Raw genomic sequence first — 55,572 nt, forward strand, 5'->3', positions numbered from 1 at the left:
TCTGGTGAGTAATCTTGCGGGCGAAGAGCTAAGGGATGGCGCGCGCTCCGTCCATCACTTTCCGCGTGGGGTGCAGAAACGAAAAGAGCGGCCCGGCATCGCCGGCGCCGCTGCTTCTTCGTCTGGCGACAGTTCGTCTTACTTCTTTTCGGCCTGGAGAATCTTGACCGCTTCGATAGCGATAGGCTCGAGGCCCGCGCCGCCATGGCTCACATGCTCGGAAATCGTCGCGCGCATATGGGGGGCCCAGAACTTGCGCAAATGCTCGGCCATGCCGGCGGCGGCGCCGATCTTCTGCGCGCCGAAGAAGGAGCCGATCTGATTGGCCATTTTCACGAGCTTCTCAACTGAATCATGCGACATGTGCGGAAACCTGTTCGACGATGCGTCCTGGATGGGTGAAGATTTCGAAGTCGCGGCCCCGCATCACGGCCACGAGCGTCATACCGCATTTTTCGGCGCTGCGAACAGCCAAGGCCGTTGGCGCCGACACCGCCGCGATGATCGGCGCGCCGATGCGGGCGGCCTTTTGCACGAGCTCGACCGAGACCCTGCTCGTCATCAAAACCACGCCCTGCGACGCGGCGAGGCCCTGGCGCGCCAGCGCGCCAGCGAGCTTGTCGAGCGCATTGTGACGCCCGACGTCCTCGCGCACGACCAGCGCGTTCGAGGCGGGGTTCCAAAAAGCGGCGGCGTGAACCGCGCGCGTTTCCTGATTGATCTTCTGCGCGCCGGGCAGCCGGTCCATCGCCGCGATCAATCCTTCGGCATCGACCGTGAGCGCATTATCGAGCGTCGGCAGCGCGCGCGTCGCCGCCTCCAGGCTCTCGATGCCGCAAAGCCCGCAGCCCGTCGGCCCCGCCATGGAGCGCTTGCGCGCCGCATAGGCGTCCTGACGGCCGCCGCCGAGCCATGTGCGCAGCTCGATACCCGCGTCCGATGCGACGATCTCGACTTCGCCCGCTTCCTCGGGCGCGTCAATGAGCCCTTCGGTGATGGCGAAGCCGACCGCGAAATCTTCGAGATCGGCAGGCGTCGCCATCATCACCGCATGGGTGGAGCCGCCATAGGTGAAGGCGATCGGCGTTTCTTCGGGGATCACGCGTGAAGAGCGCGCCGTCACATCGTGACGGCGCGCCAGGCATTCTACCCGAAGAGTGGCCGACGGCGTCTCGGTCATTCCGCCGCGTCGATCGTGCTCACAATCCGCCGAGCGGACTCGGACAGCTCGCGATACTTCTCCTGGAACTCGGTGGGGCCGTTGCTCTTGGAGATCTGCACGGCCGTCACTTTGTATTCAGGGCAGTTCGTGGCCCAGTCCGAATTATCGGTGGTCACGACATTGGTGTTGCAGAGCGGATGGTGGAAGGTCGTATAGACCACGCCCGGCGCCACACGATCGGTGATCTTGACGCGCAGCGTCGTCTCACCGGCGCGGCTCGCAACCTTCACCCAATCGCCTTCGACAACGCCGCGATCCTCCGCGTCATGCGGATGGATTTCGAGAACGTCCTCAGGATGCCATTGGCTGTTCTCGGTGCGGCGGGTCTGCGCGCCGACGTTGTACTGAGACAGGATGCGGCCCGTCGTCAGCAGCAGCGGGAAGCGCGGCCCAACCTTCTCGTCGGTCGGCACATATTCGGTGATGACGAATTTGCCCTTGCCGCGCGCGAAGCCCTCGATGTGCATGATCGGCATGCCGTCCGGCGAGGCGTCGTTGCACGGCCACTGCACGGAGCCGACCTCTTCCAGCATCGTATAGGAGACGTTGCGGAAGGAGGGCGTCAGTCGGGCGATCTCGTCCATGATCTCGGACGGATGCGCATAGTTCCAACCCAGACCGAGCTTATTGGCGAGGTTCTGGGTGATCTCCCAATCGCCATAGCCATTCTTCGGCCTCATCACTTGGCGGATACGCTGGATGCGGCGCTCGGCGTTGGTGAAGGTGCCGTCCTTCTCGAGGAAGGAGCAGCCCGGCAGGAACACATGGGCGTAATGGGCGGATTCGACCAGGAACAGGTCCTGCACGATCACGATTTCCATATTGGCGAGAGCCGCCGAAACATGGCGCGTGTCGGGATCGGACTGCAGAATATCCTCGCCCTGCAGATAGAGGCCCTTGAACCGGCCCTCGACCGCAGCGTCGAACATATTGGGGATGCGCAGGCCGGGCTCGGGGTCGAGCTTGACGCCCCAGTCCGCCTCGAAAGCGGCGCGCGCCGCCTCGCCCGAAATGTGCTGGTAGCCCGGCAGCTCATGGGGGAACGAGCCCATGTCGCAGGAGCCCTGCACATTGTTCTGGCCACGCAGCGGGTTCACGCCCACGCCGCGACGGCCGAGATTGCCGGTCGCCATGGCGAGATTGGCGATGCCCATAACGGTGGTCGAGCCCTGCGAGTGCTCCGTCACGCCGAGACCGTAGTAGATCGCCCCATTGCCGCCGGTCGCATAGAGGCGCGCGGCGCCGCGGATGTCTTCGGCCTTGACGCCGATGACCGACTCCAGCGCCTCGGGGCTGTTGCGGTCGAGCGACACGAAGTCGGCCCAGGCCTGGAACTCGTCCCAATCGCAGCGCGCGCGGACGAATTCTTCGTTGACGAGCCCTTCCGTCACGATGACATGGGCGAGCGCCGTGACCATCGCGACATTGGTGCCCGGCTTGAGCGGCAGGTGGAAGTCCGCCTTGATATGGGGCGAACGCACGAGGTCGGTGCGGCGCGGATCGATGACGATCAGCTTGGCGCCCTCGCGCAGGCGCTTCTTCATGCGCGAGCCGAAGACCGGATGCGCGTCGGTCGGATTGGCGCCGATGACGAGGATGACGTCGGAGTCGTCGACCGAGTCGAAATCCTGCGTGCCGGCCGAGGTGCCGAAGGCCTGGTTGAGGCCATAGCCGGTCGGCGAATGGCAGACGCGGGCGCAGGTGTCGACGTTGTTGTTGCCGAAGCCGGCGCGCACGAGCTTCTGAACGAGATAGGTTTCTTCGTTCGAGCAGCGCGACGAGGTGATGGCGCCGACCGAGCCCTTGCCATATTTCGCCTGCACCGCCTTCAGACGGTCGGCGGCGAAGGTCAGAGCCTCGTCCCAGGAGACGACCTGCCACGGCTGGTCGATCGACTCGCGGATCATCGGGTTGAGGATGCGGTCGCCGTGATGGGCGTAGCCGTAAGCGAAGCGGCCCTTGATGCAGCTATGGCCGTGATTGGCCTTGCCGTCCTTCCAGGGGACCATGCGCACGAGCTCTTCGCCGCGCATCTCGGCCTTGAAGGTGCAGCCCACGCCGCAATAGGCGCAGGTGGTGACGGCGGAATGCTCCGGCTGGCCGATGGCGATGACCGACTTCTCGGTGAGCGTCGCCGTCGGGCAGGCCTGGACGCAAGCGCCGCAGGAGACGCATTCCGACTCCATGAAGGCTTCGTCCATGCCGGGCGAAACGCGCGAATCGAAGCCACGGCCGGAGATCGTCAGCGCGAAAGTGCCCTGCACTTCCTCGCAGGCGCGCACGCAGCGGTTACAGACGATGCACTTCGCCGGGTCATAGGTGAAGTAAGGGTTCGACTCGTCCTTCGGCTTCCAATTGAAATTGGCTTCGCCGTTGTTGCGGGCGAAGACATGGTTGGAGCCGTCATAGCCATAGCGCACGTCGCGCAGGCCCACGGCGCCGGCCATGTCCTGCAGCTCGCAATCGCCATTGGCGGCGCAGGTCAGACAGTCGAGCGGATGGTCGGAAATATAGAGCTCCATCACGCCGCGACGGATGGCGGAAAGACGCGGAGTCTGGGTCTTCACGGAGATGCCCGGCGCGACCGGCGTGGTGCAGGAAGCGGGCGTGCCGTTGCGGCCCTCGACCTCGATCACGCAGAGGCGGCAGGAGCCGAAGGCCTTGATGCTGTCCGTGGCGCAGAGCTTCGGAATCTCGGTCCCGGCCTCCATCGCCGCGCGCATGATGGAGGTTCCCTCGGGAACCGTGACGCTCTTGCCGTCGATGGTCAGCGTGACCATGTTCGCCGACTTGGACTCTGGCGTCCCGTAATCTGTCTCTTTGATAAGCGTCATGGCGGCTACCTCACTCAGCGGCTTCAAGGGCCGACTTGCGGAAGTCCTCTGGGAAATGGCGTAGAGCGCTCTCGACGGGATACGGCGCGAAGCCGCCCAATGCACACAATGAGCCAAATTTCATGGTGTGGCAGAGGTCCTTGAGAAGCTCGATATTCTTCTCGACATCCTGACCATTGCGAATTTTGTCGATCGTTTCGACGCCGCGCGTCGAGCCGATCCGGCAAGGCGTGCATTTTCCGCAGCTTTCGATCGCGCAGAATTCCATGCCGAAACGCGCCATCCACAGCATGTCGATCGTGTCGTCGAACACGACGAGCCCGCCATGGCCGATCAGGCTGTCTTTCGCCGCAAAAGCTTCGTAGTCGAAAGGTAGGTCGAAAAGCGACACAGGCACATAGGCGCCGAGCGGACCGCCGACCTGCACCGCCTTCACCGGACGGCCCGTGCGCGTGCCGCCGGCGATGTCATTGACGATCGTGCCGAGCGGAATGCCGAAGTCGGTTTCGAACAGGCCGCCGAATTTCACATTGCCGGCGATCTGCAGCGGCATGGTGCCGCGCGAACGGCCGACGCCGAGATCGGCGTAATGCTTCGCGCCCTTCTCCAGAATCATCGGCACGGTGGCCATGGAGAGGACGTTGTTGACGACCGTAGGCTTGCCGAAGAGGCCGACATGGGCCGGCAGCGGCGGCTTGGCGCGCACGATGCCGCGCTTGCCCTCGAGGCTCTCGAGCAGCGACGTCTCCTCGCCGCAGACATAGGCGCCGGCGCCGATGCGCAGCTCGACGTCGAAGCCGAAGCCCGAGCCCTTGATGTTCTGGCCGAGCCAGCCGGCGTCACGCGCCTTCTCGATCGCAGCCTGGAAGACCTTGGCGACGACCGGATATTCCGAGCGCAGATAAACGTAGCCCTTGGAGGCGCCGATCGCATAGCCGCAGATGGTCATGCCCTCGATGAGGGAGAGCGGATCGCCTTCCATGATCATGCGGTCGGCGAAAGTGCCGGAGTCGCCCTCGTCGGCGTTGACGACCACATATTTTTGCCCGGGCGCGCAATCGGCGACCGTTTTCCACTTGATGCCGGTCGGGAAGCCTGCGCCGCCACGGCCGCGCAGGCCGGACTTGGCGACCTCGTCGACGATCGCAGCCGAGCCGATCTCGAAAGCGCGTTTCAGACCCTTGAAACCGTCATGCGCCTCATAGTCGGCGACCGACAGCGGGTCGATCACGCCGCAGCGCAAGAAGGTGAAGCGGTTCTGGCGCTTCATCCAGGGGTGCTCTTCGACCACCCCGATGCTCAGCGCATGCGCGCCGCCGGTGAGGAAGCCCGCGTCGAACAGCGAGGCGACGTCCTTCACCTTGGCGGGGCCGTAACCGACGCGACCCGCGGGCGTCTCCACCTCGATCAGGGGCTCGAGCCAGAGCATGCCGCGCGAGCCGTTTCTCACGATCTCGACTTGCTGGCCGCGCGCGGCGGCCTCCTTGGCGACGGCGGCGGCGAGGCGATCGGCGCCCATCGCCACGGCGGCCATATCCAGCGGAATGTAGATCTTGGTCATTCGCCTTTCGCCTCTGCTACGATCTCGTCGAGCGTCGCGGCGTCGACCTGTCCAATCGGCTCGCCATCGTACAGGGCGGCCGGACTATGGGCGCACAGGCCCAGACAATAGACCGGCTCGACCGTGAGGGAGCCGTCGGGCGTCGTCTGATGCCATTCGAGCTTCTGGCGGGCGAGGAAGTCGTTGGCCTGCTTCTCGGCGCCCATCGACTGGCACGATTCGGCGCGGCAGATTTTCAGCGTATGGCGGCCGTGCGGGGCGCTGTGGAAGTCGTGATAAAAGGTGACGACGCCATGCATTTCGGCGCGGCTGATGTTCAGCGCCGTCGCCATTTCCTTCACCGCGGAATCCGGCACATAGCCGAATTCAGCCTGAAGCGCATGCAATATGGGCAGTGCAGGTCCTTCGAGGCCCATATGGGCCGCAATGATCTCCCGCGCCCGCTCGTCGCTATACTGAGCAGCGCCAGCCATTTCTTCCCTCGCTTTGGGGCGTCGACCTTCGAGACAAGGCGCCCTTCATTTATATTATTCCGATGACACTGCCGGAATTCCCGGCGCCGATCAATACCGTCCCGGCCGTTGCGCCATAGGGCTTGCCTATCAATCGGCCAGACTGCCGCTTTCGGCGAGCGCTTTTGCCTCTGCAACGAGCGCGCCAACCAGCGGAATGACCGGATCGCGCAGCGGGGCCACCAGACCGATCTCGTGGCCGGCCTCGGGCTCGACAATGGGGATAGAGCGGAGCGGCGGCTGCGTCCCCAAGGTTTTCGCGAGCTTTTCCGGCATGATCGTCGCCCAGCGGCCGGATTTGACGTGGTCGTAGAGCAGAATGACCGAGTTCGACTCGAGAATCGGCGCGAGCTCGGCGCCATTGGCGCCGATCAGCCGTTCGACGATCCGGCGATTCTGCATGTCGGGCGTGAGCAGGCACAAATCGATCCGGCCGACGTCGGCCCAGGTGACCCGATCGCGGTCGCTCAGCGGATTGCCCTCGGCTGTCAGCAGCCGGTAGCGTTCCGAACAAAGCGGTACGGTTCTGACACGGCCGAGCGGTTCATTATCGAGATAAGTAATGCCCGCGTCGATCTCGAGATTATCGAGCATGGCGAGCACCTCGGTGGATGACGCCGAGACCACCTTGAAGCGCACATGCGGATGCTTGGCGCGATAGGGCGTGGTGAGCGCCGAGACGATTCCCTCCGCCGTGGGAATGACGGCGATCTTGAGCTGCCCGCAGAGCCCTTCGCGCAGCGTGCGGACCTCCTGGCGCATGGCGCGGGCGTCGCCGACGATGCGCTTGGCCCATTCCAGCACCCGCTCGCCTTCGGCGGTCAGGCCGTGGAAGCGGGATGAGCGGTTGACCAGCAGCACCCCGAGCGAGTCTTCGAGCTGCTTGACGCCGGCGGAGAGCGTGGGCTGGGTGACGCCGCAAATCTCCGCCGCGCGAGAGAAGCTTTTCTCGCTGGCGACCGCGATGAGAAATTCGAGTTTGTCGATCACTTCGGAACGTGTCGGCGCCGATGGCGCCGCCTCTTGGGTTCATTCGCGGCATGCCCGACCACTTGGGCGGCGGCTCCCCCAGGTGCCTCTGCCTCGCGCTGGCCGTGCCATACCATACCGGCGACGCAAACGCCCGCGAAATCGAGAGGAAACGAGTCGCTCCGAGTCGGTGGATAGCGGCGCGCGCGATTGAGGCTTGCAAAGCTTTTGACTGGCGCCTGTCACAATTTGCCCATATTTGAACCGTCTCGAAAGGCCAGTATGTTTTTTGCAGCGCTCTCAACGGGCGGCGACCAAGGAGACGTTTTGCCAATGGCCAAGATAAAGGGACTTTCCCGTCTCGGGGCATTCGCATCTTGCCTCGCCGCCGCCGCACTCGCCGCCCTGCCTGCGCGAGCCACCCCGTCGCTCGTCATCGACGTGGCCTCCGGCTCGGTTCTCGAACAGGACCAGGCGACCGCCTCCTGGTACCCGGCCTCGCTGACCAAGCTGATGACCGCCTATGTCGCGCTCGACGCCGTGCGCGCCGGGCGCCTCACGATGGACACGCCCTTGATGGTGTCGCCGCGCGCGACGCGCATGGCGCCGTCCAAAATGGGCTTCCGCTCCGGCTCCGAGGTCACCCTGCAAAATGCGCTCATCATGCTGATGGTGAAGTCGGCGAATGACATCGCGGTCACCATTGCGGAAGGCGTTTCGGGCTCGGTCGAAGCCTTCGCCGACGATATGAACGCGGCTTCACAGAAGCTCGGCATGACGCAATCGGTCTGGGTCAATCCCAACGGGCTGCCCGATACGCGCCAGGTCACTTCGGCCCGCGACCTCGCTCTTCTCGGCCGCGCCCTTTATGTGCAGTTTCCCGAATATTCGAACCTTTGGAACATCGGCGCCATGAAGCTCGGCGCCAGCGTCCACGCCACCCATAACGGCCTGCTCGGGCGCTACCCCGGCGCCGACGGCATGAAGACCGGCTTCACCTGCCCCGCCGGCTTCAATCTCGTCGCCTCGGCCACGCATGGCGGCCAGCGGCTCATTGCGGTCGTGCTCGGCGCGCCCTCCGCCTCGGCGCGCACCGCGAAGGCGGCGGCGCTGCTCGACCGCGCCTTCCAGACGGGCGGCTCGATCGGCTCGATCGCGTCATTGCCCAGCGCCGGCCCGACGGCTGCGCCCGACATGCGCGACAGCGTCTGCCACCACCGCGGCGCGGCGACGGCGGAATTCATGAACGAAGTCGAGGATATGAGCATTCCGGTCGGCTCTGCGCCGACGGGCATTCCGCTGCTCGACGCGGTCGGCGCCGGCCAGCAGCAGATCAGCGTGAAGGACATCGCCCGCCTGCCGCGTCCGCATTTCGAGCCTGTGCCGGTCTTTGTCGGACGCGCGGCAGGCTATACCGGCCCCGTGGCCCGCGCCCGCGCGCCCGGCGCGCCGATCGGCGAGCAGCCCGATCTCGCCGCTTACGCCAATGTCGAGCCCACGGGCGGGGAGGCCTCGCCGATCAGCCGCGCCGCGCCCGACGCCGTCACGATGCGGAAGGGCAAGGGCAGAGCCGGCAAACACATTAGCCACGCCCATGTCCCCGCGCCGGCGCCCGTCGCGGACATCATTCACGAGGACAAGGCCGCTTCACACGACAAACCGGCGAAGGGCAAAGCGGCGAAGAAAGGCAAGGCGCAGGCGGAGAAAGCCGCGCCGGTGAAAATCGTCGCCAAGCCCGCCGAAAAGGCCGCGGCTGAAAAGCCGAAGGCGCCCGGCAAGGTCCACGCCGAAACCAAGCCGCACGGCAAAACCCAGTGAGTGAACACGCCGTGAGCGAAACTCTCGACGCCGCCGGCCGTCGGCCGCCGCCGCCCCTTCCATTGACCGTGCTGACCGGTTTCCTCGGCGCTGGCAAGACCACTTTGCTCAACCGCCTGCTCGCCGCGCCGGAGCTTTCCGACACGCTCGTCCTCATCAATGAGTTCGGCGAGATCGGCCTCGACCATCTCTTCATCGAGAAGGTCGAAGGCGACATGGTGATGATGAGCTCGGGCTGCATCTGCTGCACCATCCGCGGCGATCTCGTGAACACGCTCGAGGATCTGCTGCGACGGCTGGATAACGGGCGGATCAAGCCGTTCCGCCGCGTCGTGCTGGAGACGACGGGCCTCGCCGATCCGGCGCCCATCCTCCATACGATTATGAACCACCCCTATCTCGTGCTGCGCTTCCGGCTCGACGGGGTCGTGACCGTGATCGACGCCGTGAATGGCGAAGCGACGCTCGACGCCCATGAAGAGGCGGTGAAGCAGGCCGCCGTCGCCGATCGTCTGGTCGTCACGAAGACCGACCTGCCCGAGGGCGCCGCAAAGGCGGCGAGCCTGAAGTCCCGATTGGCGGCGCTGAACCCGGGCGCGCGCATCCTCGACGCCGACGAGGCGACGCCCGCCGCTTTGCTCGACTGCGGCCTCTACGACCCGGCGACCAAGACGCCGCGCGTGCGCGACTGGTTGAACGCCGAGGCGGTGGACGAGGCGCATGAACATGGCCATCATCACGATCACGGCCACGCGCATCACGATCACCACCACCATCACGACGTTAATCGCCACGACGCGCACATTCAGGCGTTTTGCCTGACGGGCGACGAACCGTTCACGCCTCCGTCCTTCGACATTTTCATCGATCTGCTGCGCCATACGCACGGGCCGCGGCTGCTGCGGGTGAAGGGCATCGTCGCGCTTTCCGACGAACCCGAACGGCCTGTCGTCATCCATGGCGTGCAGCACGTCTTCCATCCGCCGCATCGGCTGGAGGCTTGGCCCGATGACGACCGGCGAACGCGCATCGTCTTCATCGTGAAGGATTTGGACCGGAAATTCGTCGAGGGGCTTTATGCCGCGCTGATTCATCGACCGGCGGTGGGAACGCCCGACGCCGAGGCGCTGACCAATAATCCTCTGGCGCCGGCAAAGGGCGGGTTGCTGGGGTGAGGCCCCCTCCCCAACCCTCCCCCGCTATCGCGGGAGAGGGGGCAGGTTGCGGCCTGCATCGACAACGCTGATCGCGAGCGTTCCTGGGGAGGGACAGGGAGGGGGCCTTGCGCCATACTCCCGAGATGCAATTCGATCGGGCCCCCCTCGACCGCCTCACCGCCGCCGCCCGCCGCGCCGGCTCCGCGCTGCTCAACCTCGTCTATCCCCCCTCCTGCCTCGTCTGCCGCAAGGCCGTGGCGGAGCATGGGGCCTTGTGCGCGGCGTGCTGGCGGGAGATCGCCTTCATCGAGCGGCCCTTCTGCGAGCGGCTCGGCACGCCCTTCGCGCTCGATCTCGATCAACCCGGCCTCATCTCCCCGGAGGCCGCCGCCAATCCGCCGGTCTTCCATCGCGCCCGCGCGGTGGCCCGTTACGATAGCGACAAGGCCCGCTCTCTCGCGCATCGGCTCAAATATTACGACCGGCTGGAGCTCGCCGCCCCAATGGGCCGCTGGATGGCGCGCGCCGGCGCCGATATTCTCGTCGATGCCGATCTGCTCGTTCCCATTCCGCTCCATCGCCTGCGCCTCGCCGCGCGGCGTTTCAACCAATCGGCGGAGCTGGCGCGGGCTATTTCCCGCGAATGCGGCGCGCCGGTGGAGACGCAAGCGCTTCTGCGCGTGAAGCCGACGGCGCCCCAGGTCGGCCTCTCGCGCGCCCAGCGCGCGGTCAATCTGTCGGGCGCCTTCCGCGTCGACCCCGAGCGCGCCGCCCTCATCGAGAATGCCAAGCTTGTGCTGGTCGACGACGTGCTCACCACCGGGGCCACCGCCAACGCCGCCGCCCGCGCGCTTTTAAAATCCGGCGCCGCGCAGGTCGATCTGCTGGTCTTCGCGCGGGCGGTGACAAGCGCGTGACATCGGGGCTATAAGCGGGCCAACGAAACCATAGGTTCAGGCCTTCCCCCAAAATGGCGCGTATCGAAATCTACACGACCCCGACCTGCCCCTATTGCATCGCGGCCAAGCGGCTTTTGACGCAAAAGGGCGCGGCGTTCGAGGAAATCAATGTCGCGGGCGATCCGGCGGGCCGCCAGGCGATGAGCGAACGCGCCAATGGCCGCACCACCGTCCCACAGATTTTCATCGACGGAAAACATGTCGGCGGCTGCGACGATCTCCATGCGCTCGACAGCGAGGGCGGCCTCGACCCGCTCCTCGCCGCTGGAGCCTGATCATGGTGCATTACACGCTGGTCTGCGACGAAGGGCACCAGTTCGACGGCTGGTTCCGCGACAGCGAGACATTCGAGAAGCAAGTCGAACAGCATCTCGTCGTCTGCCCCTTCTGCGCGTCGGAGAAGGTCACGCGCGGCGTGATGGCGCCGCATGTCGCGCGCGGCGGGCGGGAAGAGGCCCCTGCGCGCCTTCGCCAGATGATCAAGGAATTACGCGAGCATGTCGCCGCCGGGACCGAAGATGTCGGCGACCGTTTCCCTGACGAGGCGCGCGCCATCGAAGACGGCGAGGCGGAACGCCGCCCAATCCGCGGCCGCGCCACCTTTGAAGAGGCTAAGGCGCTGCTCGAAGACGGGATCGAGATTCTACCGCTGCCGGATTTGCCTCAGGACAACTGACGCCATTGCCGTTTGGATAACGGCGTTATTCCCGACGGGCTGAAAGCCCGACAGGGAATCCAGAGCCTCCCGTCATTGCGAGCGAAGCGAAGCAATCCAGAGCCGCGATAGCCGCCCTGGATTGCTTCATCGCTTGCGCTCCTCGCAATGACGGCGGGCCAAGATAGCGCTGGTTTTGCCTGCCATTGGGCGACGCCGCTAATCCTTCGGCGGATCGACGCGCTCGCACATCACCGTCGCGAGCCGCTCCCGCGCGCGCGTCATATCCGACGGGCGCTTCGCCAGCGAACGCACCAGCACGAAGCCGCGCTTGGCCGGCGCCGTGAGGCGCACTTGCTGCTGCGGCGCGTCGTCGCTGGCGCTCAAAGCGTCCATCTGCCTGTCGTCGCCGATCACGATGTCGATCTTGCCCTTGATCGCCGCGCGGTCGGTGATGGCGTGATAAATGCGGCCGGCTTTGGCGTGGAAGGAGAGCGCCAGATAATCGTCGCCATCCGCCGGCGCCGTCACCCGCAGCATCCCCTTCGACAAATCATAGACGCAGACGCCTTCGGCGAAGGCCGGGTCTTCGAACGGCAAGGGCTCGGCGCCGGGCGCCATCGGCGGCAGCGCGACGAGCGCGAATGTCGGCGCGTCCCCGACAGCCGCGCGTGCCCGCGCATAGGCGTCCTGCGGCGCGACAGCCGGCATCAGCAGCACGGAAACAATATGCACGATGCCTGCGACGAGCAGCGTAGCTGCGGCCCAGGGCAAATAATCGAAAAAGCGGTCGGGAGGAGCTAGGCGCACTTCAGCTTCACGATACGGGGAAAAGTATTGGGATCAGGTCGGGCGTCGACATCGAGCGGCGTATCATAGAGCCGCAGCATGAGCACGAATTTGCGCGCCTCTCCCGGAGACAGCCAGTTGCCGGCGCGGGCGTGGCGGGCGATCACAAGTTCGAAGCCGCCGCCCTCGCGCCGCAACACGTCGACCGACGAAAAGCCGTAGCGCCCCGCCGGATTGTCGATGAGCCCGCCGCTCGGCGTCGCGAGCGACAGAGTCCAGAAACGCGCCGGCGGCAGCGGATCGACGACGGTATATTCGCAGGCGCCGTCGAGCGGGGCGCCGCTCGAATCCGCCGTCGCGATAAAGGCCAGGCCTTGGTCGCGCCCCAAGGGCGCTTCTCCCGAACGCGCGATCCCGGCGCGGGCGTAGGGATCGATATTCGGGCCGCCGACGGATGGCCAAGCCGTCCAGGGGCCCGCCCGCAAGGCGTTGAAGCCATGGCCGGCGTTGAGCGAAACGACCGTCGCGACGAGCCCGAGCGCAAGGCCGCCCATCATCGCCGAAGCGGCCCGCAGATATTTTGCGTAAGGGGGATTCGCTCCAAAAGCCGTCTGGCGTTTCATTTGGCCCCTCGCTATTGGACCGCGCCGATCGTCGGGAAATCGCCGCCACGCGTCTGCGCGATCGTCGCCGGCGAGACGAGCGAACTCTGCCTGCCGGTCGCGGCGCTCCGCGCCTTTTTCTCGATCGACTCCAAGGCCTGCGCCGCACCCTTGGAGAGGGTCGCCGGCCGTTGCGGCGCGCCGAGCTCCAGAGGCTTTGCGCCGTTCTCGCTGACTGTGGCGGCCTCCGGCCTGGCTTGCGGCGTGAGCCCGACGATGGGCTTGAGCGCCACGCCCTGATGCGCATAGGCCATGACGTCGTGCCAGGTGCCGGCCGGCAGCGTGCCGCCGGTCATATTGTTCATGGGCTCGTTATCGTCGTTGCCATACCAGACGCAGCCGCCCATCGTGCCGGAATAGCCGCAGAACCAGGCGTCCTTATAGCCATTGGTGGTGCCGGTTTTGCCGATGACGTCGATGCCCTCGCCGAGCTGCGCGCGCCTGCCTGTGCCCTCTTCCACCACCTTCTTCATCATGCCCGCGAGATCGACCACCTTCTCATAAGGCAGCACCTGTTTTTGCGGCGGCGCGTCGCGATCGTGGCGATAGAGCAGATCGCCCTGGCGATTGCGGATTTCGACGGCGGCGAAAGGAATGACGCGCTTCCCGCCATTCACGAAGGCGGCGTAGGCGGAAGAATGCTCGATGAGGATCACGTCGCTCTGGCCGACAGGCAGGGACGGCGTGTCCTCGAGCGGCGTGCTGATTCCGAGTTTGCGGCAAGTCTCGATGATCTTCGCGCGGCCAATGCGCGAGTCGCCATTGCCGATCGCCTGCGAGAGCTGGATGGCGACGGTGTTCAGCGATTTCGCCAGCGCCATGGCGAGCGGCATGGAGCCCGCATAACCGCCGCTATAGTTGTGAACGCAATAATTGCCGATGCAGGTCGGTCGGTCGGTGACGATGGTCGTGGGCTTGAAACGGCCGGTCATCAGCGCCGTGAGATAGACATAGGGCTTGAAGGAAGAGCCCGGCTGACGCGAGCCGTCGGTCGCGCGATTGAACTGGCTCGCCCCATAGTCGCGGCCGCCGATAATGGCGCGCACGGCGCCGTCCGGCTCCATGACCACCATCGCCGCCTGCTTGACGTGATAAGAGCGCCCCTGCTCACGCAGATTTTTCTCGATGACCTCTTCCGCGCGTTTCTGCACGTTGGAATCGAGCGCCGTGCGAACCGCGAGCACGCGATTGTCGCCGAGCTTGCCGGCGGCAGCGAGCTTGCGAATTTCGCCATAGGCGAAGTCGAGATACCAGTCGGGACTATCCTGCCGCTGCCGGTCGACGGGCGTCGCCGGGCTTTTTTGCGCCGCGATGACCTGGCTCTCGGTCATGAAGCCGGCGTCAACGAGATTGTTGAGCACGTCATTGGCGCGCGCGCGGGCCGCGGGAAGATTATTGTGCGGCGCGTATTTCGTCGGCGCCTTGAAAAGGCCCGCCAGCATGGCGGCTTCGGCGAGCGTGACGTCCTTGACCGACTTGCCGAAGTAAAACTCGGCCGCCGCCTGAATGCCGAAGGCGCCGCCGCCCATATAGACGCGATCGAGATAGAGCTTGAGGATCTCACGCTTGGTGAGGTGATGCTCCAGCCACAAGGCGAGAAAGGCCTCGTTGATCTTGCGAGTGATGGTGCGTTCGTTGGAAAGGAAGAGATTCTTGGCGAGCTGCTGCGTGATGGAGGAGCCGCCCTGCACCACGCCCGAGGAGCGCGCATTGACCGTCAGCGCGCGCGCCGTGCCGATCACGTCTATGCCGAAATGCTCGTAGAAGCGGCGATCCTCCGTCGCGAGCACCGCCTTGATGAGATAGTCGGGATATTCCTCGAGCGGCACCGCGTCGTCGTGCTTGATGCCGCGCTGGCCGACTTCATTGCCGTAGCGGTCCAGGAAGGTGACCGCGAGATCGGTCTGCTTCAGCCAGTCGCCCTCGCTGGTCATTTGGAAGGCCGAGCTTGCGAGCGCCGCCATGCCGATGAGCCCGATAACGCCCCAGGTGAGCGCCTCGCAGGCAAGCTCGACCCCGAGGCGCGCGGCACCCGAGACATGGAAGCGCTCCATGAAGGTCGAGAAATTCTCGTAAAGCTCGCGCGACCGCCGGCCGCTGTCGAAGACGCTCGAATCGATGAGCGCGTCCGCCGACAGCAGAATGCGCCGGATGCGCTTCACAAAGGACGAGGACCAAAGACGCTCGAACAAGGCTCGCAGGCTCCCGGCGGGACAATTAAAATCGCGGCGCGCGACGTTAGCATCTTTTAAACCATCTTGACGACGCCGCCGCGGCCCCCCATTCCGATTATGGTTTCCGTCCGATGGCGGAACAGCCGGACAGGGAAGAATGTCAGGGGAAAAAGGCGAAAAAGGCGCGGCGACCCCATTTTGGGAAAAGCCGCTTTCGGAACTTACGCGCGCACAATGGGAGAAGCTCTGCGACGGTTGCGGGCGCTGCTGCCTGGTAAAGCTCGAGGACGAGGACACCGGCGCGATCTACCACACGAGCGTCTCCTGCAAGATGCTGGACCACGAGTCCTGCCAATGCGGCGACTATAAGAACCGCCGCGACCATGTGCCCGATTGCGTGCGGCTGACCCTGAAGAAGCTGCAGGAGATCGACTGGCTGCCGCCCACCTGCGCCTATGTGCTGCGCGACGCCGGCAAGACCCTGCCGCCCTGGCACCCGCTGATCTCGGGCGACCCCGAGAGCGTGCATCGCGTCGGGGTCTCGGTGCGCGGGAAGGTCGAGGTCAGCGAGGCGGACATCGAGGAGGAGGATACGCCGGACTACATCCGGCTGTGGCCGAAGCGTTGGCCGAAGAAGGCGCGGTATTGAAGGACTGACTTTTTTCCGCTGATAGGATTTTATTCTTGACAGCCGGACGCTGATCCGGTAGATAAAGCCCATGCTCCACAATTGCGCTCGAGCGGCGGGGTCGCCGAAGCGCGCCAAGAAAGCGAAGCCATCCTGAGCCCGGCTCTGGATGGCTTCGCCGTTTTCGCTGCCTTGAGCGGGCCTGAAGGCCTGCGGTCCGGACCGCGCGCCTTCAGGCGCGCTTTAAATACCCAGACGAGAACGCATGGCTACGAGACCCTCCCCGCCGCGCGCCAAAGCCGCGCAGGCGAAACTTCTCTATGACGCCGGCGCGCCGCTCGCGGAGATCACGAAGCTCCTCGGCATGACCGACGGACAATTTCGCAGCTTTCGCGAAAGGAACGACTGGCCCAAACGCGCCTCGGCCTGCAAGCGCAAGGCGGACGCCGAAGCGCCGCCGCCGCAGACAAAAACCGCCGACCCGGCCCGGCTCATCGCGCGGCTCGAAGATGCCGTGGAGCGCGAATTCGCGCGCGCCGAGGCGGCGCTCGACAAACATCCGCCCAAGACAATCGAAGCCAGCGCGCGAACCCTCGCGACGCTCGTCAAGACGCTCGCCGAATTGAAGCGCATGCAGCGCGAGAATGGCGAAACCCGAGAGGACGCAACCGCCCAAGATGACGACGCCAGCGACGCGCCGCCCCGCGAATTGGCCGAGCTCCGCGCGGAGCTTGCTCGACGGCTCGAGCGCTTGCGCGGCGGCGGGCCGCCTGGATGAGCTGCTCGACGGTTTTACGCCGCGCGAGCTGGAACGATTGCTCGTCGACTGGGAATTCGTGGCGCGCAAGGATCAATGGCCGCCGGACGCCACATCGAACGGCCTGCCCTGGCGACAATGGCTCATTCTCGGCGGACGCGGCGCCGGCAAAACGCGCGCCGGCGCTGAATGGGTGAAGGGCCTCGCGCTCGGGCGCCCGCAATTCTGCCTGCATCCTGCCGGCCGCATCGCGCTTGTCGGCGAAACGGCGGCGGATGTGCGCGACGTGATGGTCGAAGGCGTCTCCGGCCTTCTCGCCGTGCATGGCAGACGCGAGCGGCCGCGATGGGAAAGCTCGCGACGAAGATTGCTGTGGGACACCGGCGCCGTCGCGCAGGCCTTTTCGGCGGAAGACCCCGAGAGCCTGCGCGGCCCGCAATTTCACGCCGCCTGGTGCGACGAGCTCGCCAAATGGCGCTACGCCAGGGAGACTTGGGACATGCTGCAATTCGGCCTGCGTCTCGGCGACTGGCCGCGCCAGCTCGTGACCACGACGCCGCGACCCACGCCCTTGCTGAAAGAGCTGATCGCCCATCCCGCGACGGCGCTCACCCGCGCGCTGACGCGCGAGAACGCCGCCAATCTAGCGCCCTCCTTTCTGGAGAGCGTGATCGCGCAATATGCCGGCACAAGGCTTGGGCGGCAGGAACTCGACGGCGAGATCGTCGAAGAGCGCAAGGACGCGCTGTGGACCCGCGACATGACGGACGCGGCGCGCGTGACGGAGGCGCCGCCTCTGGCGCGCATCGTCGTCGCCGTCGATCCGCCGGCGACCTCCGGCAAGCGCGCCGACAATTGCGGCATCGTCGCGGCCGGCGCCGACGCAGCGGGGCTTGTTTATGTGCTCGAAGACGCCACGCTGGAAACCGCGCGGCCGGCGCAATGGGCGCGCGCGGCGATCGCGCTCTATCACAAGCTTTCCGCCGATGCGCTGATCGCCGAAGTCAACCAGGGCGGCGAGATGGTGCGCGCCGTATTGAATGAAGCCGACGCGAGCGCGCCTGTCACGATGGCGCGCGCGACAAGGGGTAAATATTTGCGCGCCGCGCCGGTGGCGCAGCTCTATGAGCAGGGCCGCGTGAAGCATGTCGGCGCCTTTCCCGCGCTCGAAGACGAGATGTGCGATTTCGGGCTCGACGGATTGTCGTCGGGGCGTTCGCCCGATCGTCTCGATGCGCTCGTATGGGCGGCGACGGCGCTGGCGCTGACGCCCAAGGCGCCGGAGCCGCGCATGCGGCGGGTGTAATTAGCCAGCTTTTCCCCTCTCCCGCCTGCGGGAGAGGGTGGCCCTCGCGTGAGCGAGGGTCGGGTGAGGGCCGCCCTCATCCGTCACGCGTTCCGCGCGACACCTTCTCCCGCAAGCGGGAGAAGGGAAATCCGGTCATTTCAAGAGACATCTCATGCCCTCATTCTTCTCGCGCCTTTTCGGCGCGGCGGCGCCCGCGCGCGAAGCGAAATACTCGCGCGCGGCAAAGCTGCTCGCCATGCATTCCATCGGCCTGCCGCAATGGACCTCGCGCAACAGCGCCGCCATGACGCGCGAAGGCTATGAGCGCAACGCCGTCTGCCATCGCTGCGTGCGCATGGTGGCGGAAGCCGCCGCTTCCGTCCCCTGGCTCATGTATCAGGGCCGCGAGGAGCTGATCGACCATCCGCTGCTCGCTTTGATCGAACGGCCCAATCCGCTCGACACCAGCGTCTCCTTCATCGAGACGATCTGCGCCAATCTCCTGCTCTACGGCAACGCCTATATCGAGTCTGTTCTCATCGAGGGGCAATTGCGCGAACTCTATGCGCTGCGCCCCGATCGCATGAGTGTCGAACCGGGACGCAACGGCTGGCCTTCGGCTTACGTCTATCGCGCGCTCGGCGACGAGATACGCTACGAGATGCGGGGCGAGGGCATAGAGCCCATTCTGCATATACGCTTCTTCAACCCGCTCGACGATTATTACGGCTTCGCGCCGCTCGCCGCCGCGCAAGTCGCGCTCGACACGCATAACGCCGCGAGCTTTTGGAACAAGGCGCTGCTCGACAATTCTGCGCGACCTTCCGGCGCGCTCGTTTATGCAGGGCCGGAAGGCGCGCATCTCACGGACGACCAATTCAACCGGCTGAAGGAGGAGCTGGAGGAAAATTTCTCCGGCGCCGAAAACGCCGGAAGGCCCTTGCTGTTAGAGGGCGGGCTCGATTGGAAGGCGTTGTCGCTGTCGCCAAAAGACATGGATTTTTCCGAGGCGAAAGCTTCCGCCGCGCGCGAGATTGCGCTCGCCTTCGGCGTGCCGCCGCTGATCCTCGGCCTGCCGGGCGACAACACTTTTTCCAATTACAGCGAAGCGCATCGCGCCTTCTGGCGCCAGACCGTGCTACCGCTCGTCACGCGCGTGCAGAAGAGTTTTCAAGTGTGGCTGCAGTCGGGCTATGGGCCCTTCCGCTTCGACTACAACGCCGATCGGCTGGAAGCTTTGGCGAGCGAGCGCGCCGCCGAATGGGACCGCATCGGGAAGGCGAATTTCCTAACGCTCGACGAGCAGCGCGAGGCAGTGGGCTACGGCCCGGCGCCGAAGGAGGCGCTCTTCGGCAAGGACGCTGGCGAAGGATGATGCCGAGACGCGGCGCGGTAAAATTAGAGGAAATGAATCAGCTGATATTCTTTCGCTCAACGGGCACAATGTCGAGCAGCTCCATCAGCGCTCCAACGCTCAAGGCGTCAAGCAACCTGACTATCGGATCGATAGCGAAATCTTCGACGCATTCGCACCGCGAACGGATCGCGGCCCGGAATGTGTGGAGCTCCGCAAGATACAAAGTGACTACAGATCAGTCTGAGAATGTTGTAATTAACCTTATGGACTCGCCGCTGACGATTGAGGAGATCATCGCGCAGTTCCGAGCTTTTCCGATTCCGGGGCTGAGGCGCCTTTGGCTTATCGACCGGTATGGCAAGCTTTACTACCTTTTTTGAGGCCATAATGTCTATTTGCTTTGCTCTCAACAGTGCGCTATCGCCCGATCAGACGAAGGAACGAATCTCACAGGCCCAGGAAAAATATGGAGACATTCTCCGCTACTTCTGGATTTCAAAAGTCGGAGAAGCGGAGTCCTACAATCGCGAAGACGACGCCGAATTCGGTTTCGAACCGAAAAGCACATTCCTGATTCAATGGAATAAGGAGCGTTCGGAACTGATCCGGCTAATTCCCGTCATCTTTTACGACATCTTCGGAAAGGACAACGTCCTCATCCGTGACAATAACTACGACGTCGTCCCGCCTCCGTAAGCCTTAGAAGCTCCGGCGCGGAAAACGCGGGGCGTCCCTCGCTGCTCGAAGGCGGGCTCGATTGGAAAGCGTTGTCGCTGTCGCCAAAAGACATGGATTTCGCCGAGTCGAAAGCTTCCGCCGCGAGAAGCGATCGCTTCGAGCAATTGATTGCGATTAAAGGCCTCGATGGCCGTACCGTGACCGTAAAGTTCATATGGTCACGCTGATAACGGGGAAGCCGCCATGAAGACAAAATTCAACGAACTCGAACTCGTCCGGACGACATGCGCCGTCGAAGCTCAGCTTATCAGGGACGAGACGACAAATATCACATTGCCTGAAGGTTCTGTTGGCACGGTTGTTGGCGTGCACGACGCTGACCCGACCAATGTCGGCTATACGATCGAGTTTCCCGCGCCGGACGTATACACGGCCGTCTTGGCCACGCTTGCAGAAAAATATATTGCCTCAGCGTAACAATCTCAGCGCCCACGACAATAGGTTTTCGCCTTACAGGTCGCCCCAATGACGCTGGCGCAAAACGAACCTATCGTCGAAAAGTAGCGAATGGTGGCGCCAGAGGGCCGTGTCACACAGGCGCGCGAAGTCTATGAGCGCAACGCCGTCTGCCATGAGGGTTCAGCAACTCCTAGTGGTCCGAAAATATCTTGATCAATCTGATGGACACGCCCGTGACGATTGAAGAGGTTATCGCGCAATTTCGGACGTATCCAATCCCGGGCTTGAAGCGTCTCTGGGTGATCGACCAAAGCGGCAGACTCCACTATCTCTTCTGAGGCTCATGATGTCGATTTCATTCTCTATCGCTAGCGCGTTACCAGTCGAGCAGACAATCGAACGCATCGCGCTGGCCCAGTCAAAATACGCCGAAATTCTCCATTATTTCTGGATTTCCGACGTCGGCGAGCCGTCTGCTCGCGGGATCGAAATCGACGCAGACTACGGATTTCATCCCAAAGCCAACTTCATGGTCCAGTGGAACAAGGACCGCTCGGAATTCATTCGGATGATCCCGGAGATTTTCTGGGAGGTTTTCGGAGAAGAGAATCTCCTGATCCGCGATGATACCTGCGACGTCATCACGCGGCCTTATATACGGTAACGCCGCGCCGCGTCGGGGCCGGCGTCCCGCCGCCGATCCTCGGCCTGCCCGGCGACAACACTTTTTCCAACTACAGTGAAGCGCATCGCGCCTTCTGGCGCCAGATCGTGCTGCCGCTAGTCACGCGCGTGCAGAAGAGTGTTCAAGTGCGGCTGCAGCCGGGCTACGGCCCCTTCCGCTTAGATTACAACGCCGGTCGGCTAGTCACATTTTCTGACGATACGCCTTCCCTCCTGGAAACCACGCTTTCATGTCCGACATACTCGACGCCATACTCGAGCGCGGCGATCTTGCTCATCTCGCGCTCTTTCTGTGGGCCTGCGTCGCGACGGCCCAGGCCCATCTCGCCCTGCGCGAGCTGGGCGAGGCGACACGGCGCATCGACGCCTTCGTGCGCGAGCTCGCCAGATTCAACCGACGCTGTGGGAGCGACTCATGACGCATCTCAAACGACTTCTTTTCGCCAACCGCGTCAAACGACGCATGACGCGCCGCGCCGACGATCCCTCGGACGTGTTCAAAACCTTCGTGCAAGTGCTGATGCGCATGCATGCGCGCGGCTCCGCCAATCCCGCGTCGGGAGAGAAAGCTTGAAGGCTCCGCCAGAAACCAAACGCGCCGACACGCCACTCGCGCGCACGAGCGCGGCGGGGATCATCGAAGGCTATGCCTCACTCTTCGGCGTCGTCGACACGGGCGGCGACATTGTGATGAAGGGCGCCTTCGCGCGCTCTCTCGCCAAACGCGGCGCCGCCGGCGTGAAAATGCTTTGGCAGCATAATGCCGCCGAGCCAATCGGCGTCTGGACTGCGATTGTCGAGGATGCGAAAGGCTTGAAGGTCACGGGCCGTCTCGATCTCTCCGTGGCGCGCGCGCGCGAAGCGCTGTCGCTTCTGCGCGCGGGCGCGGTCGACGGGCTCTCGATCGGCTTCAAGACGGAGCGCGCGACGACGGATAAGGCGAGCGGCCTGCGACGGTTACAGGCGATCGACCTTTGGGAAATTTCGATCGTGACATTTCCCATGCTCACACAAGCCCGCATCGAGGCGGTGAAACGCATCGCCGCGCGGACGCCCGACGATATGCGCGCGGCGCTGGCCCGCTTGCGGGCGCAAGAGGCGGCGCTGCGCTTCCAGCACAGGCTGCAAAGCGCGCGGCTCTGACCGCCAAAACCGCGACGCGCCGTCGGTCGCGGAAAAAGAGTGCAAGACGGTTTTTTCAACATGCGCAGAACATTTTCACGCTGGCCGCCGCCGGCGCGATTTTCTGTGCGCTGCTCGAGGCCCCAATGTCATCCATCGAAATAAAATCGGCCGGCGCGCAAATCGTCGACGATCTCAACCGCGCCTTCTCCACCTTCAAGGAAGCCAATGACGAACGTCTGGCGCAAATCGAAACGCGCATGAGCGCGGATGTCGTCACCGAGGAAAAACTCGCACGCATCGACCAAGCGCTGGATGACACCAAAAGCCGTCTCGATCGGCTGGCGCTCGACCTCGCGCGACCGCGCATCGGCGGCGCGGCTCCGGAGGAGCATGGCGCCCGAGAACACAAATCAGCCTTCAACCATTATATGCGCTCGGGCGAAGCTGGGGGCCTGAAGGCGCTCGAAGCCAAGGCGATGTCCGGCGCCTCTGGCCCTGACGGCGGCTATCTCGTGCCGGTTCCGGCCGAACGCGAAATCCTGCGCCGCCTTGCGAAACTGTCGCCGATCCGCGCCATCGCCAGCGTGCGTGAGATTTCGACGCAGACGCTGCGCCGCGCCTATTCGACGACCGGACCGGCCGCCGGCTGGGTGGCGGAAACCGACGCGCGTCCGCAGACCGCAAACCAGCAAATCGCCGACATGACCTTTCCGGCGATGGAACTTTACGCCATGCCGGCGGCGACCCAGGCGCTGCTCGACGATTCAGTCGTCGATATCGAGCAATGGATCGCCGACGAAGTGCAAGTGGCTTTTTCGGAGCAGGAAGGCGCCGCCTTCGTCAGCGGCGACGGCGTGAACAAGCCGAAAGGCTTCCTTTCCTACACCACCGTCGCCGATACGAGCTGGTCGTGGGGCAATATCGGTTATGTCGCCACCGGCGTCTCAGGCGCCTTTCCGGCGACCAATCCTTCCGACGTGCTGTTCAATTTGATTTACGCGCTGCGCGCCGGATACCGCCAGAACGGCAAATGGGTGATGGGCCGGCGCACGCAGTCGCTGATCCGCCAGTTCAAGACGACGACCGGCGACTATATCTGGGCGCCGCCGGAAAACGCGAATGGCCTGGCGTCGCTGATCAATTTCCCGATTGTCGAAGCCGAGGACATGCCGGACCCCGGCGCGAACAGCCTCTCCATCGCCTTCGGCGATTTCGAGCGCGGCTACATCGTCGTGGATCGCGTCGGCATCCGCGTGCTGCGCGATCCCTATTCCGCCAAGCCCTATGTGCTCTTCTACACCACGAAACGCGTCGGCGGCGGCGTGCAGAATTTCGAGGCGATCAAGCTTTTGAAGCTCGGCGTTTCCTGACCCCGCGCCCCGCGGCAGAGCCGCCGCGGGTCTCTCTCTTATTCAACAGGAGCCGGCATGCGACCGATGCTCATTGGCGCGCCCGCGATCGAACCAGTCGCGCTCGCGGAGGCGAAGTCATGGCTTCGCGAAGACGCCAGCGACGAAGACCCGCTCATTCAGGCGCTGATCGTTTCAGCCCGGATGACTCTCGAAGCCTATACGCGGCGATTTTTCGTTACCCAAAGCTGGCGGCTCGTGTATGACGCCTGGCCGAAAAGCGTCGCGACCGCATCGCGCCTCATCATTCCTTTTGCGCCGTTCCAGTCGGTCGGCGCCATCCGAATTTATGGCGCCGATGGTGTGGCAAGAGCCATCGATGCGCAAAGCTATCGCGCGCCGACGGCAAATGACGAGGGACGCGTGATCTTTTCCGTCACGCCGCCGGCTCCAGAACGCGGCGCCGACGCGATCGAAATCGACTTCACGGTTGGCTATGGCGACCTTGCAAATGAGACGCCCGAGCCGCTGCGGCGCGCCATCATGACTCTCGTCGCGCATTGGTGGGAAAAGCGCGGGGACGAAGCCGACGATGCGCTTCCGAGCGCTGTCCTGCAGCTTGCGGCTCCGTTCCGGCGCAGGCGGCTGTCATGAGCGCGCGCCCCACGATCGGCGCCATGCGCCAGCGCGTCACGCTGGAGGCGCCCACGGATGCTCAAGACGATGTCGGCGGCATCATACGCATTTATGCGCCGCTCGTCCGGCTGTGGGCGCAGATCGAAACGCAAGGCGCCGACGAGCAATTTATCGAACAGCGCCTCGAACAATCGCGCAAAGTTACCGTGACGATCCGTTGGCGCGCCGACGTGCAGAGCCAGATGCGCTTCGATTTTCGCGGCCGCAAACTCGTCATCAAGAGCGTCGCCGACATCGACGAGAAGCGACGCTTTTTGAGATGTCTTTGCGAAGAATTCTCATGAGGAAGCGCCCATGAGCGGCTCTCCCATCCTTGCGCTGCGCAAGGCAATCATCGCGCGGCTTGCGGCAAATGCGGCGCTCGTCGACGCACTTGGCGGCGCGAAAATCTACGACGAGGCGCCACGCGGCGCGCAGGCGCCTTATGCGCTCTTTGCCGACGCACAGATGCGAGACTGGTCCGCCCAATCCTCGCGCGGCGCCGAGCACTATTTCACGCTCGCGATCGTAACGATCCAACGCGGGACGAGCGCCGCGCTCGGCGCGGCTCAACAGATCATAGACCTGCTCGATGACGCGCCACTGGCGCTCGACGGCCATGCGCTCGTCGATCTGCGCTTCGTCTCGCTGGAGACGAAGCGCGATCAGAACGGGCGCTTCGCGCGCGTTGCAATGACATTTCGCGCTGTAACGGAATATCTCGAACCCGAGGGACCATGATGGCCGCCCAGAAAGGCAAGGACCTTCTTCTCAAAATCGGCGACGGCGCCGGCGTCTTCGTGACCATCGCCGGGCTTCGCACTCGACGCATTGCGCTCAACGCCGATACGGTGGACGTCACCGACGCGGAATCCACCGGGCGTTGGCGGGAGCTGCTGGACGGCGCCGGCGTCAAGCGCGCCAGCGTCTCCGGAACCGGCATCTTCAAGGACCAATCGTCGGACTTGATGCTCCGCCAGACATTCTTCGACGGCCTATTGCGCGACTGGCAGATCATTATTCCAAATTTCGGCGTTTTGCAGGGTCCGTTCCAGATCTCGAATCTCGATTATCGCGGCGAGCATGCGGCAGAGATCACCTTCGACATCGCCCTCGATTCCGCGGGCGCGCTTACCTTCAGCGCGATGTGAGGCTTGCGATGGCGAATGCGAAACGCGGCGAGATCGACGCGCTGCTTGACGGCAAAGTCTATACCCTCTGCCTGACCCTCGGCGCGCTCGCGGAGCTCGAAAGCGGCTTCGGCGCGCAAGACCTGGTCGCGCTCGCGGAACGCTTCGAGGCGAACAGGCTCTCGGCGAGAGACATTCTGCGCATCATCGGCTGTGGCCTGCGCGGCGCCGGCCATGCGCTGACCGACGACCAGGTTTCACTCATGAAGGTTTCCGACGGGCTTGCAGGCTATGTGCGGATCGCAGCCGACCTGCTGGCTGCGACATTTGGCGATGCGCCGGAGCCGCCGCCCGCAAACCCTCGGACGCCGCAGGACGCCCGATAGCGAAAAGCGACGCAGCGGCGCGCCCGTCCTCCCCGCGCGCGCCCTTTCCGTTTTCGCGCGCCATGGCCTTTGGTCTGGGCGTCCTGCGGCTTGCGCCGAGAGATTTTTGGTCGATGACGCCGCGTGAACTTTTTCACGCGACGGAAGGCGTCTATGGGCGCGCGGCGGGACCGCCGAGCCGCGCAATACTCGACGCGATGATGCGAGATTTTCCCGACCGGAGCCGAGATGAACAACGGCAATAATTTTCCCGATGTCTTCAACCAACCGGACGCCGCCTTACCGTTCGCAACGCAGAATCTCGAGTCGACGAAGTTGCTGCTCGACCAGATCAACGCCTCGAGTGACAAGGCTGCAAAGACGCTTACAAACGGCCTGATGGCTGCGGCGGCGAGTGGAAAAAGCCTCAACGATACGCTCGCCACCGTCGCGCTGTCTGTGGCGCGCCTGGCCTTGCGCGATGGAACGCGCGCGCTGACGAACGGGCTCGTCGGCAATCTCTCGAGCCTACTGGCCAGCTCGTTCGGCAATCAGCAAATAACGCCTTTCGCCGAGGGCGGCGTGATTGCAAGCCCGGCCTATTTCGCCAATGGCGCCTCGACCGGGCTGATGGGCGAGCGCGGGGCGGAAGCCGTCATGCCGCTCGCGCGCGGCTCCGACGGGCGGTTGGGCATCGTCGCGCCGCAGGAAAATCGGCGGCCTGTTTCGGTGACAGTGAACATCGCAGCGCAGGACATGGAAAGCTTTCGCCGCTCCGAAGGACAAATCACCGGCGCGCTTGCGCGAGCCGTCGCGCGCGGCCAACGCAATCTTTGAGAGACGGCATGAACGGCTTCCATGAAATTCGGTTCCCTCTCGACGTCTCCCTCGACGGACGCGGCGGGCCGGAGCGGCGCACAGAGATCGTAACGCTGGGCTCGAACCGCGAGTCGCGCAATGCGCGATGGGCGCATTCGCGACGTCGTTACGAGGCCGGCTATGGCGTGAAGACCTTGGCGCAGCTCGCGCAGGTGATCGATTTCTTCGAAGAACGGCGGGGCCGCCTCTATGGCTTTCGCTGGCGCGACCGCGCCGATTACGCCTCTTGCGCGCCCGGCGTCGCGCCGGCGCCAATGGACCAGAACCTCGGGACAGGCGATGGCGCGCGGGCGTCGTTCCCGCTGGTGAAAACATATGGCGGCGCCTTTTCGGCCTATGTGCGCGACATCGCCAAGCCTGTCGCTGGAAGCGTGCGCGTGGCGGTGAATGGCGTGGAAAAGACGGCCGCGAGTTTTTCGGTCGATCATACGACGGGAGTCGTCGCTTTTACGGCCGCCGCTATTCCGCCGCCGGGCGCCGTCGTGACCGCCGGTTATCTCTTCGATGTGCCCGTGCGCTTCGACGCCGACTTTCTCGAGATCGACATGCAGGCTTTCGAGGCCGGCGCGATTCCGAGAATCCCCATCATTGAAATCGCTGTTTGAGTAACCGACGATGCTGACGCTTTCCGCCGCCATGCAGGCAAAATTAGACGCCGCCGCCACGACCTTCTGCCAGTGCTGGCGCCTCACGAGGAACGACGGCGCCGTCCTCGGCTTTACGGATCATGATCGAGACCTGATTTTCAACGGCGTGACCTTTCGCGCCGATACGGGACTTTCAGCCTCGCAGCTCGAAACAAATCTGGGGCTCGCCGCTGGAACCGCCGAGGCATCCGGCGCCTTGCGGGACGATGGCCTGACCGAAAGCGATCTGTTCGGAGGTCTCTATGATGGCTCTTCGATCGAAACATGGCTCGTCGATTGGTCGAATGTGAGTGATCACGTGCTGCTCGACGTGGCGACGATGGGAGACGTCCGGCGCGGCGAACACGCTTTCGCGGCGGAGCTGCGCTCCAACGCCCATGTCTTCGACCAGCGGCAGGGCCGCGCCTTCCAGCGCGGGTGCGCCGCTGATCTCGGCGATCCGCAGTGCGGAGTAGACCTCGCCGCCTTCGAGACGGCGGCGACTGTCATGGGCTTCTCCGGGGGCATATTGACGCTCGATCTCGCGAGCGTTTTCGACAGCGCATATTTCTCCGGCGGCGCGCTCACCTTCACGAGTGGCGCAAACGACGGCGCCAGATTCACAATCAAATCGCACGGACAGGACGGTCTGCGCGCCTCGGTCGCTCTCTGGACTCCGCCGGGCGGCGCAATCGCCGCAGGCGATAGGGTCTCGCTTGTTGCAGGCTGTGACAAATCCGCGGCGGCCTGCCAGCAGAAGTTCGACAATATCGTCAATTTCCGAGGTTTCCCGCATATGCCCGGCAATTACCGCGTGATCGCCTATCCGAGCGCTCTCGCGCCCGCGATGGACGGGGGGAGCTTTTTTCGATGAACCGCCAACGCTCGATAATTATCGCAGCGGCGCGGCGCTGGATCGGCACGCCTTACCGCCACCAAGCGTCGCTCATTCATGTTGGCTGCGATTGTCTGGGCCTCGTGCGCGGCGTCTGGCGCGAAGTGGTCGGCGAGGAGCCGGAAGCCGCGCCGCCCTATACGCCCGATTGGGCGGAAAGCTTGGGCGTCGAGACGTTGCTCGACGCCGCGCATCGACATTTCAGCGCCGTCGCGGTTCGCGACTTTCGCCCCGGCGACGTTCTCGCATTTCGTTTTCGCGACCATCTCCCCGCCAAGCATCTCGGCGTCGCGACCTCCGCCACGCATATGGTCCACGCCCACAGCGGCGCTTGCGTGGCCGAAGTCGCAATCGGCGCGCATTGGGGCAAGCGCATCGCTGGCGCATTCGCCTTCCCCGGCGTCGAAGACTGACATTTGCCGTTCCGCTTGAACGACTGGCAACGGGCTTGGTCTGGATTCCCGATCACTCGCTGCGCGAGCGTCGGGAATGACGCCAGTATTTCACATAAGAACACACAGAGATCTGCATGGCGACGCTCGTTCTACAAACTGTCGGCTCTGTCGTCGGCGGCGCGGTTGGCGGCCCAGTCGGCTCAATTGCCGGCCGCCTTGCCGGGGGCCTCGGCGGTTCGCTCATCGATCGGGCGCTCGCCCCGCATGCGTCGCCGCGCTACAGCATCGGCCCGCGTCTCGAGTCGATGGATGGGATCGCGTCCACAGAGGGCGCCGGCGTGCCGCGTATCTATGGCCGCGCGCGGATCGGCGGTCAGATGATCTGGGCGACGCGCTTTCTCGAACGCGTCAACGCCACTTTTGAAACGTCGATGCACAGTGGCAAGGGCAGCAGCAGCGCCACGCAGAACGTCAATTTCACTTACGCCTATTCGGCGAATTTTGCGATCGGTCTCTGTGAGGGCCCGATTGCTTTCGTGAGGCGCATCTGGGCCGACGGCGTGGAGCTCGATATGTCGACGCTCCCCATCCGGATTTACCACGGAACGGAGGAGCAGGAGCCAGATCCGCTCGTCGTCGCCAAGGAAGGCGCGGGCAATGTCCCCGCCTATCGAGGGCTCGCCTATATTGTTTTCGAGGGTCTGGCGCTGGCGTCTTTCGGCAACCGGATTCCGCAGTTCACCTTCGAGGTGGTAAAGCCCGTCGCCGGCATTGGCGAGATGATCCGCGGCGTCGACATCATTCCCGGCGCGACGGAGGCCGGCTACCTACCCTCGCTGAAACTCAACTTCTGGTCGCCCGGCGTGACGAACGCCGAGAACCGCCACCAGTTGACCGCGCAGACGGATTGGCAAGCCTCGATTGATGCGCTGCAAGCGCTTTGCCCCAATCTCGAGAGCGTCGCGCTCGTCGTGACATGGTTCGGCGACGATCTGCGCGCGCAATATTGCAACATCGAGCCACGCGTCGACTCGCGCTTCAAGACCATCGGAGAGTTCGATTTCGTTTTCGGGCCTTTTTGGCCTCCGGATTGGAGCGTCGCCGGCAAGTGGCGCGCGACCGCGACGCTCGTCACGCAAATCGACGGGCGCTCGGCCTATGGCGGCACGCCGAGCGACGCCTCCGTGTCGGCGGCCATCGCCGACCTCAAGGCGCGTGGGCTCTCGGTCGTCTTCTATCCCTTTTTGATGATGGACGTTCCTCCGGGGAACGCGCTGCCGAACCCCTATACGGGCCTCAATGGACAGCCGGCCTTTCCCTGGCGCGGCCGCATCACCTGCGATCCTGCGCCCGGCCTGCCGGGAACGCCGGATGCAACGCCTGCGGCGGCGACGCAGATCGGCGCCTTTGTCGCGCGTTACCGCGCCTTCGCGCTTCACTACGCCAATCTTTGCAAAGCGGCTGGCGGCGTCGATGCATTTCTGATCGGCTCGGAGCTGATCGGGCTGACGCGCGTGCGCTCAAGCGCGGGGCAATATCCTTTCGTGAGCGCGCTCACGACATTGGCCGCCGATGCGAAAGCTATTCTCGGCGCCGCAACCAAAGTGTCATACGCCGCCGACTGGACGGAATATGGCGCGCATGTTCCCGCCGCGGGCGAGTTGCGCTTTCCGCTCGATCCTTTGTGGGCGTCGCCTTCCGTCGATTTCATCGGGGTGGATGTCTATTGGCCGCTCTCCGATTGGCGCGATGGGAATGCGCATCTCGACGCGCAGATTGCGACATCCGTCACCGACCTCGACTATCTCGCCTCCCGCGTCGCGGCTGGCGAAGGGTATGATTGGTATTACGCCGATAACGACGGCAGGCGTGCGCAAAGCCGTACGCCGATCACCGATGGCCTCGGCAAGCCCTGGGTCTATCGGCAAAAGGATTTTTTCTCCTTCTGGTCGCTGCCACACTATGAGCGCGTCGGCGGCGCCGAGCTTGCGCAATCGACCGCATGGGTTCCGCAATCGAAGCCAATCTGGATCACGGAGACTGGCTGCCCGGCGGTGGATCGGGGCGCCAACGCCCCCAATGTTTTCCCAGACACGCGGTCGAGCGAAGGGGGCCTGCCCTATTTCTCCCGCGACGGGCGCGACGATCTCATGCAGGCGCGCTTCATCGAAGCGATGATCTCGCATTTCGATCCGTCGCGGCCGGGCGGCGCAGCGGCGAACCCCACATCGAACGTCTATGGCGGGCCGATGGTCGATCCCGCGCGCATTCATATCTGGTGCTGGGATGCGCGCCCCTTCCCGGCGTTCCCCACGCAGAGCGCGGCATGGAGCGACGGCCCCAATTGGGAGACCGGCCATTGGCTCAACGGACGCCTAGAGGGCGCGCCGCTGGACCGTCTCCTGCCGACGCTCGCCGGCGCCGTCTCGGCCCCGGGCCTGGAAATCGAACGCCCCAAGATTGGCGGCTTCATCGACGGCTATACGCTCGACCGGCCGATGTCGCCGCGCGACGCCATGGACCCGCTCGCGGCGCTTTATGGCTTCGACGCGATTGTTACGGGCGGCAAGCTGCGCTTCGTCGATCGGCGTGCGCGTCCCGCCCGGGACATTGGCGAAGACGATCTCGTCCCCGGCAAGGATATGTCGCTCGTCACGCTGACGCGCGCGCAGGAAAGCGATTTGCCTCATGAGATTGCGCTTTCCTACGGCGACTCCGAAAACGACTATCAGGCCGCGCGCGTGCTCTCGCGCCGGCTCGAAGGCCGCTCGGTTCGGCAGAGCGAAGCCCAGGCGGCGGTGATGATCCATCGTTCGGAGGCGCAAAGGCTTGCCGACATATGGCTGCAAGATCTCTGGGTGGGCCGCGATACGGCGGAATTCTCGGTGCGCCCCGGCCTCGTCGGCCTGCAGCCGGGCGACATCGTGCGCCTCGGCGCGGCCGGCGGCGGGCGGCCGTTCCAGATCCAACGGATCACGGACGGCGCTGCGCGCGGCGTCAGCGCGCGGGCTGTCGATCCCACCGTTTACGATGTCCCGGCGCCGAGAATCTGCCGAACCGCAGTAGCCTCTCCCCAGATCATGGGCCCGCCGCGCGTGGTCGTTCTCGACCTCGCCCTTGTGCGCGACTCCTCGGCGCTGTCTTATGTCGCCGCCTTCGCCGATCCCTGGCCGGGCCCGCTCGCCATTGTGAAAGGCGCAAACAGCGGCGCTTCGCAGGTGATCGGAACCATCGAAAAGCGGGCGACGATCGGCGACACGCTGGACGCGCTGGCGCCGGGGCCTGTCGGGCGCTTCGACAATGGATCGAGCGTTACGGTGCGACTTGGCGGCGGCGCGCTCGCTTCCGTCGACGATCTCGTGGCGCTCAGCGGCCGGACAACCATGGCCATTCGTGGGCTCGACGGCGCGTGGGAGATTTTCGCCTTCGCGCGCGCCGAACTCGTCGCCGAAAAAACTTACCGCCTCTCCCGCCTCATTCGCGGCGTCGGCGGCGAGGAGAATCTTGCGGCGCGCGTTGCGCCGGCAGGCTCGACAGTCGTCCTGCTCGACGACGCGCTCGCGCCGCTGGCGCGCAACACATCGGACATCGGCGCGCCGATAACTTATGCAGTCGGCCCCGCTGATCGCGATATGGCCGACCCGCTCTATGTGCGCGCCACCGTGACGGCGACGAACAAGCCGCTCAAGCCCTATGCGCCGACACGGGTGCGCGCGACCCGGACGCCAACGGGGATCGTCATCGACTTCTTGCGACGATCGCGCATCGACTCAGATGCGTGGGAAGCGGTCGACATCCCACTCGGCGAAGCGAGCGAAGCCTATGAGGCGGAGATCGTCCTGCCGACAGGCGTCCGCACGCTTTCCGCCACGGCGCCCTCGATTGTCTATCCGGCCGCGCAGGAGCTTGCCGATTTCGGCGCGCCGCAAAGCACGCTCACCGTCTCGCTCTATCAGATGAGCGCCACGGTCGGCCGCGGCTTTCCTTTCATTGGCGCACTCGCCGTTCAATAGGATTTGCAGCACATGCAGACGACCCATCTGGCGCTGCCGCTCATCGATGCGGCGCAGGCGCAAAAACACGTCACGCATAATGAATCGCTGGCGCTCGTCGACGCGCTGACGCATCTCGCCGTTTCGGCACGCGGCGTTGCTGTCCCGCCGGCGACGCCGAGTGAAGGCGAGCGGCTTCTGATCGGCGCGGGCGCTGCGGGCGCTTTCGCTGGCAAGAGTGGGCAGATCGCGACATTTCTGGCGGGCGGCTGGAGCTTTCTGACGCCGCGGCCGGGCTGGCGCCTTTATGTCGCCGCCGAGTCGCTCCTGCTGCTCTATGACGGCGCGAATTGGGTCGACCTCGGCTCCAGCCTGCGAGATTTGGGGAATCTCTCGCGGCTCGGCGTCGGCACGAGCGCCGACGCCGGCAACCCGCTGGCCGCCAAGCTCAATGCGGCGCTCTTCACCGCAAAATCCACGGGCGAAAGCGGCTCGGGCGATCTGCGGCTGACACTCAACAAAGAAGCCGCCTCCAACACGGCGTCTCTCGTCTATCAAGATGCTTATTCCGGACGCGCCGAGATGGGGCTCTCGGGCGACGATGATTTCCGCGTGAAGGTCTCGCCCGATGGCTCCGCTTGGAAAAGCGCGATCGTCGTCGACCGAACAACCGGCGCCGTCGCCTTTCCGAGCGGCGGCCCGACGAAGATCGTGGCCTTCTCGTCGAGCGGAACCTACACGCCCTCGCCCGGCGTGACGCTGATCGATGTCATTCTTGTTGGCGCCGGCGGGGGCGGCGGTTCAGGCGCGCGACAGGCGGCGGGAGCAATTGCATCGGGGGGCGGAGGCGGCGGGGGTGGCGGCGTTGCGCGGGGTCGATTTACGGCCGCGCAAATTGGCGCGTCCCGAACTGTCACGATTGGCGCGGGCGGAGCTGGCGGCGCGGCGCAAACGACGAACAGCGCAGCAGGCAATAACGGGGCTTCCGGCGGCGATACGTCATTCGGGGCGCTGTTGCGCGCAACAGGCGGCGGCGCAGGCTCCGGCGGCGGCCTGGCGGCCGGTTCAGGGGGCGGCGGCGGGGGTGGATTGGCGCCTGCTGGAAACGCCTCCGGCGCGACGGGCGGCGCTGGCGGCGCGATCGGCGGGAGTGGCGGATCGGCTGCGGCCGGCGCTGGCTCCTTCTATCCCGGCGGCGGCTCGGGCGGCGGCGGGAGCCCCGCGACAGGCGACGCCGGGCTGCAAGGCGGCGCATGCCCTGGCGCTTCATCAGGCGGCGGCGCCGGGGGCGGAATTACCGCAGCGAACGCCGCGAGCAATGGCGGGCAAGGCGGAAGCGTGTATGTCGCCGGCAACGCCTCGAACGCCCAGGGCGGCGTCGCCGGCGGCGCGATAAACGGCGCCAATGGATCTGGCGGCTGGGCGAATGGCGCTGGCCCCTTGGAGCAGGCGGGAGCGGGCGGCGGGGGCGGTGCATCCGGACTTGTTACGGCAGGCAATGGCGGCGCCGGCGGCTTTCCCGGCGGCGGCGGGGGCGGTGGCGGCGCGCATCAGAATGGCGGGAGCGGCGGCGCTGGCGGCACCGGCGGATCGGGTTACGCGATCATCGTCGAATATTTCTAAAGCGGCACGGCCTTCCCAAACAATTCGAAAAAATCATTCAGCGCGGCTCGCGCGCGAGAAAGGATTTTTCTATGCAATGGCCCAATGAACGATCGCCCGCGGAGCTCATCGAGTTCTATGGCGATCCGGTGCTTCACAGCTCGATCAACACGGCATGGGAGCGCGACAATATCGTCGATCTCATCCCCCCTTTCGCCATGCGCTATTCCTGGGGCCCCCCGGTGACGACGCTGCGCTTCCACAAAAAATGCCGCGACGCTTTTGGCGAGGCGTTGCTCGCCGTCAAGAAGCTTTACGGAACGCAAGGCGAGATCGAAGCGCATCGCCTGCATTTGACCGGCGGCTCGCTGATGGTGCGGCTCAAGCGCGGCTCGACCAAAAGCTGGTCGACGCATAGCTTCGGCGCGGCCCTCGACATCGACCCGCAACATAATCCCTTCCGCTCGAAATGGCGGCCGGGGTTCATCCCGCTCGAGGCCGCCCGCGCCTTCGAGGATTGCGGCCTCATCTGGCGCGGCGCCAATGGCGATTGCGATCCCATGCATTTCCAGGCTGTCAGCCGTTAGAGCGCATTCCGCAAAAGTTGACAGACTTTTGCGATAAGAATGCGCTCCAGCTTTTTGAATCTGCGCGCTTTCTCATCGCTCGCGCGTAATTTCACGCGAGCGGAAAGCGCGCTAAGGAGAACCAAAATGCCTGCACTCGATAATCTCGCAGCGGCTTTCAACGATGTGCGAACGGTCGCCGCCGCCGCTGTGGAGCGAATCCACTATCTCGCCCACGACCTCGCCTATGCCCGCGCGTCGGCGGTGGACGCCGCCGCCGTCGACCAGATGGCCGCCGATCTTCACGCGACCGCCGATCAGCTACGCGCCGCAATCGCCGCAGCGGACCAGTCCCTGCCCCAAGCCTGAGGCCTCGATAGGCATGGGCCTTTGAAGGAAAATACGATGACAGGATATCGCACCTATCTCGCCGCCGCGCTTGTCGCCATGTTTGGCGTGCTCGCATCGACCGACTGGATCACCTTTCTCGACGATCCCAAGGCGGGCGCCGTCGCCGTCGGCGCGGCGACTCTCATGGCGGCGATGCGGGCCTTCACCTCGACGCCGCCGGGGAAAATCTCCACGCTGCTTCGCGCGCCCCGCTAAACTTGCAATATGCCTCCGAAGGCCGGCAAGATGCTGAAAAGCGAGCCAGGCCACGGCCTTCGGCGGCGTTCATTCGCGGTTCATCGCCGATGGAGAAGGATAGGTTCAGGAGAACGAATGCCCGTCGCCTTTTTCAGGTTTCGCTGCGCTTTGGCCGCCGCCGCGATCGCGGCGACGCTTGGGCCGGCGCGCGCCGAAGAGGCTCCCGAACGGATAGCCGAGCGCCTGCCCGTCCGCCGCCAATGCTTTTCCACGAGCCAAACGCGGGAAAAGATCGAGGCGCACAAGCTGACCGAGCCTCTCGCCTGCATGCGCGCCGCCGCCCTTGAACTCAGCGGCGAAGCGCTGGGCGCGCGGCTATGCTGGCTGGAAGAGCTCTTCATCTACGAGATCAGCGTGCTGCGGCCAGACGGACGCATCGTCAAACTTTTGTTCGACGCCGCGACGGGAAAGCCGCATTCCAGCCGCACGAATAATTGAGACAAGACCGGGGTTTCATGGGGAGGGCGAAAGGGTGCGGCTGCTCGTCATCGAAGACGATAAGGATTTGAACCGCCAGATCGCGCAGGCTCTGGAGCAGTCCGGCTACGCCGTGGACCGTGCGTTCGACGGCGAAGAAGGGCATTTTCTGGGCGAAACGGAAACCTATGACGCGGTTGTGCTCGACGTCGGCCTGCCCAAAAAGGACGGCATCACCGTTTTGGAGCAATGGCGCGCAAATGGGCGCGTCATGCCGGTTCTGATTCTGACGGCGCGCGACCGCTGGAGCGAAAAGGTTCAGGGTTTCGACGCCGGCGCCGACGATTATGTCGCCAAGCCCTTCCATATGGAGGAGGTGCTGGCGCGCATGCGCGCTTTGCTGCGCCGCGCCGCCGGGCATGCGACCAATGAGATCGTTTGTGGACCCGTGCGGCTCGACACCAAAGCTGGCCGCGTGGTGGTCGACGGCGCGCCGGTGAAGCTCACCTCGCATGAATACCGGCTGCTCGCCTATCTCATGCATCACAGCGGGCGCGTTGTCTCGCGCAGCGAGATCATCGAGCATATTTACGATCAAGACTTCGACCGGGACTCCAACACGATCGAAGTCTTTGTTGGGCGTCTGCGCAAGAAGCTCGGCGTGGAGCTGATTCACACCATTCGCGGACTCGGCTATATGGCCGTGTCCGGCCCAGAGGACGCCGGCGGGAAACGCTAAAGAACCATGCGCCTGCCGAGCTTGACGACACGCTCCATCGCAACGCGACTGTTTTTGACCGCAGCCGCGCTGAGCTCGGTGGTGCTGCTCGTCGCCAGCCTATTCTTCACCGCCTATTACCGACGGGTCGCGGAGGAAATTTTCGAACGCCGCCTCGACGTCTACCTTCGCGCCATCGTCGCCGACGTCTCGGAGTCGGGCCAGGAGGGACGAACGGGACCGAGCCAGTTCGGCGATCCGCAGTTCGAGCTCCCTGGCTCGGGCTGGTATTGGCAGATCACGCGCATGGACAATGCGGCGCATGAGATAAAGGCGTCGCGTTCACTCTTCGCCGATCGCCTCCCCAAGCTCTCCGACCTCGGCGTGCCGGCGGGCGTGGGCGGCTCCCGGCGCGGTCTTGCCTGGGGGCCGGACGGCCGCAAGCTGCGAATCGTCGAGCGCGTCATCGACGCGGAAGACACAGGCATTTATCTCGTCCAGGTCGCCGCGAGCGTCGAAGAAATGGAAGAGCAGATCACGCGCTTTCGTTTCGCTTTGATCATCGCCTTCGCCGCGCTCGCCATTGCGCTCGCGATCGTCGCCGCCTTTCAGGTGCGTTTCGGCCTACGGCCGCTGCGCCTTTTGCAGCGCGAGCTGGCCGCCATTCGGCGTGCGGAGCGCGACCGCATCACGGGCGCCTATCCCAACGAGATCGCCCCGCTCGCCGACGAGCTCAATCTGCTCATCGGCGCTAATCGCGACATTCTCGAACGCGCCCGCACTCAGGTCGGCAATCTGGCCCATGCGTTGAAGACGCCGCTCAGCGTCATGGTCAATGAAGCGGACGCCGCGCCCTCGCCTTTGGCCGACAAGGTCGGCGAGCAGGCGCGCATCATGCGCGACCAGATTTCCTTTTATCTCGACCGCGCGCGCGCGGCGGCCCGCGGCGGCGCGCTCGGCGCCGCGACGCCCATTGCGCCCTGCGTCGAAGCGCTGCTGCGCGCTTTCACGAAGATCTATAGCGAGCGCAGCATCGCCTTCTCGGGCGACGTCCGCCCGGAGCTGCGTTTCCTCGGCGAACGCCAGGATCTCGAGGAGATGGTCGGCAATCTTCTCGACAATGCCGGGAAATGGGCGGAGAGCGCCGTCACGATCTGCGTCGCGGTCGACTCTCAAACCAGCGGCGCGAGCCGCAGCGCGTTGATCGTCACGATCGACGACGACGGCCCCGGCCTCGCGCCGCATTTACGCGCGCAGGCGACAGAGCGCGGCCGCCGGTTGGACGAAACCAAGCCGGGCTCGGGATTGGGCCTCTCGATCGTGGTCGATCTCGCCGTCGCCTATGGCGGCGCGCTGGAATTGGACGACAGCCCGACAGGCGGCCTGCGGGCGCGGCTGCGCCTGCCGGGGTTTTGACAGCCGCCTGCCGATCCTGCATGAGGGGCGCGATTGCGACCACCGAGGGAGAATGGATTTTGTCGACGACGTGCGCGAAAGCGACCTTGGCGATGAGCCTCCTCTGCGCGGCCTCTGGCCTCTCCGCCTGCAATTCGGCGCCGGCGCCGGCGCCCATCGTGGCGGAGGCGCCTGTCGTCACAACGCCGCCGCCGCCTGCGCCGGGCGTCATTGGCGGCTCTATCGGGCAGTCTCTTGGAGAAAAGGACCGCGCCACGGCCATTGCCGCTCAACAGGAAGCGGTCTCCAGTGGCGCCCGCAAAAGCTGGCGGGGCGAGAAGGGCGCCTATGGCTTCGTCACGCCCGGCTCCGAGAATGGCCCCTGCCGGGATTACACCCACAAGATATTTATCAACGGCCGACCGCAGGAAGCGAAGGGCCAGGCCTGCCGCGAGAATGGCGAATGGCGGGTGACGAGCTGACTTGGGCGTCGTCGCCTCGATGCGGCTCTTCATCGCCTTTCTCCTGCTGGCGCTCTGCATCGCTGTTGGAACTGTCTTGCTGTTCTCGGCCCGCGGGAATGCGCCGAATGAAACGATCCATGCGGAGGTCGCCGGCGTAAGCTTTTCCTACGCGCGCGCCTATGCGCGCGACGAGACGACTGGCGTCGGCGGAATGGCGGACAGATTGAGCTTCATCGTCTCCTACCCCGGCTTCGCGCCTGTGAAAGCGAAATCGCGCGTTGGCGAGTCGGTGACTTTTACGGTCACTTCAAAGGACGACGGGCTCGACCCCGGCGAACGCCCCGCGAAGCTCTACGCCCGTTTCCTGGCGCCCGAGACGCTGGATGGCCCGGGCGGCCTCGTGCTGCGTCGCTTCGATCCGGGTTCGCCCTACGATTCCGAAGAGCTTTTCATCGCGCCGCCCGACGGAAGCGCGTTTTTCGCGCGCTGCCCGAAACCGGAGACGGGCGCGCCTGGCGAGGGCTGCATCTCTGTCTTTCGCAAAGGAGCTCTCGACGTCGAGCTGCGCTATGCGCCGACGCTTCTCGAAAATTGGGATGCGCTCTACGAGGGCGCGCAGACGCTGCTCGCCAGAATGACCGCGCCGCAAACAAAGAAGCGGTGATTACAGGCTGCTGCAAAAGTGGCGGTGACGCCCCTCGTGCTTCGAGACGCCTGCTGCGCAGGCTCCTCAGCATGAGGAGCTTCTGCAACTTCGTCAAACACTTAGGCCTCATCCTGAGGAGCGAGCGACGCTCGCGTCTCGAAGGACGAGGCCGCCTCGGAGGTTTGTCGTGTGATTACTCTTCTTCCTCGAGATCGAAATCGAGAATGGCGATCTGCAGCGTGAAGCTCGAGAGCTTCGCATCGTCAGCGGAGATCACTCCCAGAAACTCGCCGTCGCTGTTGAGCTCGACGGAATCGGTTTTGCGGCCGCGCGCGACAATCGTCAGCCGGTCGTTCTCGAAAAGCTTCCGCAGATAAGACTGCAGCACTTCGCGGCCGACAGGAATTTTCATCTCGAAAGCGAAAGAGCGGTCGCCGTCCTCGTCGTCGACAGAGATGGTCGCGATTTTGCGCTCGCCGAGATGAACGGCGGCGTTCTCCGTGTTCTTCGGATCGAGGGTGACGCGGATGTCGTCATTGCCGAAGGAGCGACGCAGAAACGCCTGCAGCTTTCGCAATTCGCCTTTTTCCACCCGCGCCTCCCGAGATGCCTAATCTTTTCAGTCCTGTGACATGATCCCGCGACCCGGGCAAGATGTGTTTTTCGCAAAAAAACGCCCGGCGAAATCGCCGGGCGCTTGCATTGGAATCGAGCCGGATTATTCGCCGGCCTCTTTGAGACGCTTGTTGCACTGGCTCCAATATTTCGGCCAGGTGATCTTCTTGTCGGCCTTGAGAAGCTCGGCCTTCTTTTGCTTCCACTCGGCGGCGCATTTCTTCTGGCGCGACTGCGTGGCGGCCTTGGTGTCGGCGGCGGGCTTGGCGGCCTCGGCCGGCTTCGCGGCTTCCGCCGGCTTAGCGGGTTCGGCGGGCTTGGCGGCCTCGGCAGCCGGCGCAGGCGTCGGCGCCGCGGCTTCGGCGGGCTTCGCCGGCTCGGCGGCGGGTTTCGCAGCTTCCGCCGGGGCGGCGGCGGCCGGCTCGGCGAGGCTCGCGCGGCATTCCTTCAGAAAATCCTGCCAGCTCTGGCCGGCGAGTTCATTGGCGGCCTTCTTGGCCTGATAACGAGATCCGCATTCCTTCAGCACATTGGCCTGGGCGAGGGCTTCGCCCGAGACGGCCATGCCGAGGCCCATGGCGACGAGGCCGACCGCAGCGCGGGAAACAACGAGACGGATCACCATATAAATTCTCCCTTATGGAAGCCGCTTGGATGTTCGGCAGCGACTTGCGACGGCGCGGTCAAGCACAGGACGCGCCATTTTTGTCAGCGGCGACTCGTCTTACGGCAGCGCAACGATAGTCTGATTGATGTTGTGAACGCAATCTGATCAGGCGATAAAGCGAATAGCCTCGATGCCGCACCTGTACTGACGGAGAAACGCCTTTTGCCGCCCGCCCGCGAACAACCGGCAAGCTGGGGGAATAGCGTCATCCTACACGACGACGGGCGCGCCCGCTGCCCCTGGGCGGGTCAGGATCCGCTTTATATTGCCTATCACGACGACGAGTGGGGACAACCCGAGAGGGACAGCAGGGCCCTGTTCGAGAAACTCATTCTGGACGGGTTCCAGGCGGGCCTGTCGTGGATCACGATCCTGAGGAAGCGCGCGGCCTTCCGCAAAGCCTTCGAAGGCTTCGATCCCGAGGCGATCGCCCGTTTCGACGACAAGCGCGTGCATGAATTGATGCAGGATGATGGGATTGTTCGCAACCGCGCCAAAATTGAGGGCGCCGTCCTGTCGGCGCGCGCCTGGCTGGAGATCGAGGCCGAGCAAGGCTTCTCCGCCTATCTCTGGGGCTTCGTCGACGGCGCGCCGGTCGTCAATCACCCGAAACTTATCAGCGACATTCCAACGCAGAGCGCCGTCTCCTTGCGCCTCTCGAAGGATCTGAAAGCGCGGGGCTTCAAATTCTGCGGCCCGACGATCGTCTACGCCTTCATGCAGGCGGTCGGGATGGTGAACGACCATCTCGTTGATTGTCATGTTCGGAAATTAGACTGAATGACGCAGGCGCCGATCAAAAAACGCGCGGTCAAGGAGGCCGCGCCCCGCGCCTGGCAGCGCATGCTTTCCGGGCGGCGGCTCGACCTGCTCGACCCCTCGCCCCTCGACATAGAGATAGAAGACATCGCCCACGGCCTCGCCCGGGTCGCGCGCTGGAACGGGCAAACTTTTGGCCCCCACATCTTCTCCGTCGCCCAGCATAGCTTGCTTGTCGAACGGATCGCGGCCGAGCTCGAGCCCTCGATCGGCCGCGCCGAACGCCTGTTCATGCTGCTCCACGACGCCCCCGAATATGTGATCGGCGATATGATCTCGCCCTTCAAGGTGGTGATCGGCGACGCTTACAAATCCGTCGAAAACAGGATTCTCTCGGCGATCCTGCTGCGTTTTTCCCTGCCGGCGACGCCATCGCCGTCTCTGCTCAAGCTCGCGAAGCAGGCCGACCGGGCGGCGGCTTTTTTCGAGGCGGTGTCGCTCGCCGGCTTTACACGGGGAGAAGCCGAGCGCATCTTCGGTCGCCCTGCGATCTCGCCGCAGGAGTTGAAGGACGAGATTGCGCCTGCCCCCGTCGATGCTGTACAGGCGCGGTTCCTCGCCCGGTTTCAGGAGATCGACCGAGGCTAGCGCAAGGCCAAGAGGGTTCCGATGTCGTGCGGGCGGCTTTATGTCTGTTCCATGACCAAGGTGGTCGACACCGTGCGCGCCAGCGGGGCCCGCTCGCTCGTCACGATTCTGACCGCCGGCGCCTCTTTGGTGCGGCCTTGCGAAATCTCGCGCGAGCGCCATTTGCGCATCGCCGTCTCGGATATCGATAAAGCGGTCGACGGGCATGTGCTGCCGGGCGAAGAGCACATCGACAGGCTGCTGGCCTTCATCGAGGAATGGGACCAAACCGATCCTTTGGTCATCCATTGTTACGCGGGCGTGAGCCGTTCGCCGGCGGCCGCCTATGTCGCCGCCTGCGCCCTGGCGCCGCATCGCTGCGAGTTCGAGCTCGCCCAGGAATTACGCCGCCTCTCGCCGACCGCGACCCCGAACCGCCGGCTCGTCGCCCTCGCCGACCGACGCATGGGGCGGGAGGGGCGGATGGTGGCCGCCATCGCCGCGATCGGCAGAGGGGCGGATTGCTTCGAGGGGGCGCCTTTCGCGCTTGAACTCGCCTGACCGACACGAGCCTGGAAATAGACGTTGCGACGCTTTCCCCGCCGGTCGAGATCGGGCTGACGGCGGCGATTGTCGCCGTGCGCGGCGATGAGCCGCTGATCCTCACCACCGGCGCCGATGACCAGAGCGGCGTCGCCGCCCTGCCCTCCGGCCCCTTCGACCCGGTTCGCCATCGCACCTTCGAGATCGGCTTGCGCGCCTGGGTGGCGGAACAGACCGGCGCGCCGCTCGGCTATGTGGAGCAGCTCTACACTTTCGGGGATCGTGGCCGCCACGCCCGCGCCGGCGACCGCGACCCTCATGTCGTCTCGATCGGCTATCTGGCGCTGACCCGCATCGGCGACGACAGCAGGCGTCCGGCGAACGGGGCCTGGCGGAGCTGGCATGATTTCTTCCCCTGGGAGGATTGGCGCAAGGCCCGGCCCGAGATCATCGAAACGACGATCCTCCCCGGCCTGCGCGACTGGGTAGCGGAAGCGCCCAACGCTGTCTCCGCGCCAACCCTTTCGCGCCGCCATCGCGTCGATTTGCTGTTCGGCGCGCGCGGCTTCAACGAGGAGAATGTGCTCGAGCGATACGAGCTTCTCTATGAGGCCGGAATGGTCGAGGAGGCGCTGCGCGACGGGCGCGAAGCGGCGGCGCGGCGGCGGCGGCTCGAACCGCTCGGCCTTCCCATGCGCCACGATCACCGCCGCATCCTCGCGACCGCCATGGGCCGGCTGCGCGCCAAGATGAAATACCGGCCCGTCATCTTCGAGTTGATGCCGGAGGCTTTTACGCTCACCGAATTGCAGAGAACAGTGGAAGCGATCGCGGGACGCCATCTCCACAAGCAGAATTTCCGCCGGCTGGTCGAAACATCGGCAATCGTGGAGCCGACCGGAGAGATGTCGCTGAAAACTGGCGGACGCCCGGCGGCTCTATTCCATTTTCGCCGCAATGTTCTGCAAGAACGACCCTCGCCGGGCCTGCGCGTGGGCATCAGGAGCTGATTTGCTCTTTAAGATATTGTTCACCCTAACATGGTGAACATTCCCTTGAACGCGTCGCGTCCGTAGAGCGTAGAGGTGCGTCTTGGGCTATCTTTCGCCGCCGCCGTCGCCGGCGCCGGTCATCGTCTATAAGGACGTCGGCGGGCTCGTCTCGGACTATGAGGCCCAGACCGAGCAATACCGCCGCGAAAATCGCGACGTGCGGCTCCACGAGTGCCGCTCCGCCTGCACGCTGGCGCTCAGCCTGCCCAATGTCTGCGTCTATCCTGACGCTCAGGTAAAATTCCACCAAGCCTATAATGCGATCACGCGAGAGGTCGATCTCGACATTTCGTCCAGGCTTTTCGCCTCCTATCCGGCGGCGGTGCAGGCGCGCCTGGGCTATTTGACGCGCGAATACAGGGTGTTGAGCGGCCGGGAGCTGATCGCGCTGGGCATGCGCAATTGCGAAGGCGACAATCCTGTGCTGATCGCGAGCCGCCGCCAACGGCAGGCGCCGACGGCGATTGCCAGCGCCGCGCCGAGTGGGGCTTCGAGTGGGGCTCCGAGCGCCTGGGGAGACATCGCCAGCAAGGTGCAGAGCGCCGTCGCCAGCGCGCTTTCTGGCCCGGAGCAGCCGTCCAGCGGCTCGATTCGCATCGCCGTCGCCGATCGCGAACGCCTGACGTCGGACGCTGTGGCGCGTTCCGAGGCGCCGATCGGCGCCCTGCGCGTCGATGTGCCGCTTCCGCCCCGGCGCCCGCCCTCCGAAGCCTTCACGGCGAGCGACGCCCGGTTGTATGTCTCGCAGATCCCGGGGTCGCAGCCCATTCTCAGCGCCAAATTCGTCCGCGCCGAAACGCGTTAACGATATGGCGCAAGCCTGAGGTCCGCTGTTGAGCAATTTTTGGCCATGATGTTAACATAGCCGTCGTAGCGTCTGGGGAGGTCCGGTTTGGCGAACCGATCCTCCGGAAGGCCGAACCCCGGGCTAACCGGAAGGAGGTCTTTTGCAGGCGCCGAGCAAAGACAAAGCATGGTTCGCGCCGCCCGTAAGGCGCGGCCACGAGCCAAGACGGGGAAGCGATCCTTTTGACGACGCCGCGCGATAGCGACAAACGCCACCCCAATTCGCCGCGCTCGATCGCACTCGGCTTTTTCGCCTCTTGCATGGCCTTCGTCACGCCGAACATGACGGAGACCGCCGTCGCGAACGGCGACACGCGCACGATCTATCTCCATCACGCCCATACGGGCGAGGACATCGCCGCGACCTATCTCGTCAACGGCCAATATGACACCCGCGTTCTCGAGCAGTTGAACTGGTTCCTGCGCGACTGGCGCAGAGACGAACCGACGACCATGGACCCCCGCCTCTTCGACGTGGTGTGGGAGGCTTATCGCTCCGCCGGCGCGAGCAATCAGGTCATCAATGTCGTCTCCGCCTATCGCTCGCCGGAGACCAACGCCATGCTGCGCGCCCGTTCGCGCGCTGTCGCCAAATTTTCCCAGCATATGCTCGGCAAGGCGATGGACACCACAATGCCTGGCATGCCGATGTCGGACGTCCGCGAGATCGGCATGCGCATGCAGCGCGGCGGGGTCGGCTATTACCCCAACGCCAACACGCCCTTCGTCCATCTCGACGTCGGCAATGTGCGCTCCTGGCCGCGCATGAGCTACGATCAGCTCGTTCGCCTGTTCCCGGACGGCAAGACGGTTCATCTGCCGACGAATGGCCAGCCGCTCCCCGGCTATGACGTCGCGAAAGCGGAGATCGAAGCGCGCGGCAATGGCGCCTATGTCACTGCGCCGCGCCGAACCTTCGGCGGCTTCTTCGCGGCCTTGTTCGGCATGAGCAGCGGCGAGGACGAGGACGCCGAGATCGCCGCCCCGCCGCCGAGCACGCGCAAGCAATGGGCCGCGCTCGCCCCGCGCAATGCGCGCGGCGCTGCGGCGGATGCCGACGGCGAAGAAGGCGGCGTAGCCGAACAACCGGCCAGCCGCCGCGGGCGCAACCAGCTCGCCCGCGCCGAGGCTGACCTACCACGCGGCGAAACCGCCATGACCGCGACAGGCGCCGTCGCCGTCGCGCCGGACTCAAATCGCGCCCCGCTGACGGCGGCTCCGCCCGCGCCTAACGAGCCTGCCGCCGAGATCCCGCAAGAAGAAGAGAAAAAGCCGAAATACGCCCGCGTGCCGCTGCCGCCGGCAGGACGGCCGGCCTCTCTGGATAGACCCGCGCCGCTCGACGAGAAGCCAACCGCGGTCGCAGCGGTCGAGCCGAATGGCCCGCGGGAGCTCCGCTCTTCCGTCGATGCGCAGGAACGCGAACCCGCCGAAGCCGCGACGTCTCGGCGCTTCGTAAACGCGCCGAAGCCTCCTCGACGCCCTGCGACGCTGGCCCTCGCCGCGCAAGAAGCTGACGGGCCGACAGCGCCTGGGCGCCCGCAGCAGCGCCGCAACGGCGCCTCCCACGCCATCGCGAAAATGGTCGAGCCTGAAGATCAGGCCGGCGCGGACGATCCGGCCCTCGCCTATGCGCCGGATGGCGACACGAAGCCGAACGCCGCGAAACACGACGCAGAGGACGCAAAACCAAAGCCCGCGCAAAAGACGGTCGCAGAGAAGGCCGACCTTGTCCCCGCCCGCCTCGACCGCTCGAATTTCAACACGCTGACAGCGACGACGCCCGCCGCGCATGTCTCCGCGCGCCCTGTGCTGGGCGCGCCGATTACCGCGGTCCGCTCAGCCGCCCGCGCCACCGCGCCGAGCCTGTTGCTGCCGCCTGCCCGTCCGGCGAATATCGTCGGCTTCGCGGCTCCCGCCGCGCCGCCCCCGGCCGACAAATTCGCCCCCGGCGGAGCCCGCGCGCGCTCGGCAGGGCAGAAGAACGAGGCCGGTCCGAAAAACTGAGGGGCGGATCGCCGTAGTGCGTTAGCAAAGAGACCACCGGCTCATCTTGCGCACATTACAACGCGCAACGGCGATGGATTCAGCCACTCACTGCTGATGAACCGAGAAATGAGCTGCGCACACAATTAAATCATGTGATTTTGGTATCGTTTTAGGGCCTGTTGGGATTTGGGATTCCCTCCAAAGCTTGGCTGTGATTCAAGCTATGGATGGAACGATTCGTATTGACTGACGCCCAATGGACGAAGATGGAGCCGCTTTGTCTTGGCAAGCGCGGCGATCCCGGCCGCAGCGGCGAGAACAACCGGCTGTTCGTGGAGGCGGTCCTTTGGATCGCCCGCACGGGCAGCCCTTGGCGCGATCTTCCGAAGCATTTCGGCAACTGGAGCACCGTATATACGCGCTTTCGCGATTGGGTGAAGGCGGATGTTTGGAAACGGATGTTCGACGCGGCGTCGGACGAGCCGGACATGGAATTCGCCATGATCGACGCCACCATCGTCAAAGTCCACCGTCACGGACAGGGCGCAAAAGGGGGACTTCGAGCCAAGCCATTGGCAAATCCAAAGGCGGCATGACCACCAAAATCCTCGCTCTGACGGACGCGCTCGGCAATCTCGTGCGCTTCACGCTCATGCCGGGGCAGCGCCATGACACAGTCGGCGTTGCGCCGCTCATCGAGGGTTTGTCCTTCGATGCTTTGATCGCCGACAAGGCTTTCGATAGCAACGCCATCATCGCCGATCTCGACGCGCGCGGGGCAAAGGCCGTCATCTCCCAGCATCCGCGCAGATCGATGCCGCTCACAATCGATGAGGAGATGTATAAATGACGGCATCTGATCGAGAATTTTTTCTGCAAGCTCAAAGAGTTCAAGCGCATCGCCATGCGCGCCGACAAGACCGATCAAAGCTACGCCGCAATGATCCATATCCTTGCCGCTGTCATTCAAACTCGATGAATCCCAACAAGCCCTAGTCGGACGTTTCGCAAGCAGCGCGAGAAGAGACGCTTTTTAATTTTCGTCAGCTCGGGAATAATTCGGTGGCCTTGACGCCGGCATTCTCTTTTGGAGAGCAGACTGGAATCGGGATCAGCGTAAAAAAATTATCCTCTGATGGCCGTTTCGATGTTGAAAATCAGAATACCTTGCGCAACTACCTCGTGCACCCGAAGCATAAGGATTTCGCATCAAAATTGAGCAAGATCGTGGACTGGATCGTCGGCGATATCGCCGCCGGTTTGCCTACCGCCGATAGTTGACGACGCGCCAGTAGAGCGAGGTAGCGCGTTCGGACGATGGCCACTTGATCGCCTTGCTTTTGCAGAATCAGCGGCTTAGGCTTCCATAACTCCGGGCATCCCTCCACACTCGGAACAAGAAACGCCCCGACGCCGGATGGACGCGCGGGGCGTTTTTTAATCATGTACAAGCTCAGACGCCTTTCGCCAAGTTCCGTGCGTCAACAGCCCACGGGACCGCCGGTTCATTCGGGTTTGGCTTGCTTAGTTGAATACGCGAAATCTGCATGATTCCGCTCGGTCGCGTTTCTGTTGGGCTGACCTGTATGTTGCCTGCTACGAACCCTAATTCGAAGTTCACCGCCCAAACCCCTTCGGTAATCCCTTGCTTTTGGATGAGAGCTTCGGTCACTTCTTTTAGGTCAAAAATGTATTGCGTCGGCTCAGCCATTATAGTTACTCCCCACGAGCTCAGCTCCTTGCGTGGTCGATACTTTAAGCCAGGGGGAACTCTGGTTACTCAACTGAATTCCGCGCGTCTCCGCGCTTCCAATGCCGCCGCCTGCCGTTGAGAATGTCCTTCCCTTCAAATTACTTATGACGAGGACCTGGGTTGACGCAGGCGCCCACGCGGACTGGTCTTGAGGCTGTATCGTTGCCATGAGCGGTTGCGCCAGTTTGTATACGACATACTGGTTCAAGCTCACGCCCTCCTCTGCAGCGCTAAGTGCCAAGCTGCGATGCAAAGTCTTTGGCATACGGACTAGAAGTTTGCCGCTATACTCCAAAGGTGCCGAGGGTTCTGGGACTGGATTGCCTGCGCTGCGCGCGGCCTCAATCCAGGCGGCAATCGCATCCTCGATTTCACGGGAAGCCTCCGCTCTACTCGCGCCGAACGCCGAACAGCCAGGTAAATCTTTGGCGACCGCGATGAAACCCTCGTCCTCATCGCTCCAAAAGATATCGACAGGGTAACGGTCCATATCAGACGTCTTCCTCATAATATCGGTTGATCATGGAGATCAGCTGTTTGGCATGATATGGCTTTATCTTCCCGTCATGGTTTTGGAAGTTGAGCTGGTCCGGCTCCCCCGGGCGAGCGAACACCGCGTGAGAGCCCTTTCCCCCAGAAGCGGTAAAGCCAAGCCATCCTGCCACCTTGCAAGCATCTTCAAACCGGACGTCCTTGGGGTTATTCCTGATTGTCTCAATGAGCTTGCTTCTCTGGCTCAAGATGATACTGCCTATGGTATCAATGATCAGTTAATGCGCCAGCGGGCTCGCGGCAAGTCCGAAATGATAGGAACATTGTCGTAGACAATCTAGAGGCAAGGCGCCTTCAACGCGCTGGATGCGTTTTCGTTCCCGTCCCATGTTGCATCTATTTTGCATGGAGTCGCCGGGACTGTTGGGAAATCGTTGTAAATCAAGGGAAATAGTTTGTAACATGACGCAACATGAAAGCGACCTTTCCCGCCCTCATCCGCGCCAGAAATCGCTGTAAAATCAAGGTGGTGGGGGAAGTAGGACTCGAACCTACGAAGGCTTAGCCAGCGGATTTACAGTCCGCCCCCTTTGCCGCTCGGGACATTCCCCCATCTCTCTCGCTTGCACGAAAGTGTTGGCCGCCATCGGCGGCCAATCGGTAGCGGCATATGCGTTGCTCGCGCCCTGCCTGTCAACCTCAAAATCCCGCCGTCAACACTTGCCGCCCACACGCTCTGCGAGCTTGGCTGTCAGGCGGCGTAGGGCGGGCGATTTATCGTCGCGGTCCAGTATCACCTGAATCAGCGACCACCCGGCCTCATTGGCGCGCGCGCGGGCCAGAGCAGCCGCCATCTCGCGTTCGGTCTCGACCCTGATCCCCAGCCCGCCGCCGATCACCTGCTCCAGGCCCGCATAATTCCAGCGCTTGATGTCGTTGAAACCGCCGTCGAGCATGGGCCGCTCCGTGCCATAGCCGTCATTATCGAGAAGAATGACGATCGGGTTCATGCCGAATCGGGCCGCCGTAGAAATCTCCAATCCGGTCATCTGGAAGGCGCCGTCGCCCACGAGCACGAGCGGGCGCAGCTTGGGAGCCGCCGTCTTGACGCCGAGCGAGGCCGGCACGGCGAAGCCGAGCGAGGTGTAATAAGCGGAAGCAAGAAAATGCGCGCCATCGCTGATGAAGAGGTCCGAGGCGCCGAGCAACGCGTCGCCCGTGTCGGCGATCACGATCATGTCTTTCTCCAGAAAGGCGTTGATCTGCCGGAACAGCGCGTCGACCGTCATCTTCCGGTCGCGGGCCTCGAACGGCCCCGGATGCAAGGGATGAGTGAAGGGCGGGAATGCGCGCTTCGCCCATGGGCGTTCAGAGAGCGCCGCGATGAAGTCCTCCATCCGAACACCGTCATAGGCGTGAAGCCCGATGGCGACACGGTCCTTGCCGGCGTAGATCGCCGACCGGCGGTCGATATGGGCCGTATAGATGCCGAGGTTGACGTCGGTCATCATCGCGCCGAGCAGAATGAGGCAATCGCTGCTCTCGACATAGTCGCGAAGATCCTCGCGACCCATCGCCCCCTCATAGACGCCCATATAAGCCGGATGCGATTCGGGAAACACCGACTTGCCCATGATGCTGGCCGCAACGGGAATGCCCGAGATCTCGACGAGCGCCATGAGGCGATCCTGCAGGCGGAAGCGGTGCAGCTCCTCTCCGGCGAGAATGACCGGGTGATTCGACGCCGCAATCTTGTCCACCGCCTCGGCGACCGCATAGGCGAGCGCCTCCGGATCGCTCGTCTCGGCGGGCAATGACCGGACCGGCGCCGGCGCGATCTCGGCAAGCGTCATGTCGCGCGGCAATTCGATATAGACGGGACGGCTGTGACGCTTTGCCAGCGCGATCGCGCGATCGATCTCGCTTGCGGCTGTGGTCGCGTCGTCGAGCACGGCGGTGGCGACGGTCAGCTCGCGAAACACCTTGAGCTGCGTATCGAAGTCTCGAACCCGGTGGTGAAGGAGTGGATTGCGCGCCTGCTCGCGCGCGCCCGGCGCCCCGCCGATGAGAATGACCGGCGAACGCTCGGCATAGGCCTGGGCGATCGTATTGGCGGCCTTCAGACCGCCGACGCAATAAGTGAGCGCCACAACCCCGAGCCCTTTGATGCGCGCATAGGCGTCTGCAGCGAAGCCTGCGCCCTGCTCATCGCAGGTATTGACGACTTGCAAGGGGCTTTTTTCCAGCAGGGAAAAGAAAGTGAGACAATAATCGCCGGGCACGCCGAAGACATGGCCGACGCCTTCCTCGCCAAGGCGTCGAATAAGGTAGCCGCCGATTGTCTCCGCCATAATCCCCTCCTCCACAATGGCGCCGCGCGCTGATGGCCAAGTGGGGAACACGGGCTCACGCGCAAGCGTTCTCTCCGGAGATTAGCGCGAAAAGGACTGGGAAAAAATGACGGCGCAGACGAGGGTGACGGCCGATCGGGCGTTTGAACCAGCTTTCTCCCTCGATGAATTCCAGGACCTCGACGCCGCCCAGCTTTATGAGCAGGCGCTGAAGCGCAACGAAGGGCTCATCGCGAGGAGCGGCGCACTCGTCGTCGAAACGGCGCCGCATACAGGACGCTCCCCCAACGACAAATTCATCATCCGCGACGCGCTCACCGATAAAGCCGTCTGGTGGGATAATAATCAGGCGATGAGCCCGGCGCAATTCGACCGGCTTTACGGCGATATGTCGCAGCATGTGCGCGAACGCGACATTTTCACGCAGAATTTGCAGTGTTGCGCGGACCCCGAGCATCAATTGCGCATTCGCGTGCATTCAGAATTCGCCTGGCACTCACTGTTCATCCGCAATCTTCTCATCAGGCCGGCTCGCGCAGAGATGCGCCCGGCGCCCGACCTCACCATCCTCGTCCTGCCGTCCTTCAAGGCAAATCCAAACCGTCACGGATGCCGTTCGCAGACGGTCATCGCGCTCGACTTCACGCGCCGTGTCGCGCTGATCGGCGGCACGCGCTACGCCGGAGAGATCAAAAAGGCGGTTTTCACTTTTCTCAATTTTTTCCTGCCGCCGCGCGGCGTGTTGCCGATGCATTGCGCCGCGAATGACCATGCGAGCGGCGCAGCCGTCTTTTTCGGCCTCTCGGGCACAGGAAAAACCACTCTATCGGCCGATCCTCAGCGCGCGCTCGTCGGCGACGACGAACATGGCTGGGGCGAAAACGGCCTCTTCAATTTCGAAGGCGGCTGCTACGCGAAGGCGATCCGCCTCTCGCGCGAGTTCGAGCCCGAAATCCATGCAGCCTCGCAACGCTTCGGCGCGATACTCGAAAACGTCGGGATCGATCCCGAAACGCGACGCGTCGATTTCGACGACGACAGCAAAACCGAGAATACGCGGATTGCCTATCCGCTCGAGTTCATCTCCAACGCCTCGAGCGAAGGGCGCGCCGATCATCCCAAAAACATCATCATGCTGACCTGCGACGCCTTTGGCGTGCTGCCGCCGATCGCGCGGCTCGACCCGGCCCAGGCGATGTATCACTTCCTCTCCGGCTATACCGCGCGCGTCGCCGGCACCGAGAACGGCCTACGCGAGCCTCAGGCGGTGTTCTCGACCTGTTTCGGCGCGCCCTTCATGCCGCGCCATCCGTCAGAATATGGCAATCTGCTGCGCGAGCGCATCGCACGACACGGCGCCAATTGCTGGCTGCTCAATACCGGATGGACAGGCGGCCGGTTCGGCGAAGGAAAGCGCATGCCGATCGCAACGACCCGCGCGCTGCTGCGCGCCGCGCTCGATGGCGCGCTCGCGCGCGGTGCCTTTCGCCGCGACCCCTATTTCGGATTGGAGACGCCGCTCGCGGCGCCGGGCGTCGATCCGTCCCTGCTCGATCCCGCCGCCACCTGGTCGTCGCGCGAAGACTATGGGAAGACAGCGCGCAGGCTCGTCGACATGTTCCACGCCAATTTCGAGCCTTTCGCGCCCTTTGTGGATCGGGCGGTTCAAGCAGCGGCGCCGCGCTGCGACTCTGCGTGATACGAGATTCCTTCCCGTCGCTCGCGTAGCGAGCGGTCGGGAATCCAGAGCAAGACAAGCGCTATCTTGGCCCGCCGTCATTGCGAGGAGCGTAAGCGACGAAGCAACCCAGGGCAGCTATCGCGGCTCTGGATTTCTTTACGTCGCTCGCAATGACGGGAGGCTCAAGATTCCCGGTCGGGCTTTCAGCCCGCCGGGAATGACGTGCCCAATGCGAGGGTCACGCAGATTCGAGCTTGGTCGGCTCCACCGCGGGCGTGGTCTCTGTTGTCTTCGCGGCCATGGCGACGAGCGCGTCGAACAGGACCGTCGCGGTCGGGTCCGCGCCGGCGGGATCGCGCAGCAGCCGGAAGGTCGAGATCACGATGTGGCCTTCGCCATAGAAACGCTCGACCGCCAGGCCCACTGGCTTGTGAATCCAACCGACCGCCAGCGCGGCATGCACGCGCGCGTGGAAGTCGAGAAGGTTGCAGCCAGAGATCACATGCGTGGGGATCACGCGATCGAAAGTCTGATCGATCATGGGGCCGCCGGGCAGGCCGCGGAACGGCCCCCGCCGCCGCAGCCAGGCGAAGGACGACGCCCAGTCGCCGCGCCACAGCGTGCCGTCGCGCGCCACGACTTTCACATTTTGCCAATGCGGGAAAAACGGCGTGAGCGTCCCTTCGTCCTCGGGCAGAAGCACGGCGCGTCCGCCTGTGCGCACATGATCGGCAAGGTCGCTCGTATTGCGTAGAGCAACGACGACATCCGCGTCATTCATCCCCGTGGCGAGGCGATAGCCAAAGGCCTGAAGGCGCACCCGCACATCCGGCTCGGGCGACCACAGGGACAGCGCCGGCGGCGTCGCGCGCGCGGGATGCAACGCGACCTCGATGTCGTTCGATGCGATGATCTCGCCGTTGGCGGCGCGCAGATGAAACGAGACCCGGCGCATCGAGGACTTGTCGACCTGGGGCAGCTCGAAGGAAATCACCCCCATGTCCGCCACCGTACCCGCTTCGATACGCGGCGTCGGCATGGTCTGCGACCAGTCGGAGAGTATCTCCAGCGTGCCCGGGTCGAGCGCGTCCGAACCGCCATGCGCGATGCGCACCGGGACCTGCAGCGTCTCCCCCGACCAAAAGGCCGCGCGCTCGATACGCGGCACGATCACCGTATCGGCGTTGATCGTGTGGAAGACATCGTGAAAGGCGCGCGTGTTGGAGCGCATGTCGAGAAGGCCGTTCGACTCCCAATGACAGTCGGTCAGCTCGGTGATCACATAGCCGGAGATCTCGGCGCGGCGCCGCATCGCTTCGATCTCATATTTGAGCGCGCGAAACTGCTGCCATTGCGTCGCTTCGATGAACCCTTCGAAACTGCCGAAGACGCGGTCGAGGCTCCAATCATGGAAGCGGTTGAGCACGCCATGCGGATACATGACGCCCTCGCCCCAGTCATGGCCGGTCTCGAACCACCAGGGCTCGCGCCCAAGGGCGTCATTGAGCTTCTCGGGATCGGGAAGCCCCCAATTGCCGAACTCGGAGCAGAGCAGCGGCTCCTTGCCCGTCGTCACGGCGTCGCCTTCGGGGCTGAACAGCCAATCGCCGCGATCGGCAAGCGCGTCGACGAAACGGTCCCAATCATGCCGGCTGTCGGGAATCGCCGCATAGAAGTGGTAATCCGCAAGATCGCTCTGCACGTGGAAGCTCGGCGCGAGTGGCGAATTATCGACGACAAGGCGCGTCGGATCATAGGCCTTCAGCCACAGATAGAGCCGCCGCAGCCAGGCGCGATGCTTGGCGTCGTGCACCAGATCGACGCCCCAGTTTTCGTTGATCAGCGTCCAGCAAAAGATCGACGGATGGTTGCCGTCGCGATCGATGATGCCCTTGAGCGTCGTCTCCTTGCGCTCGCGCGAGCGCTCGGTCGAATATCCGCCGTTCGGCAACTCGGCCCAGACCAGGAGCCCCAGCCTGTCGGCCGCTTCGTAATAGCGCGGGTCCGGCGCCTTGATGTGACAGCGCAGCGCATTGAGGCCGAGCGCCTTGGCTTTACGAAAGCGATCCTCGATGAACTCCAGCGACGGCGGCGTGCAGATGGTGTCGGGATAGTAATCCTGATCCAGCGCCGCGCGCAGATAAAAGGGCTTGTCGTTGAGATAAAGCTTGCCGTCCCGCGTCTCGATCTTGCGAAAGCCGAAGGTCGTCTCCTTCTCGTCGATCTTCATGCCGTCGCGCATGAGCTGCACGCGCAAGCGATAAAGATTGGGCGCGTCCGGCGACCAGGCTTGCGGGTTCGGCGCCTGGGCGCGCAACGTCGTATGCTCGGCGCCGCAGGCGAGTTCCGTCTTTGTCGAGGCCACGCATTCTCCCTGCGGGCCCAACACTTCCAGTATGGCTTCCGTCCTCGCGCACAGCGCGCGCTCGTACTGAAGCAGAGCGGCGATGTCGCCGGAGTCGAGATCGGCGCGCACGCGCAAGCAGGTCAGCCGATCCGGGACATTGCGTTCGAGATAGACCGACTGCCATATGCCAGAAAGCGGGCCATACCAGCTCTGCTTGCCGAACGGCATTTCTGCGAAGGGCGTATGGGGGAATTCAGCAGGGTCGTCGGTCGGGCTTTCGACGCGCACTTCGATCTCGGCGCGCCCCTCCACGAGGCGGTCGGTGATGTCGAAGTAGAAGGGCAGGAAGCCGCCGACATGGCTACCGACCAAGGCGCCATTCACGAACACATGCGCTATATGGAAAACGGCGCCGAAGTGGACGAAAATACGTTGCGACAACCAATCCGCCGGGACGTCGACGCTGCGGCGATAAACGCCGACGCCGCCGCGCATGCTCAAGTCGGGGAACTGAGCTTGCCAGGGACTAGGAACGACAATGCTCCGCCGCTCGGCGCGCGCAGAGGCGCCGCCGCCGAGATATTGGAACTCCCACATGCCATCGAGGCTGATACGCGCTTTGTTCACCGAGTTCTTCCCTGGCCAGAAACCTGACCCGTCCGAGGGACGAATAGAAGATGATGTTGAACTGCGAATATGCGATCTGCGCGATGAGAAAAATCCCTACGCGAATATACGTAAAAAGGCCAGAAGTTTTCCCGCGGCGCCTTGGACGTGACGGGATATTTTTGCAAGGTGGA

The 55,572-nt window shown here is 64.1% G+C and carries 62 protein-coding genes, 1 tRNA gene and 1 pseudogene (1 of these 64 cut by a window edge); 48 read left to right on the plus strand and 16 right to left on the minus strand.

Annotated features, from left to right (window positions below; translation table 11 throughout):
- Positions 1-138: 138 nt before the first annotated feature.
- The 6 genes from JJT62_RS11455 to JJT62_RS11480 all read right to left on the minus strand — a co-directional run bounded on the left by JJT62_RS11455 (position 139) and on the right by JJT62_RS11480 (position 7,119).
- Entirely contained in the window at positions 139-330 is a 192-nt protein-coding gene (locus JJT62_RS11455; protein WP_330084169.1) for a formate dehydrogenase subunit delta, read from the minus strand.
- Between the two features lie 22 nt (positions 331-352).
- Positions 353-1,180: a formate dehydrogenase accessory sulfurtransferase FdhD gene (gene fdhD / locus JJT62_RS11460; RefSeq protein ID WP_202072902.1), complete on the minus strand. Its 828-nt coding sequence runs from the start codon at positions 1,178-1,180 to the stop codon at positions 353-355.
- Positions 1,177-4,056 carry a formate dehydrogenase subunit alpha gene (fdhF, locus tag JJT62_RS11465; RefSeq protein WP_202072903.1) on the minus strand — a complete coding sequence of 960 codons (2,880 nt, stop codon included), beginning with the start codon at positions 4,054-4,056 and terminating at the stop codon, positions 1,177-1,179. Before fdhF ends, fdhD begins: the two co-directional genes overlap by 4 nt.
- A 10-nt stretch (positions 4,057-4,066) precedes the next feature.
- Entirely contained in the window at positions 4,067-5,617 is a 1,551-nt protein-coding gene (locus tag JJT62_RS11470; RefSeq protein ID WP_202072904.1) for an NADH-quinone oxidoreductase subunit NuoF, read from the minus strand.
- Positions 5,614-6,090 (minus strand): formate dehydrogenase subunit gamma, encoded by a 477-nt coding sequence (locus JJT62_RS11475; RefSeq protein ID WP_165051135.1) that lies wholly within the window; start codon positions 6,088-6,090, stop codon positions 5,614-5,616. The genes JJT62_RS11470 and JJT62_RS11475 overlap by 4 nt, the downstream gene beginning before the upstream one ends.
- Positions 6,091-6,219: 129 nt before the next feature.
- Positions 6,220-7,119: a LysR family transcriptional regulator gene (locus JJT62_RS11480; protein ID WP_202072905.1), complete on the minus strand. Its 900-nt coding sequence runs from the start codon at positions 7,117-7,119 to the stop codon at positions 6,220-6,222.
- A gap of 312 nt (positions 7,120-7,431) precedes the next feature.
- Between JJT62_RS11480 and JJT62_RS11485 the strand changes: the two genes are divergently transcribed.
- The 5 genes from JJT62_RS11485 (at position 7,432) to JJT62_RS11505 (ending at position 11,708) form a co-directional block, all read left to right on the plus strand.
- Positions 7,432-8,916, plus strand: coding sequence for a D-alanyl-D-alanine carboxypeptidase family protein (locus JJT62_RS11485; protein WP_202072906.1), 1,485 nt, complete (start codon positions 7,432-7,434; stop codon positions 8,914-8,916).
- An 11-nt stretch (positions 8,917-8,927) separates the two neighbouring features.
- Complete coding sequence (locus JJT62_RS11490; RefSeq protein ID WP_202072907.1) at positions 8,928-10,091, plus strand: GTP-binding protein; 1,164 nt, start codon at positions 8,928-8,930, stop codon at positions 10,089-10,091.
- Positions 10,092-10,216: 125 nt separating this feature from the next.
- A complete protein-coding gene (locus JJT62_RS11495) occupies positions 10,217-10,990 on the plus strand; it encodes a ComF family protein (RefSeq protein WP_202073098.1) in 774 nt (257 codons plus the stop codon).
- A 53-nt stretch (positions 10,991-11,043) separates the two neighbouring features.
- On the plus strand, positions 11,044-11,307 hold the full coding sequence (gene grxC / locus JJT62_RS11500; RefSeq protein ID WP_202072908.1) for a glutaredoxin 3: 264 nt from the start codon (positions 11,044-11,046) through the stop codon (positions 11,305-11,307).
- 2 nt (positions 11,308-11,309) lie between these two features.
- A complete protein-coding gene (locus JJT62_RS11505; RefSeq protein ID WP_202072909.1) occupies positions 11,310-11,708 on the plus strand; it encodes a DUF1178 family protein in 399 nt (132 codons plus the stop codon).
- A 198-nt stretch (positions 11,709-11,906) separates the two neighbouring features.
- Here JJT62_RS11505 and JJT62_RS11510 read toward each other — a convergent pair whose 3' ends face one another.
- The 3 genes from JJT62_RS11510 to JJT62_RS11520 are packed head-to-tail and all read right to left on the minus strand — an operon-like array spanning position 11,907 to position 15,330.
- Entirely contained in the window at positions 11,907-12,497 is a 591-nt protein-coding gene (locus tag JJT62_RS11510; RefSeq protein ID WP_202072910.1) for a DUF1254 domain-containing protein, read from the minus strand.
- The gene (locus JJT62_RS11515; RefSeq protein ID WP_202072911.1) at positions 12,488-13,099 is read right to left on the minus strand and encodes a DUF1214 domain-containing protein; all 612 of its coding nucleotides are present in this window, start codon (positions 13,097-13,099) and stop codon (positions 12,488-12,490) included. Before JJT62_RS11515 ends, JJT62_RS11510 begins: the two co-directional genes overlap by 10 nt.
- Positions 13,100-13,110: 11 nt before the next feature.
- On the minus strand, positions 13,111-15,330 hold the full coding sequence (locus JJT62_RS11520) for a transglycosylase domain-containing protein (protein ID WP_202072912.1): 2,220 nt from the start codon (positions 15,328-15,330) through the stop codon (positions 13,111-13,113).
- Positions 15,331-15,469: 139 nt separating this feature from the next.
- On the opposite strand from JJT62_RS11520, the gene JJT62_RS11525 reads away from it, so the two are divergent.
- From JJT62_RS11525 to JJT62_RS11680, 32 genes are all read left to right on the plus strand, one after another.
- Positions 15,470-15,961 carry a YcgN family cysteine cluster protein gene (locus JJT62_RS11525; RefSeq protein WP_202072913.1) on the plus strand — a complete coding sequence of 164 codons (492 nt, stop codon included), beginning with the start codon at positions 15,470-15,472 and terminating at the stop codon, positions 15,959-15,961.
- A 244-nt stretch (positions 15,962-16,205) separates the two neighbouring features.
- A complete protein-coding gene (locus tag JJT62_RS11530) occupies positions 16,206-16,718 on the plus strand; it encodes a hypothetical protein (protein ID WP_202072914.1) in 513 nt (170 codons plus the stop codon).
- A complete protein-coding gene (locus JJT62_RS11535; protein WP_202072915.1) occupies positions 16,672-18,003 on the plus strand; it encodes a DNA-packaging protein in 1,332 nt (443 codons plus the stop codon). Before JJT62_RS11530 ends, JJT62_RS11535 begins: the two co-directional genes overlap by 47 nt.
- A gap of 154 nt (positions 18,004-18,157) precedes the next feature.
- Entirely contained in the window at positions 18,158-19,360 is a 1,203-nt protein-coding gene (locus tag JJT62_RS11540) for a phage portal protein (RefSeq protein WP_202072916.1), read from the plus strand.
- Positions 19,361-19,428: 68 nt separating this feature from the next.
- A complete protein-coding gene (locus JJT62_RS19565; RefSeq protein ID WP_370568539.1) occupies positions 19,429-19,722 on the plus strand; it encodes a hypothetical protein in 294 nt (97 codons plus the stop codon).
- A 7-nt stretch (positions 19,723-19,729) separates the two neighbouring features.
- The gene (locus tag JJT62_RS11550; protein ID WP_202072918.1) at positions 19,730-20,038 is read left to right on the plus strand and encodes a hypothetical protein; all 309 of its coding nucleotides are present in this window, start codon (positions 19,730-19,732) and stop codon (positions 20,036-20,038) included.
- A gap of 225 nt (positions 20,039-20,263) precedes the next feature.
- Complete coding sequence (locus JJT62_RS11555) at positions 20,264-20,497, plus strand: hypothetical protein (RefSeq protein WP_202072919.1); 234 nt, start codon at positions 20,264-20,266, stop codon at positions 20,495-20,497.
- A 328-nt stretch (positions 20,498-20,825) separates the two neighbouring features.
- On the plus strand, positions 20,826-21,143 hold the full coding sequence (locus JJT62_RS11560) for a hypothetical protein (protein ID WP_202072920.1): 318 nt from the start codon (positions 20,826-20,828) through the stop codon (positions 21,141-21,143).
- Between the two features lie 250 nt (positions 21,144-21,393).
- Positions 21,394-21,582 (plus strand): hypothetical protein, encoded by a 189-nt coding sequence (locus JJT62_RS11565; RefSeq protein WP_202072921.1) that lies wholly within the window; start codon positions 21,394-21,396, stop codon positions 21,580-21,582.
- On the plus strand, positions 21,579-21,737 hold the full coding sequence (locus JJT62_RS11570; RefSeq protein ID WP_202072922.1) for a hypothetical protein: 159 nt from the start codon (positions 21,579-21,581) through the stop codon (positions 21,735-21,737). Before JJT62_RS11565 ends, JJT62_RS11570 begins: the two co-directional genes overlap by 4 nt.
- Positions 21,734-22,306 carry an HK97 family phage prohead protease gene (locus JJT62_RS11575; protein ID WP_202072923.1) on the plus strand — a complete coding sequence of 191 codons (573 nt, stop codon included), beginning with the start codon at positions 21,734-21,736 and terminating at the stop codon, positions 22,304-22,306. Before JJT62_RS11570 ends, JJT62_RS11575 begins: the two co-directional genes overlap by 4 nt.
- A gap of 125 nt (positions 22,307-22,431) precedes the next feature.
- On the plus strand, positions 22,432-23,658 hold the full coding sequence (locus JJT62_RS11580) for a phage major capsid protein (protein WP_202072924.1): 1,227 nt from the start codon (positions 22,432-22,434) through the stop codon (positions 23,656-23,658).
- Between the two features lie 57 nt (positions 23,659-23,715).
- Positions 23,716-24,291 carry a phage head-tail connector protein gene (locus JJT62_RS11585; RefSeq protein ID WP_202072925.1) on the plus strand — a complete coding sequence of 192 codons (576 nt, stop codon included), beginning with the start codon at positions 23,716-23,718 and terminating at the stop codon, positions 24,289-24,291.
- Positions 24,288-24,617 (plus strand): phage head closure protein, encoded by a 330-nt coding sequence (locus JJT62_RS11590; RefSeq protein WP_202072926.1) that lies wholly within the window; start codon positions 24,288-24,290, stop codon positions 24,615-24,617. Before JJT62_RS11585 ends, JJT62_RS11590 begins: the two co-directional genes overlap by 4 nt.
- 10 nt (positions 24,618-24,627) lie before the next feature.
- The gene (locus JJT62_RS11595; RefSeq protein ID WP_202072927.1) at positions 24,628-25,053 is read left to right on the plus strand and encodes a DUF3168 domain-containing protein; all 426 of its coding nucleotides are present in this window, start codon (positions 24,628-24,630) and stop codon (positions 25,051-25,053) included.
- Positions 25,053-25,463, plus strand: a complete 411-nt coding sequence (locus JJT62_RS11600) for a phage major tail protein, TP901-1 family (RefSeq protein WP_202073099.1) — start codon at positions 25,053-25,055, stop codon at positions 25,461-25,463. Before JJT62_RS11595 ends, JJT62_RS11600 begins: the two co-directional genes overlap by 1 nt.
- Positions 25,464-25,471: 8 nt before the next feature.
- Positions 25,472-25,828: a gene transfer agent family protein gene (locus JJT62_RS11605; protein ID WP_202072928.1), complete on the plus strand. Its 357-nt coding sequence runs from the start codon at positions 25,472-25,474 to the stop codon at positions 25,826-25,828.
- Complete coding sequence (locus JJT62_RS11610; protein WP_370568540.1) at positions 25,825-26,073, plus strand: rcc01693 family protein; 249 nt, start codon at positions 25,825-25,827, stop codon at positions 26,071-26,073. Before JJT62_RS11605 ends, JJT62_RS11610 begins: the two co-directional genes overlap by 4 nt.
- Positions 26,057-26,644 (plus strand): phage tail tape measure protein, encoded by a 588-nt coding sequence (locus JJT62_RS11615; protein WP_202072930.1) that lies wholly within the window; start codon positions 26,057-26,059, stop codon positions 26,642-26,644. The genes JJT62_RS11610 and JJT62_RS11615 overlap by 17 nt, the downstream gene beginning before the upstream one ends.
- Positions 26,645-26,652: 8 nt before the next feature.
- Positions 26,653-27,291, plus strand: a complete 639-nt coding sequence (locus JJT62_RS11620) for a DUF2460 domain-containing protein (protein ID WP_202072931.1) — start codon at positions 26,653-26,655, stop codon at positions 27,289-27,291.
- A 10-nt stretch (positions 27,292-27,301) separates the two neighbouring features.
- Complete coding sequence (locus tag JJT62_RS11625) at positions 27,302-28,186, plus strand: DUF2163 domain-containing protein (protein WP_202072932.1); 885 nt, start codon at positions 27,302-27,304, stop codon at positions 28,184-28,186.
- Positions 28,183-28,620: an NlpC/P60 family protein gene (locus tag JJT62_RS11630; RefSeq protein WP_202072933.1), complete on the plus strand. Its 438-nt coding sequence runs from the start codon at positions 28,183-28,185 to the stop codon at positions 28,618-28,620. The genes JJT62_RS11625 and JJT62_RS11630 overlap by 4 nt, the downstream gene beginning before the upstream one ends.
- Positions 28,621-28,736: 116 nt before the next feature.
- On the plus strand, positions 28,737-32,615 hold the full coding sequence (locus tag JJT62_RS11635) for a glycoside hydrolase/phage tail family protein (RefSeq protein ID WP_202072934.1): 3,879 nt from the start codon (positions 28,737-28,739) through the stop codon (positions 32,613-32,615).
- Positions 32,616-32,627: 12 nt separating this feature from the next.
- Positions 32,628-34,217: a DUF2793 domain-containing protein gene (locus JJT62_RS19425; protein ID WP_202072935.1), complete on the plus strand. Its 1,590-nt coding sequence runs from the start codon at positions 32,628-32,630 to the stop codon at positions 34,215-34,217.
- Between the two features lie 71 nt (positions 34,218-34,288).
- On the plus strand, positions 34,289-34,783 hold the full coding sequence (locus tag JJT62_RS11645; RefSeq protein ID WP_202072936.1) for a M15 family metallopeptidase: 495 nt from the start codon (positions 34,289-34,291) through the stop codon (positions 34,781-34,783).
- A gap of 126 nt (positions 34,784-34,909) precedes the next feature.
- The gene (locus JJT62_RS11650) at positions 34,910-35,131 is read left to right on the plus strand and encodes a hypothetical protein (RefSeq protein ID WP_202072937.1); all 222 of its coding nucleotides are present in this window, start codon (positions 34,910-34,912) and stop codon (positions 35,129-35,131) included.
- A gap of 36 nt (positions 35,132-35,167) precedes the next feature.
- Positions 35,168-35,368, plus strand: a complete 201-nt coding sequence (locus JJT62_RS11655) for a hypothetical protein (protein ID WP_202072938.1) — start codon at positions 35,168-35,170, stop codon at positions 35,366-35,368.
- A gap of 117 nt (positions 35,369-35,485) precedes the next feature.
- A complete protein-coding gene (locus JJT62_RS11660; protein WP_202072939.1) occupies positions 35,486-35,848 on the plus strand; it encodes a PepSY domain-containing protein in 363 nt (120 codons plus the stop codon).
- A 34-nt stretch (positions 35,849-35,882) separates the two neighbouring features.
- On the plus strand, positions 35,883-36,566 hold the full coding sequence (locus tag JJT62_RS11665) for a response regulator transcription factor (RefSeq protein ID WP_202072940.1): 684 nt from the start codon (positions 35,883-35,885) through the stop codon (positions 36,564-36,566).
- Positions 36,567-36,572: 6 nt separating this feature from the next.
- Positions 36,573-37,961 carry a sensor histidine kinase gene (locus tag JJT62_RS11670; RefSeq protein WP_202072941.1) on the plus strand — a complete coding sequence of 463 codons (1,389 nt, stop codon included), beginning with the start codon at positions 36,573-36,575 and terminating at the stop codon, positions 37,959-37,961.
- Positions 37,962-38,053: 92 nt separating this feature from the next.
- The gene (locus JJT62_RS11675; protein ID WP_246744843.1) at positions 38,054-38,422 is read left to right on the plus strand and encodes a hypothetical protein; all 369 of its coding nucleotides are present in this window, start codon (positions 38,054-38,056) and stop codon (positions 38,420-38,422) included.
- Between the two features lies 1 nt (position 38,423).
- Positions 38,424-39,068 carry a hypothetical protein gene (locus JJT62_RS11680; RefSeq protein WP_246744844.1) on the plus strand — a complete coding sequence of 215 codons (645 nt, stop codon included), beginning with the start codon at positions 38,424-38,426 and terminating at the stop codon, positions 39,066-39,068.
- A 175-nt stretch (positions 39,069-39,243) separates the two neighbouring features.
- Here the strand turns inward: JJT62_RS11680 and JJT62_RS11685 are convergent, their stop codons facing one another.
- Both JJT62_RS11685 and JJT62_RS11690 read right to left on the minus strand, forming a co-directional pair.
- On the minus strand, positions 39,244-39,642 hold the full coding sequence (locus JJT62_RS11685) for a DUF3126 family protein (protein ID WP_202072943.1): 399 nt from the start codon (positions 39,640-39,642) through the stop codon (positions 39,244-39,246).
- Between the two features lie 126 nt (positions 39,643-39,768).
- Positions 39,769-40,290, minus strand: coding sequence for a hypothetical protein (locus JJT62_RS11690; protein ID WP_202072944.1), 522 nt, complete (start codon positions 40,288-40,290; stop codon positions 39,769-39,771).
- Positions 40,291-40,494: 204 nt separating this feature from the next.
- On the opposite strand from JJT62_RS11690, the gene JJT62_RS11695 reads away from it, so the two are divergent.
- From JJT62_RS11695 to JJT62_RS11730, 8 genes and pseudogenes are all read left to right on the plus strand, one after another.
- The gene (locus JJT62_RS11695) at positions 40,495-41,112 is read left to right on the plus strand and encodes a DNA-3-methyladenine glycosylase I (RefSeq protein ID WP_202072945.1); all 618 of its coding nucleotides are present in this window, start codon (positions 40,495-40,497) and stop codon (positions 41,110-41,112) included.
- On the plus strand, positions 41,113-41,739 hold the full coding sequence (locus JJT62_RS11700) for an HD family hydrolase (protein ID WP_202072946.1): 627 nt from the start codon (positions 41,113-41,115) through the stop codon (positions 41,737-41,739).
- Positions 41,740-41,760: 21 nt separating this feature from the next.
- A complete protein-coding gene (locus tag JJT62_RS11705; protein ID WP_202072947.1) occupies positions 41,761-42,279 on the plus strand; it encodes a tyrosine phosphatase family protein in 519 nt (172 codons plus the stop codon).
- A 77-nt stretch (positions 42,280-42,356) separates the two neighbouring features.
- The gene (locus JJT62_RS11710) at positions 42,357-43,271 is read left to right on the plus strand and encodes an NAD regulator (protein ID WP_370568527.1); all 915 of its coding nucleotides are present in this window, start codon (positions 42,357-42,359) and stop codon (positions 43,269-43,271) included.
- Positions 43,272-43,353: 82 nt separating this feature from the next.
- Entirely contained in the window at positions 43,354-44,118 is a 765-nt protein-coding gene (locus JJT62_RS11715; RefSeq protein ID WP_202072948.1) for a hypothetical protein, read from the plus strand.
- Between the two features lie 224 nt (positions 44,119-44,342).
- The gene (locus tag JJT62_RS11720; RefSeq protein WP_370568528.1) at positions 44,343-46,166 is read left to right on the plus strand and encodes a DUF882 domain-containing protein; all 1,824 of its coding nucleotides are present in this window, start codon (positions 44,343-44,345) and stop codon (positions 46,164-46,166) included.
- 209 nt (positions 46,167-46,375) lie between these two features.
- Positions 46,376-47,127 (plus strand): annotated as a pseudogene (locus tag JJT62_RS11725) (IS5 family transposase).
- An 83-nt stretch (positions 47,128-47,210) separates the two neighbouring features.
- The gene (locus tag JJT62_RS11730; protein WP_202072949.1) at positions 47,211-47,429 is read left to right on the plus strand and encodes a hypothetical protein; all 219 of its coding nucleotides are present in this window, start codon (positions 47,211-47,213) and stop codon (positions 47,427-47,429) included.
- 172 nt (positions 47,430-47,601) lie between these two features.
- Here JJT62_RS11730 and JJT62_RS11735 read toward each other — a convergent pair whose 3' ends face one another.
- Both JJT62_RS11735 and JJT62_RS11740 read right to left on the minus strand, forming a co-directional pair.
- Positions 47,602-47,859 carry a hypothetical protein gene (locus tag JJT62_RS11735; protein ID WP_202072950.1) on the minus strand — a complete coding sequence of 86 codons (258 nt, stop codon included), beginning with the start codon at positions 47,857-47,859 and terminating at the stop codon, positions 47,602-47,604.
- The gene (locus JJT62_RS11740) at positions 47,852-48,391 is read right to left on the minus strand and encodes a type II toxin-antitoxin system HicB family antitoxin (protein WP_202072951.1); all 540 of its coding nucleotides are present in this window, start codon (positions 48,389-48,391) and stop codon (positions 47,852-47,854) included. The genes JJT62_RS11735 and JJT62_RS11740 overlap by 8 nt, the downstream gene beginning before the upstream one ends.
- A 52-nt stretch (positions 48,392-48,443) precedes the next feature.
- Between JJT62_RS11740 and JJT62_RS11745 the strand changes: the two genes are divergently transcribed.
- Positions 48,444-48,725 (plus strand): hypothetical protein, encoded by a 282-nt coding sequence (locus tag JJT62_RS11745; protein WP_202072952.1) that lies wholly within the window; start codon positions 48,444-48,446, stop codon positions 48,723-48,725.
- Positions 48,726-48,920: 195 nt separating this feature from the next.
- On the opposite strand, the gene JJT62_RS11750 is transcribed toward JJT62_RS11745, so the two are convergent.
- Both JJT62_RS11750 and JJT62_RS11755 read right to left on the minus strand, forming a co-directional pair.
- Positions 48,921-49,005, minus strand: a tRNA-Tyr gene (locus JJT62_RS11750).
- Between the two features lie 101 nt (positions 49,006-49,106).
- On the minus strand, positions 49,107-50,744 hold the full coding sequence (locus tag JJT62_RS11755) for an alpha-keto acid decarboxylase family protein (protein ID WP_202072953.1): 1,638 nt from the start codon (positions 50,742-50,744) through the stop codon (positions 49,107-49,109).
- Positions 50,745-50,850: 106 nt separating this feature from the next.
- On the opposite strand from JJT62_RS11755, the gene JJT62_RS11760 reads away from it, so the two are divergent.
- Positions 50,851-52,443 carry a phosphoenolpyruvate carboxykinase gene (locus JJT62_RS11760; RefSeq protein WP_202072954.1) on the plus strand — a complete coding sequence of 531 codons (1,593 nt, stop codon included), beginning with the start codon at positions 50,851-50,853 and terminating at the stop codon, positions 52,441-52,443.
- Positions 52,444-52,663: 220 nt separating this feature from the next.
- Here the strand turns inward: JJT62_RS11760 and JJT62_RS11765 are convergent, their stop codons facing one another.
- Entirely contained in the window at positions 52,664-55,399 is a 2,736-nt protein-coding gene (locus JJT62_RS11765) for a sugar-binding domain-containing protein (protein WP_202072955.1), read from the minus strand.
- A 147-nt stretch (positions 55,400-55,546) separates the two neighbouring features.
- Here JJT62_RS11765 and galK point away from each other — a divergent pair, with 147 nt between their 5' ends.
- Positions 55,547-55,572 carry the 5' portion of a galactokinase gene (gene galK / locus JJT62_RS11770; protein WP_370568529.1) on the plus strand. Its footprint extends 1,192 nt past the window's final position, so only the first 26 of its 1,218 coding nucleotides appear in the window; it begins with the start codon at positions 55,547-55,549; its stop codon lies beyond the right edge, outside the window.

It is taken from the genome of Methylocystis sp. Sn-Cys (assembly GCF_016745395.1).
In the GTDB taxonomy this organism is placed as follows: domain Bacteria; phylum Pseudomonadota; class Alphaproteobacteria; order Rhizobiales; family Beijerinckiaceae; genus Methylocystis; species Methylocystis iwaonis.

Excerpts from the sequence above, each read along its gene's own strand:
- JJT62_RS11455 (WP_330084169.1), bottom strand. The coding sequence starts at position 330 with ATGGCCAATCAGATCGGCTCCTTCTTCGGCGCGCAGAAGATCGGCGCC.
- fdhD (WP_202072902.1), bottom strand. The coding sequence starts at position 1,180 with ATGACCGAGACGCCGTCGGCCACTCTTCGGGTAGAATGCCTGGCGCGC.
- fdhF (WP_202072903.1), bottom strand. The coding sequence starts at position 4,056 with ATGACGCTTATCAAAGAGACAGATTACGGGACGCCAGAGTCCAAGTCG.
- JJT62_RS11470 (WP_202072904.1), bottom strand. The coding sequence starts at position 5,617 with ATGACCAAGATCTACATTCCGCTGGATATGGCCGCCGTGGCGATGGGC.
- JJT62_RS11475 (WP_165051135.1), bottom strand. The coding sequence starts at position 6,090 with ATGGCTGGCGCTGCTCAGTATAGCGACGAGCGGGCGCGGGAGATCATT.
- JJT62_RS11485 (WP_202072906.1), top strand. The coding sequence starts at position 7,432 with ATGGCCAAGATAAAGGGACTTTCCCGTCTCGGGGCATTCGCATCTTGC.
- JJT62_RS11495 (WP_202073098.1), top strand. The coding sequence starts at position 10,217 with ATGCAATTCGATCGGGCCCCCCTCGACCGCCTCACCGCCGCCGCCCGC.
- grxC (WP_202072908.1), top strand. The coding sequence starts at position 11,044 with ATGGCGCGTATCGAAATCTACACGACCCCGACCTGCCCCTATTGCATC.
- JJT62_RS11505 (WP_202072909.1), top strand. The coding sequence starts at position 11,310 with ATGGTGCATTACACGCTGGTCTGCGACGAAGGGCACCAGTTCGACGGC.
- JJT62_RS11515 (WP_202072911.1), bottom strand. The coding sequence starts at position 13,099 with ATGAAACGCCAGACGGCTTTTGGAGCGAATCCCCCTTACGCAAAATAT.
- JJT62_RS11525 (WP_202072913.1), top strand. The coding sequence starts at position 15,470 with ATGTCAGGGGAAAAAGGCGAAAAAGGCGCGGCGACCCCATTTTGGGAA.
- JJT62_RS11530 (WP_202072914.1), top strand. The coding sequence starts at position 16,206 with ATGGCTACGAGACCCTCCCCGCCGCGCGCCAAAGCCGCGCAGGCGAAA.
- JJT62_RS11540 (WP_202072916.1), top strand. The coding sequence starts at position 18,158 with ATGCCCTCATTCTTCTCGCGCCTTTTCGGCGCGGCGGCGCCCGCGCGC.
- JJT62_RS19565 (WP_370568539.1), top strand. The coding sequence starts at position 19,429 with ATGTCGAGCAGCTCCATCAGCGCTCCAACGCTCAAGGCGTCAAGCAAC.
- JJT62_RS11550 (WP_202072918.1), top strand. The coding sequence starts at position 19,730 with ATGTCTATTTGCTTTGCTCTCAACAGTGCGCTATCGCCCGATCAGACG.
- JJT62_RS11555 (WP_202072919.1), top strand. The coding sequence starts at position 20,264 with ATGAAGACAAAATTCAACGAACTCGAACTCGTCCGGACGACATGCGCC.
- JJT62_RS11560 (WP_202072920.1), top strand. The coding sequence starts at position 20,826 with ATGTCGATTTCATTCTCTATCGCTAGCGCGTTACCAGTCGAGCAGACA.
- JJT62_RS11565 (WP_202072921.1), top strand. The coding sequence starts at position 21,394 with ATGTCCGACATACTCGACGCCATACTCGAGCGCGGCGATCTTGCTCAT.
- JJT62_RS11570 (WP_202072922.1), top strand. The coding sequence starts at position 21,579 with ATGACGCATCTCAAACGACTTCTTTTCGCCAACCGCGTCAAACGACGC.
- JJT62_RS11580 (WP_202072924.1), top strand. The coding sequence starts at position 22,432 with ATGTCATCCATCGAAATAAAATCGGCCGGCGCGCAAATCGTCGACGAT.
- JJT62_RS11585 (WP_202072925.1), top strand. The coding sequence starts at position 23,716 with ATGCGACCGATGCTCATTGGCGCGCCCGCGATCGAACCAGTCGCGCTC.
- JJT62_RS11590 (WP_202072926.1), top strand. The coding sequence starts at position 24,288 with ATGAGCGCGCGCCCCACGATCGGCGCCATGCGCCAGCGCGTCACGCTG.
- JJT62_RS11595 (WP_202072927.1), top strand. The coding sequence starts at position 24,628 with ATGAGCGGCTCTCCCATCCTTGCGCTGCGCAAGGCAATCATCGCGCGG.
- JJT62_RS11600 (WP_202073099.1), top strand. The coding sequence starts at position 25,053 with ATGGCCGCCCAGAAAGGCAAGGACCTTCTTCTCAAAATCGGCGACGGC.
- JJT62_RS11605 (WP_202072928.1), top strand. The coding sequence starts at position 25,472 with ATGGCGAATGCGAAACGCGGCGAGATCGACGCGCTGCTTGACGGCAAA.
- JJT62_RS11615 (WP_202072930.1), top strand. The coding sequence starts at position 26,057 with ATGAACAACGGCAATAATTTTCCCGATGTCTTCAACCAACCGGACGCC.
- JJT62_RS11620 (WP_202072931.1), top strand. The coding sequence starts at position 26,653 with ATGAACGGCTTCCATGAAATTCGGTTCCCTCTCGACGTCTCCCTCGAC.
- JJT62_RS11625 (WP_202072932.1), top strand. The coding sequence starts at position 27,302 with ATGCTGACGCTTTCCGCCGCCATGCAGGCAAAATTAGACGCCGCCGCC.
- JJT62_RS11630 (WP_202072933.1), top strand. The coding sequence starts at position 28,183 with ATGAACCGCCAACGCTCGATAATTATCGCAGCGGCGCGGCGCTGGATC.
- JJT62_RS11635 (WP_202072934.1), top strand. The coding sequence starts at position 28,737 with ATGGCGACGCTCGTTCTACAAACTGTCGGCTCTGTCGTCGGCGGCGCG.
- JJT62_RS19425 (WP_202072935.1), top strand. The coding sequence starts at position 32,628 with ATGCAGACGACCCATCTGGCGCTGCCGCTCATCGATGCGGCGCAGGCG.
- JJT62_RS11645 (WP_202072936.1), top strand. The coding sequence starts at position 34,289 with ATGCAATGGCCCAATGAACGATCGCCCGCGGAGCTCATCGAGTTCTAT.
- JJT62_RS11650 (WP_202072937.1), top strand. The coding sequence starts at position 34,910 with ATGCCTGCACTCGATAATCTCGCAGCGGCTTTCAACGATGTGCGAACG.
- JJT62_RS11655 (WP_202072938.1), top strand. The coding sequence starts at position 35,168 with ATGACAGGATATCGCACCTATCTCGCCGCCGCGCTTGTCGCCATGTTT.
- JJT62_RS11660 (WP_202072939.1), top strand. The coding sequence starts at position 35,486 with ATGCCCGTCGCCTTTTTCAGGTTTCGCTGCGCTTTGGCCGCCGCCGCG.
- JJT62_RS11670 (WP_202072941.1), top strand. The coding sequence starts at position 36,573 with ATGCGCCTGCCGAGCTTGACGACACGCTCCATCGCAACGCGACTGTTT.
- JJT62_RS11675 (WP_246744843.1), top strand. The coding sequence starts at position 38,054 with ATGAGCCTCCTCTGCGCGGCCTCTGGCCTCTCCGCCTGCAATTCGGCG.
- JJT62_RS11690 (WP_202072944.1), bottom strand. The coding sequence starts at position 40,290 with ATGGTGATCCGTCTCGTTGTTTCCCGCGCTGCGGTCGGCCTCGTCGCC.
- JJT62_RS11700 (WP_202072946.1), top strand. The coding sequence starts at position 41,113 with ATGACGCAGGCGCCGATCAAAAAACGCGCGGTCAAGGAGGCCGCGCCC.
- JJT62_RS11705 (WP_202072947.1), top strand. The coding sequence starts at position 41,761 with ATGTCGTGCGGGCGGCTTTATGTCTGTTCCATGACCAAGGTGGTCGAC.
- JJT62_RS11735 (WP_202072950.1), bottom strand. The coding sequence starts at position 47,859 with ATGGCTGAGCCGACGCAATACATTTTTGACCTAAAAGAAGTGACCGAA.
- JJT62_RS11740 (WP_202072951.1), bottom strand. The coding sequence starts at position 48,391 with ATGGACCGTTACCCTGTCGATATCTTTTGGAGCGATGAGGACGAGGGT.
- JJT62_RS11745 (WP_202072952.1), top strand. The coding sequence starts at position 48,444 with ATGATATGGCTTTATCTTCCCGTCATGGTTTTGGAAGTTGAGCTGGTC.
- JJT62_RS11755 (WP_202072953.1), bottom strand. The coding sequence starts at position 50,744 with ATGGCGGAGACAATCGGCGGCTACCTTATTCGACGCCTTGGCGAGGAA.
- JJT62_RS11760 (WP_202072954.1), top strand. The coding sequence starts at position 50,851 with ATGACGGCGCAGACGAGGGTGACGGCCGATCGGGCGTTTGAACCAGCT.